General features: G+C 52.9%; 41 protein-coding genes (1 of these 41 running past the window's edge). 32 read left to right on the forward strand and 9 right to left on the reverse strand.

Going from position 1 to position 57,671, the window contains the following annotated elements; all coding sequences use genetic code 11:
• Positions 1-512 precede the first annotated feature (512 nt).
• The 15 genes from RDM37_RS00540 (at position 513) to uvrB (ending at position 19,245) form a co-directional block, all read left to right on the forward strand.
• Entirely contained in the window at positions 513-1,136 is a 624-nt protein-coding gene (locus RDM37_RS00540) for a hypothetical protein (RefSeq protein ID WP_308554239.1), read from the forward strand.
• 286 nt (positions 1,137-1,422) lie between these two features.
• On the forward strand, positions 1,423-4,260 hold the full coding sequence (locus RDM37_RS00545) for an insulinase family protein (protein ID WP_308554241.1): 2,838 nt from the start codon (positions 1,423-1,425) through the stop codon (positions 4,258-4,260).
• A 410-nt stretch (positions 4,261-4,670) separates the two neighbouring features.
• Positions 4,671-5,129, forward strand: coding sequence for a radical SAM-associated putative lipoprotein (locus RDM37_RS00550; RefSeq protein WP_308554243.1), 459 nt, complete (start codon positions 4,671-4,673; stop codon positions 5,127-5,129).
• A 37-nt stretch (positions 5,130-5,166) separates the two neighbouring features.
• Entirely contained in the window at positions 5,167-5,424 is a 258-nt protein-coding gene (locus tag RDM37_RS00555; protein ID WP_308554245.1) for a hypothetical protein, read from the forward strand.
• Positions 5,425-5,446: 22 nt separating this feature from the next.
• Positions 5,447-6,586 (forward strand): TIGR04133 family radical SAM/SPASM protein, encoded by a 1,140-nt coding sequence (locus RDM37_RS00560; RefSeq protein ID WP_308554247.1) that lies wholly within the window; start codon positions 5,447-5,449, stop codon positions 6,584-6,586.
• Positions 6,583-7,539 (forward strand): tRNA epoxyqueuosine(34) reductase QueG, encoded by a 957-nt coding sequence (gene queG, locus RDM37_RS00565; RefSeq protein WP_308554249.1) that lies wholly within the window; start codon positions 6,583-6,585, stop codon positions 7,537-7,539. Before RDM37_RS00560 ends, queG begins: the two co-directional genes overlap by 4 nt.
• Complete coding sequence (locus RDM37_RS00570) at positions 7,536-8,519, forward strand: transporter (RefSeq protein ID WP_308554251.1); 984 nt, start codon at positions 7,536-7,538, stop codon at positions 8,517-8,519. Before queG ends, RDM37_RS00570 begins: the two co-directional genes overlap by 4 nt.
• 12 nt (positions 8,520-8,531) lie before the next feature.
• A complete protein-coding gene (locus RDM37_RS00575) occupies positions 8,532-9,314 on the forward strand; it encodes a DUF4846 domain-containing protein (RefSeq protein ID WP_308554253.1) in 783 nt (260 codons plus the stop codon).
• Between the two features lie 12 nt (positions 9,315-9,326).
• Complete coding sequence (locus RDM37_RS00580; protein WP_308554255.1) at positions 9,327-9,824, forward strand: hypothetical protein; 498 nt, start codon at positions 9,327-9,329, stop codon at positions 9,822-9,824.
• Between the two features lie 53 nt (positions 9,825-9,877).
• Complete coding sequence (locus RDM37_RS00585) at positions 9,878-10,795, forward strand: hypothetical protein (protein WP_308554257.1); 918 nt, start codon at positions 9,878-9,880, stop codon at positions 10,793-10,795.
• A 24-nt stretch (positions 10,796-10,819) separates the two neighbouring features.
• Entirely contained in the window at positions 10,820-11,902 is a 1,083-nt protein-coding gene (locus RDM37_RS00590) for a hypothetical protein (protein ID WP_308554259.1), read from the forward strand.
• Positions 11,903-11,972: 70 nt separating this feature from the next.
• Positions 11,973-13,646 (forward strand): tetratricopeptide repeat protein, encoded by a 1,674-nt coding sequence (locus tag RDM37_RS00595; RefSeq protein ID WP_308554261.1) that lies wholly within the window; start codon positions 11,973-11,975, stop codon positions 13,644-13,646.
• A gap of 204 nt (positions 13,647-13,850) precedes the next feature.
• Entirely contained in the window at positions 13,851-15,524 is a 1,674-nt protein-coding gene (locus RDM37_RS00600) for a CDC27 family protein (protein ID WP_308554263.1), read from the forward strand.
• A gap of 931 nt (positions 15,525-16,455) precedes the next feature.
• Complete coding sequence (locus RDM37_RS00605; protein ID WP_308554265.1) at positions 16,456-17,205, forward strand: hypothetical protein; 750 nt, start codon at positions 16,456-16,458, stop codon at positions 17,203-17,205.
• A gap of 15 nt (positions 17,206-17,220) precedes the next feature.
• A complete protein-coding gene (uvrB, locus tag RDM37_RS00610; protein WP_308554267.1) occupies positions 17,221-19,245 on the forward strand; it encodes an excinuclease ABC subunit UvrB in 2,025 nt (674 codons plus the stop codon).
• Between the two features lie 29 nt (positions 19,246-19,274).
• On the opposite strand, the gene holA is transcribed toward uvrB, so the two are convergent.
• The 3 genes from holA to RDM37_RS00625 form a co-directional block, all read right to left on the reverse strand.
• The gene (holA, locus tag RDM37_RS00615; RefSeq protein WP_308554269.1) at positions 19,275-20,324 is read right to left on the reverse strand and encodes a DNA polymerase III subunit delta; all 1,050 of its coding nucleotides are present in this window, start codon (positions 20,322-20,324) and stop codon (positions 19,275-19,277) included.
• Between the two features lie 151 nt (positions 20,325-20,475).
• Entirely contained in the window at positions 20,476-25,785 is a 5,310-nt protein-coding gene (locus tag RDM37_RS00620; protein WP_308554271.1) for a DUF4011 domain-containing protein, read from the reverse strand.
• A gap of 23 nt (positions 25,786-25,808) precedes the next feature.
• A complete protein-coding gene (locus RDM37_RS00625) occupies positions 25,809-26,585 on the reverse strand; it encodes an AMP nucleosidase (protein ID WP_308554272.1) in 777 nt (258 codons plus the stop codon).
• 54 nt (positions 26,586-26,639) lie between these two features.
• On the opposite strand from RDM37_RS00625, the gene RDM37_RS00630 reads away from it, so the two are divergent.
• Genes RDM37_RS00630 through RDM37_RS00640 form a run of 3 tightly spaced genes read left to right on the forward strand, consistent with a single transcriptional unit; the run spans position 26,640 to position 29,452 of the window.
• Complete coding sequence (locus tag RDM37_RS00630) at positions 26,640-27,116, forward strand: type I restriction enzyme HsdR N-terminal domain-containing protein (protein ID WP_308554274.1); 477 nt, start codon at positions 26,640-26,642, stop codon at positions 27,114-27,116.
• Between the two features lie 27 nt (positions 27,117-27,143).
• Positions 27,144-28,094, forward strand: a complete 951-nt coding sequence (locus RDM37_RS00635) for an ATP-binding cassette domain-containing protein (protein WP_308554276.1) — start codon at positions 27,144-27,146, stop codon at positions 28,092-28,094.
• Between the two features lie 14 nt (positions 28,095-28,108).
• Positions 28,109-29,452: an ABC transporter permease gene (locus RDM37_RS00640; protein WP_308554278.1), complete on the forward strand. Its 1,344-nt coding sequence runs from the start codon at positions 28,109-28,111 to the stop codon at positions 29,450-29,452.
• A gap of 492 nt (positions 29,453-29,944) precedes the next feature.
• Here the strand turns inward: RDM37_RS00640 and RDM37_RS00645 are convergent, their stop codons facing one another.
• From RDM37_RS00645 to RDM37_RS00655, 3 genes are read right to left on the reverse strand one after another with little or no spacing between them, the layout of a single operon-like run.
• Complete coding sequence (locus RDM37_RS00645; protein WP_308554280.1) at positions 29,945-31,375, reverse strand: fimbrillin family protein; 1,431 nt, start codon at positions 31,373-31,375, stop codon at positions 29,945-29,947.
• Between the two features lie 34 nt (positions 31,376-31,409).
• Entirely contained in the window at positions 31,410-32,876 is a 1,467-nt protein-coding gene (locus RDM37_RS00650) for a fimbrillin family protein (protein ID WP_308554282.1), read from the reverse strand.
• Between the two features lie 20 nt (positions 32,877-32,896).
• Positions 32,897-34,471: a DNA/RNA non-specific endonuclease gene (locus RDM37_RS00655; protein WP_308554284.1), complete on the reverse strand. Its 1,575-nt coding sequence runs from the start codon at positions 34,469-34,471 to the stop codon at positions 32,897-32,899.
• Positions 34,472-35,137: 666 nt separating this feature from the next.
• Between RDM37_RS00655 and RDM37_RS00660 the strand changes: the two genes are divergently transcribed.
• The 4 genes from RDM37_RS00660 to RDM37_RS00675 all read left to right on the forward strand — a co-directional run bounded on the left by RDM37_RS00660 (position 35,138) and on the right by RDM37_RS00675 (position 39,894).
• Positions 35,138-35,701 carry a hypothetical protein gene (locus RDM37_RS00660; protein ID WP_308554286.1) on the forward strand — a complete coding sequence of 188 codons (564 nt, stop codon included), beginning with the start codon at positions 35,138-35,140 and terminating at the stop codon, positions 35,699-35,701.
• Positions 35,702-36,571: 870 nt separating this feature from the next.
• Positions 36,572-36,949 carry a DUF2946 family protein gene (locus RDM37_RS00665; RefSeq protein WP_308554288.1) on the forward strand — a complete coding sequence of 126 codons (378 nt, stop codon included), beginning with the start codon at positions 36,572-36,574 and terminating at the stop codon, positions 36,947-36,949.
• Positions 36,950-37,204: 255 nt separating this feature from the next.
• Positions 37,205-39,382 (forward strand): TonB-dependent receptor domain-containing protein, encoded by a 2,178-nt coding sequence (locus RDM37_RS00670; RefSeq protein WP_308554290.1) that lies wholly within the window; start codon positions 37,205-37,207, stop codon positions 39,380-39,382.
• A gap of 14 nt (positions 39,383-39,396) precedes the next feature.
• Positions 39,397-39,894 (forward strand): DUF4625 domain-containing protein, encoded by a 498-nt coding sequence (locus tag RDM37_RS00675; RefSeq protein ID WP_308554379.1) that lies wholly within the window; start codon positions 39,397-39,399, stop codon positions 39,892-39,894.
• Positions 39,895-41,919: 2,025 nt separating this feature from the next.
• Here the strand turns inward: RDM37_RS00675 and RDM37_RS00680 are convergent.
• A complete protein-coding gene (locus RDM37_RS00680; protein ID WP_308554292.1) occupies positions 41,920-43,383 on the reverse strand; it encodes an aminoacyl-histidine dipeptidase in 1,464 nt (487 codons plus the stop codon).
• Between the two features lie 163 nt (positions 43,384-43,546).
• On the opposite strand from RDM37_RS00680, the gene RDM37_RS00685 reads away from it, so the two are divergent.
• From RDM37_RS00685 to RDM37_RS00710, 6 genes are all read left to right on the forward strand, one after another.
• Positions 43,547-43,762, forward strand: a complete 216-nt coding sequence (locus RDM37_RS00685; protein WP_308554294.1) for a hypothetical protein — start codon at positions 43,547-43,549, stop codon at positions 43,760-43,762.
• 42 nt (positions 43,763-43,804) lie between these two features.
• On the forward strand, positions 43,805-44,434 hold the full coding sequence (locus RDM37_RS00690) for an OmpH family outer membrane protein (RefSeq protein ID WP_308554296.1): 630 nt from the start codon (positions 43,805-43,807) through the stop codon (positions 44,432-44,434).
• A 77-nt stretch (positions 44,435-44,511) separates the two neighbouring features.
• Positions 44,512-45,237 carry a 4-hydroxy-tetrahydrodipicolinate reductase gene (gene dapB / locus RDM37_RS00695; protein WP_308554298.1) on the forward strand — a complete coding sequence of 242 codons (726 nt, stop codon included), beginning with the start codon at positions 44,512-44,514 and terminating at the stop codon, positions 45,235-45,237.
• Positions 45,238-45,264: 27 nt separating this feature from the next.
• Entirely contained in the window at positions 45,265-46,683 is a 1,419-nt protein-coding gene (gene lepB / locus RDM37_RS00700) for a signal peptidase I (RefSeq protein ID WP_374043008.1), read from the forward strand.
• Entirely contained in the window at positions 46,667-47,152 is a 486-nt protein-coding gene (locus RDM37_RS00705) for a S26 family signal peptidase (RefSeq protein ID WP_308554299.1), read from the forward strand. Before lepB ends, RDM37_RS00705 begins: the two co-directional genes overlap by 17 nt.
• On the forward strand, positions 47,146-47,799 hold the full coding sequence (locus RDM37_RS00710) for a WbqC family protein (RefSeq protein ID WP_308554301.1): 654 nt from the start codon (positions 47,146-47,148) through the stop codon (positions 47,797-47,799). Before RDM37_RS00705 ends, RDM37_RS00710 begins: the two co-directional genes overlap by 7 nt.
• On the opposite strand, the gene RDM37_RS00715 is transcribed toward RDM37_RS00710, so the two are convergent.
• Both RDM37_RS00715 and RDM37_RS00720 read right to left on the reverse strand, forming a co-directional pair.
• Positions 47,796-48,140, reverse strand: a complete 345-nt coding sequence (locus RDM37_RS00715; RefSeq protein ID WP_308554303.1) for a hypothetical protein — start codon at positions 48,138-48,140, stop codon at positions 47,796-47,798. The genes RDM37_RS00710 and RDM37_RS00715 overlap by 4 nt on opposite strands.
• Positions 48,141-48,368: 228 nt before the next feature.
• Positions 48,369-52,334: a choice-of-anchor J domain-containing protein gene (locus RDM37_RS00720; protein ID WP_308554305.1), complete on the reverse strand. Its 3,966-nt coding sequence runs from the start codon at positions 52,332-52,334 to the stop codon at positions 48,369-48,371.
• Positions 52,335-53,422: 1,088 nt separating this feature from the next.
• On the opposite strand from RDM37_RS00720, the gene RDM37_RS00725 reads away from it, so the two are divergent.
• The 4 genes in view from RDM37_RS00725 to RDM37_RS00740 are tightly spaced (at most 34 nt apart) and all read left to right on the forward strand, a layout consistent with a single transcriptional unit that may run on beyond the window.
• Entirely contained in the window at positions 53,423-54,004 is a 582-nt protein-coding gene (locus RDM37_RS00725; RefSeq protein WP_308554307.1) for a TetR/AcrR family transcriptional regulator, read from the forward strand.
• A 16-nt stretch (positions 54,005-54,020) separates the two neighbouring features.
• On the forward strand, positions 54,021-55,403 hold the full coding sequence (locus tag RDM37_RS00730) for a TolC family protein (RefSeq protein ID WP_308554309.1): 1,383 nt from the start codon (positions 54,021-54,023) through the stop codon (positions 55,401-55,403).
• 34 nt (positions 55,404-55,437) lie between these two features.
• A complete protein-coding gene (locus tag RDM37_RS00735) occupies positions 55,438-56,499 on the forward strand; it encodes an efflux RND transporter periplasmic adaptor subunit (protein WP_308554312.1) in 1,062 nt (353 codons plus the stop codon).
• Between the two features lie 16 nt (positions 56,500-56,515).
• Positions 56,516-57,671, forward strand: the start of a protein-coding gene (locus RDM37_RS00740; RefSeq protein WP_308554314.1) for an efflux RND transporter permease subunit. Its footprint extends 1,952 nt past the window's final position; the window shows 1,156 of its 3,108 coding nt (coding positions 1-1,156); the start codon lies at positions 56,516-56,518; the stop codon falls past the right edge of the window.

Raw genomic sequence — 57,671 nt, forward strand, 5'->3', positions numbered from 1 at the left:
CCGAAGAATTTTTCCACCCCTCACTGGATAATCAGAGATCCCTACCAGGGGATTTCCGATTTCCTCCATAGGGAGGTCGACGAGCTCATTATAATATAATGTGTCCGCCCTGCTCTCTAATCTCTAACCTCTAATCTCTAATTACATATCTTTACGGGGAAAATTGTCCGATTCCCTCCTTTCTCGAATATCCACGTGGAAAATCTCAAATCTCCACGTGGATATTTTTTATTTTCCACGTGGGCGTCAAACATTTCCTCCGAAGTTTCATTTGATTCCTCCGAGGAATTTTTTCTTTCCTACGTGGGAAATAAAAATTCCCCACGTGGGAATTTCGAAATCTCCACGTGGAAATCACTTTTTCCCGACATAGCACCGTATCGATATGTAGCCGAATCTAATTTTTTGTAACGAGCCGGCGTTGAATTTCCTCAGCCAGGGTTGACCAATCTATGACTATTTGAAAACTATTCGCTACCTTTGACTCCACAAGCAAGTATAACCTATCAAATATGAGTACCCTTATGAACAACTTACTCAGAAAGGCCTTCGCGCTCTGCGCCCTCATCCTCGCTGCGGGATACTATCTCTCAGCACAAGTAGTCGTCGTGCAGGGCGAGCCCGAGGCTCCACTGCCCTCAACGCTCAACGAAGTGCGCCTCAACCTCCTAGCACCCGTTGCCTTCAAGGCTGTGTCTCTAGAGTACGAACGCTCCACGGCAAAAGTCAAAGACCTCGGCTTCGGAGCTACCATCAGCGCCAGCTTTGCCCATACTGGAGATTATGAAACCACGATCTTTCCTACTTTTGGTGTGATGCCCTACGCACGCTGGTACTTCGGCGGCAAGAGGCTCGCTGCCACAAGACTTAACTCAGGCTTCTTTATCGAGGCAAATACAGCGATCAACTACCATCGGTATACTCGAAACAACTACCAAGATTACAGCAATGGGCAGATGACCGAGACAAAGCAAGGTGTCTCTTGGGGCATCGGCCTCGGCGGTGGCTGGAAGCTAGTCTCTCGCAGCAACTGGAGTGGCGAGATCAGTCTGCGTGCTGGCCGCAACCTCGTGAAAGGCGATGGAGCTGACGACATGTACGTCTACCCCGCTATCTCCGTGGGCTACCGCTTCTAATCATCCACGCACAAACTTTTTAGAGAGGGCATCTGGAAAAAGATGTCCTCTCTCCTTTTTTCTACGGCTATCATATTCCGAAGCTTCACACCCTCTGCTCCATTTGCAAAAAGTGAGTATCTTTGCATCTGGGTGTGTGGGCTAGGTCTAAATAAAGATCTCCTGCAACATATACGAGGCAGCCTCGTCTACTTATTAGTAAGGGCGTGCGTGTGCCTTTGGTATTACACCTATGCTCTTTGAATAGACAACTAGAAATACATCAATAACTTTTAGACAACTAGATATGAATCTAAAGCGAATGCTGTCTATGACTGTGGTCCTCCTGACCCTGCTGCTACCTCGTGTAGCCTTTGCTCAGGATATGAGTCAACCACTGCCCATAGACCCACAAGTCCGTACGGGCAAGCTCGACAACGGACTGACTTACTTCATCCGTCACAACGAGCAGCCGAAGAATCGTGCTGAGTTTTACATCGCACAGCGCGTCGGCTCTATCCTCGAGGAGGAGAACCAGCGCGGTCTAGCTCACTTCCTAGAGCACATGTGCTTCAACGGAACAAAGAATTTCCCTGACAAGACACTCATCAGCTACCTCGAGTCAAATGGTATGCGTTTCGGCTACAACCTCAACGCCTATACCGGTATCGATGAGACAGTCTACACCCTTATGGAGGCTCCCACAGAGCGTCAGGGCTTCATCGACAGCTGCCTACTCATCCTACACGACTGGAGTGGCTTCGTCACACTAGCCGACGAGGAGATAGACAAGGAGCGTGGCGTCATCACCGAGGAGTGGCGCTCGCGTGACAATGCACAGATGCGTATGCTCAATACGGCACTCCCCAAGATCTACCCCAACAACCGCTATGGTGTACGCATGCCTATCGGTCTGATGAGCGTAGTCAACGGCTTTAAGTACAACGAGCTACGCGACTACTACCACAAGTGGTATCGTCCCGACCTACAGGCTATCATCGTAGTAGGTGATGTCGACGTAGACTATGTGGAGAAGAAGATCAAGGAGATGTTTGCCGACATCCCTGCACCAGTCAATGCTGCAGAGCGTGTCTACTTCCCCGTAGAGGACAATGACGAGCCTCTCGTAGCTATCGAAAAGGACAAGGAGGCTACCAGCACTGGGATTATGGTTATGTTCAAGACAGACGCTATGCCTGTCGAGATGACCCGCACCATCGCTGGTGTCATGAAGACCTACCTATATGGCATCACAAACCGAATCCTCGATGAGCGATTTACAGATCTCATGCACAAGCCTAACCCCGCTTTCATCAGTGTGAGTGGTTATCTGAGCAACTACTTCCTCGCTCAGACCAAAGATGCGCTTTCATTTAACGCTTCGGTACGTGAGGGCGAGCTAGACATTGCCCTCAAGGCGCTTACGGCTGAGATAGAGCGCATACGCCAGTACGGCTTTACGCAGGGTGAGTATGAGCGTGCTCGCACGGATCTACTCAAGGGCTATGAGAATAGCTACAACGAGCGTGAGACTCGCAAGAATAGCTCTTACGCTAACGAGTACAAGGACTACTTCACCACGGGTGGATACATCCCAGGCATCGAGATGGAGAAGGCTATGATGGAGCAGGTTGCTGCAAACATACCCCTAGAGGTAGTCAACCAGATGGTACAGTCTATCATCGGTGACAAGAACATGGTACTGATGCTCACGGCTCCCGACAAGGAGGGTCTCACACTACCCACCGAGGCTGAGCTGGTCGCTAAGGTCAACGAGTACCGCAAGCTCCCCGTAGAGCCTATCAAGGACGCTGTCTCTGATATGAAGCTGATGGAGAAGGCTCCCAAAGCTGGCAAGGTCACCAAGCGTGAGGACAACCTGCAGTTTGGTACGACTCGCCTCACCCTGAGCAATGGTATGGTAGTCTATCTCAAGACGACCGACTACAAGAAGAATCAGCTCTCACTCACAGCTGTCGCTCCTGGTGGTACAAACGCTTATCTCAAGAACGCTAAGGATCTACCCAACATCAAGAACCTCAGTAGCGTCGTTGCACTAGGCGGTGTAGGCAAGTTTGACAATCCTACCCTCTCTAAGGCACTCACAGGTCGCAGCGTCTCAGCTTCTGGCTCTATGGGTGGTACACGCACCTACTTTAGCGGTTCGTCTACGCTTGAGGATATGGAGACCTTCTTCCAGCTCCTCTACCTCCGCATGACGCAGCCTAGACAGGATGCTGACGCTTTTGCCAACTGGCGCACCAATACGATCGAGCAGATTAAGAATATGGAGTCTAATCCTATGGTTTCATTCCAGGACTCGCTCATCTATGCGCTATACAATAACAACCCTCAGATGAGGCGCGCTACTATTGCTGACATACAGGCAGTCAACTACGATCGTGTGATGCAGATCTGGAAGGAGCGCATCGCTGACCTCGGTGACTTACAGCTATACTTCATCGGTAATGTAACTCCCGAGCAGCTGATCCCCTTCCTAGAGAAGTATGTAGCCTCTGTACCTACTAAGGGTCGTAAGCACGACATGTGCAAGGAGCTCGTACCAGCAGTACGTCAATCATCTATACACATCGACTTCAAGAAGGAGCTCGCTACTCCTATGGCCATGGTTCTAGCAGTTTACACTGGCAAGCTACCCTACACGCTCCACAACGAGCTAGCTATGGAGGTACTCGGAGCTGTCATGGATCAGGTATACACAGCAACCATCCGTGAGGACGAAGGTGGCACATACGGTGTCAGCTCGGACGGATCTATCAACGACAATCCTGAGGGTGAGACGACCTTCCAGATCTTCTACCAGACAGACCCTGAGAAGGTAGACAAGCTCAACAAGATCCTCTATGCAGAACTCGACAAGGTGGCTAAGAATGGTCCCGAGAAGGAGATGTTTGACAAGACTATCCTCAACATGAAGAAGGACTATGCTGAGAATCTCAAGCAAAACGGCTACTGGCTCAGCCATATGATTGACTTCTTCTTCGATGGTCGTGACTTCCAGACTGACTACGAGAAGACGCTCAACGGCATCACGCCTGCAGACGTACAGAAGATCGCTCAGGATCTCCTCAAGCAAGACAATCACATCGAGGTGATCATACGTCACGCTGAGGGCGCTAAGTAAATAACCCTAGCAGCTATACGGAGACCTATCGCACGTGCGACACGGCTCTGTAAGTAGCTAGCATACTAACTACGAGAGCGAGTAACTCTAGAGATTTAACCCTCTGAGTTGCTCGCTCTCACTATGCTTGGCAAGCTCTAGATAGACCGATATGACAAAATTGTTTCGTCTCGATTACGATAGAGTGTTGCATATATGAAGAATAAATCTTACCTTTGCATCGTGTTTTTCATGGTGTTAGATTTTAAGGTTAATGAGAAGGGGCTGTCGTACTGACAGCCCCTTTTTTATGGTCACTGGCTTCATAGATTCTAGTCCTTCTTGCGAAGAGTGTACTGGCTGTACGCATGATGTCGTGGCAGTCTCATTTTTTTGTACTACATTTGCTGTAGTATCAAAGTGACCACACTATGAAAAGAGTTTATCTATCCGTACGCTCGCTCCTCTCGGCAGGAGCCTCACTCCTACTGGGCTGGCTGGGATTCGCTAGTTGCACAGAGTCCCTAGGAGGCGGAATGGCTGAGTACGGCACGCCTACAGTTGACTATGAGTTTAAGGTGCGTGTGACAGACCAAGACGCCAAGCCGGTCGAGGGTCTTCAGGTAGACCTACCTATGAGCCGTGGGGATGAAAAGGAGCTCACCGATGCACAGGGCAACGCGGAGCTAGATGGTAGCTACACGGGCTTCCGCAGGGATCACCAAGTAGTCCTAGAGGTGAAGGACATCGATGGCGAGAAGAATGGCGTCGTCACAGACAAGCAGGTCACCGTAGAGGTCAAGGAGAGCGACTTCGTCAGCAAAGGCTCTAAAAGGTGGAACAATGGTAAGGTCAAGAAGGAGATAGAGATCCAAGTGGAGCGCAAGTAGTCGGGACAGACCTCTGACCTGTCACACCTATTATATTATGAAGCGAACTCTCTCAAATATCTTCTCCAACCTAATCGTCGGTACGCTACTCGCACTGATTGGCTGCTTAGGCTTCTCCAGCTGTAAGACGCGGACGACGCATAGGACGAGCGAAGGCGACAAGACAGAGCAGCCTGATACGACTACGCTCGTCAAGCCTAGACCTAGACCAGACGGCATGGGCATGGTGATGTATGGCACGCCTACGACAACTTTCGAACCCAAGCAGATAGTGATCCCTGAGGAGCAGGAGTAAGTCAGACCTTGTGATCCCATCAATGAAACTGAGCAAGCATAAGTCCATCGGGCAGACGCTCCTACGTCCTGCCTTCAAGCAACGCATCGCACTCGATCTGCATCGTATCTTGCAGGCGGAGAATGTGCGTCGACACCCGATGACGACACTCTTCTGGGAGTGTACGCTACGCTGCAATCTGCACTGCGGGCACTGCGGTAGCGACTGTCGCGTGGAGAGTGGTGTCGACGAACTGTCGGTCGCTGACTTCATACAGATCATTGACGGGCTGACACCTCACGTCGATCCCAACAAGCTACTGGTCATCTTCACGGGTGGCGAGGCGCTCGTGCGGAAGGACATCGAGGAGGCGGGGCTTGCCCTCTACCGTCGTGGCTATCCGTGGGGCATCGTGACCAATGGGATGCTACTCGACGCACAGCGCTTGGAGAGCTTGCGCCGTGCCGGACTACACACAGCGACGGTGAGCCTCGATGGCTTTGCCGAGGCACACAACGCTCTGCGTGGACATCCGCTCAGCTACGAGCGAGCTTGGCGGGCGATACAACTACTCACACAGGCCGAAGACTTGGTCTGGGACGTGGTGACCTGTGTCAATCCGATGAACTTTGATACACTTCCCGCCTTTCGTCAGCAACTGATCGATGCGGGTGTGAAGCGGTGGCGACTCTTCTCGATCTTCCCCGTGGGGCGTGCTGCGGAGAATAAGCAGCTCCAGCTCTCCGACAGTCAGTACTACCAGATGATGCAGTTTATCATCGAGACGAACGAGGCGGGAGAGATCGAGGCGCAGTATGGTTGCGAGGGCTATTTAGGCGCCTTCGAGGGGCGTACGCGCCAGCAGTTTTACCAATGTCGTGCAGGCGTAAACATAGCCTCTATCCTATGCGACGGCTCTATCAGCGCCTGCCCGAGTATTCGCTTCGACCACAAGCAGGGCAACGTGCATCACGACGACCTGTGGCAGGTGTGGGAGGAGCGCTTCGAGAGTTATCGTGATCGCTCGTGGGCTAAGACAGGGCCCTGTGCCGACTGCAAGAGCTGGAAGTACTGTCTGGGCAATGGTATGCACCTACGAGACGATGAGGGCAAGCTCCTGGTCTGCCACCTCAAACGTCTTGAAGCGGGTGCCGAGGCACTACATGCCTCTGGAGCAAGATGACCCATCAGTCGCTGTCGCCTACGGAGCTGATCGTGCGCTATGCACACGATGAGCTACGCTTGAGTGCCGTAGGCTTAGCCCCGGCCGAAGCGGTTCCACAAGAGGTGTGGCAGGCTTACCAGCAGACCATCACGGGAGAAGCTTACGCCGGCCTAGACTACCTACAGCGTTACGATGATGTGCGGTCGGATCCACGCAAATTACTCCCCGAAGCTAAGTCGATCATTGTCGTGGCTCAGAGCTATTACCCGCCTGTCAAGCAACCACTAGAAGCACCCCAAGTAGCTTACTACGCATACGGACGCGACTACCACAAGGTGGTGCGCAAAAAGCTCGAGCGTCTCCTCGCATTCATCCAGTCTGACATCGACCAAAGTGCCACGGGCCGTGTCTGCTGCGATACGGCTCCGCTACTGGAGCGTTACTGGATCCTGCAGAGCGGACTAGCCTACCAGGGACGCTCGAAGATGATGATCATACCTCGTCTAGGCACATTCTTTATCTATGGCTTCCTCGTCGTATCCCTACCGCTAGAGTACGGTGCAGCGATAGATCGTAGCTACTGTGGTCGCTGTCGGAGATGTATCGACAGTTGCCCTGGAGGAGCCTTGCAGGCAGACGGCTCTTTCCTCGCCGATCGCTGTCTGAGCTACTTGACGATCGAGCATCGGGGTGCGTGGCCCGAGGGCGTCGCTGAGCGTCTAGGCAATCGACTCTTCGGTTGTGACGTCTGCCAAACGGTCTGTCCGCACAATGCGCACTGCACACCACACGACGAACCAGACTTTATGATCCGCCCCGCCATTGCTCAGCTAACTTATGAGCAGCTGGCAAGCTTTACCCCCGAACTCTACGAAACCTTAACGATAGGCTCCTCGATGCGACGATGCGCCTACGAAGACCTTCTCCGCAATGCCCAGGCGGTCTTAGCCAACCATACCACTTCCCTATGACAAGACACTACAATATAGCAGACCTACGAGGACGCTTCATGCGCCGACTGAAAGACTACGGTCTCCCCCTCTCCATACTCATCGGCATCGTGGGCTATCGCCCGCTCTCCACGTTGAGTCCTGCCATCCCCTATATGCTGATGCTGATGCTCTTCTTTAGCTTTCTCAAGCTTACCCCGAGAGACCTGCGCATACGACCCGTCCACTTCCTCCTACAGCTCATACAGATCGTGCTAGCTGTGGGTGGCTACCTATTGGTGCGCTACTCGGGCATCTCCGAGAGCACACTTCTCGCCGAGGGACTCATGATCTGCTTCTTCTGCCCCGCAGCCTCCGCATCTCCCGTGGTCATCGGCTTCCTCGGGGGCAATGTAGCCCTAGGCACCACCTACGTCCTGCTCACCAGCGTGGGGGTCATCGCCTTAGCGCCACTCCTGCTAGGCTTCTTCGGCAGTAGTGCGATGGACTACGGAGCCACCTTTGTGCAGATCTTCTACCGCGTGCTACCAGTCATCACGCTACCCCTACTCGTCGCTTGGGCCGTCCGCTACGGCGTCAAGCCCGTCTATCGGGTACTCACAAAGATCCCCTCAGCCAGCTTTTGGGTCTGGCTCCTCTGCCTCTCACTCATTATGGCCAATACGGTGCACTTCATTGCTGAGGAGCCACGGGAGATGATCCCGACGATGATCCTGCTAGGCGTCATGGGGCTGATCGCCTGCATCGTTCAGTTTGCCCTCGGCAAGTGGCTCAGCAAGCGAGTTCTCGGCGAGAGCATCACCCTCGGGCAGAGCTTAGGACAGAAAAACTCAACCATCGCCATCTGGCTAGCGCAGAGCTACCTCAACCCGCTCTCCTCCGTCGCTATGGCCGCCTACTCCATCTGGCAAAACCTCCTCAACGCCTACCAGATACACCGCGCCACGCAACGCTCCAACCAAAAACCCTCCCATAAGCGAAAGTCTAAACAAAACGATTAGAAGCCCCTCCTTATGACGAAACGAAAAAGGATAACGCTGCTGATCATCGGAGCTACGGCTCTGGTGATGCTCCTGTGTGGACTATGGCTATGGCGCTCCATGCGCACGAGCAATCCGTGGGGCGCTCAGACTATTGGCGACATAGCCACACCCGCAGGCTACAGCCGTGTGGAGGCTTCCGCGGGGAGCTACACGGCTTATCTACGCGCTCTACCCTTGAAGCCGCGTGGTGCTAGGGTGCAGCTATACACGGGGGGAGATGCACGCTTGCAGTTTCTCTCTACAGCGGTGATCGACCAGGATATCCTCAGCAACGATGAGCAGTGTGCCGATGTGACTATGCGTCTGCGGGCTGAGTACCTTTGGCAGAAGGGACGCTACCAGGAGATCAACTTTCGCAATGTCCATGGCAAGACGATGCGTTACTCTGGCGGAGCATCTCGTAGTGCCTTCGAGCGTTATATGAGAGGCGTCTATGGTGCTTGCAGTACCTTCTCGCTCTACCAGGAGACCAAGCCTCGTGCTATCCAAGATGTGATGCCAGGCGATGTGCTCGTCTACCCAGCACGTCCAGGGCGCAAGTACGGGCATGCCGTTATGGTGGTCGATGTGGCACGGAGCAGATCTGGCAAAGTGGCAATCATGTGCCTCGAGGGCAACACCCCCGCTCGTGAGAAGCACCTCGTGCGCAATCCCAACCCACTGCGCAACCCGTGGTTTATACTCAATGAGGGAGACGAGGCGATACAGATCTCAGTCTTCCGCTTTAATAAAGACGAACTCAGACATTACTAACTCCATAATAATATGAGACGAACCCTCTTACTCCTCACCCTACTCCTCGGCAGCCTCCTCACCCTCTCAGCTCAGACCTATATCTATAGCGGAGATAAGCGGTACGACTACGACTCACAGGTCATCGCCACGTGGGACGGCACCCGCCTCTACAGCGGGGACAAGCGATACGACTACAATTCACGAGTCATCGCCACCTGGGACGGCACCCGCCTCTACAGTGGCGATAAGCGATACGACTACGACTCACGGGTCATCGCCACGTGGGACGGCACCCGACTCTACAGCGGGGACAAGCGATACGACTACAATTCACGAGTCATCGCCACCTGGGACGGCACCCGCGTCTATAGTGGCGACAAGCGATACGACTACGACTCACGGGTCATCGCCACGTGGGACGGGCCTCGCATCTACAGCGGCGACAAGCGGTACGACTATGACTCCCGCGTCCGCTACACCATCGAGGGGCACCTCCCCGTTGCCGTTGCCATCTACCTCATCTTGTGATGCTTTTGGAGAGAGCAACATAAACATTGCCATAGCCCCACACTACATACCTTATGCTACTCATATCTCTATGCCTCTGTAGTCTCTCAGCTCTCTACCCGTGCTATAGAGCCTGGGAGCGACTGAAGCGCTCCTTTAGCGAGCCTGCATTGGCACTCTTTATGGCGATGGTACTCTATACGCTCTTTCTCCTATATGGCACCGTGGTGCGACTCTTGGGAGGCAGTGCTATCGATGCGGTTTATAGTAGTATGGTTGCCAAGAGCGGGATTGGATTTGACCTGTTCATCTTGCTACTCACTGGGGTCACCGCAGCACTAATCCCTGTCAATCTCCTCATGGGGCGCATCATCAGGAGGTACCGGCGGGCGGGCATCATCATCTTAGGGGGTATCATCCTCCTTTTGGCCATCCTGAGCATCCCCGTCAGTATGATGATAGGCGATCTAGGGCAGCTAGCCCCTGAGATGGCCTCGTTCGGCAGTAGCTTGGTGGGGTGCTTCTTCCTTGAGTGCTGTGGGGTGATGGCTTACTTTGCTTGGTTGCTTGGCTTGACCTATCAGGAGTTTTGCGTCATCGGCAATATCTACATGCAGGGCGCCATCTGCCTACTCGCAGCTCTAGCGCCGCTCCTTCTCTGTATACGTACGAAGCAAGCCCCGTGGAAGTGGCTCCTCAGTGGAGGCAATGCGCTCCTACACCTCGTCATCATCTCATGCTTTTTCGGCCACTACTGGATGCCCTTGGAGAGCGCTTTCGACCTCTGTGTCCAAGACCTCAACCACATCGGTGCCCTCTTTGGTAGCTCCTATGTGATGGTCAATATCATAATCTTCGTCATACTCTTTGTGGTCGACCTCGCACTCAACGCCCTACTCTACCTACTCCTAGCAGGCAAGTTTACCGCTACACAAGCTGGCGAAAAGAGTTCGCAGCAGGACCACAGGACAAACTCTCAAGACAATTGCTAAGCCCCTTTCATCAGAGATACCCTTATGAAAAAGAAGATCCTCACGGCACTGCTTCTCTTGCTCCTCGTCCTGTCAGCAACTTGGTTCTACAAGCTACTCTTCCTATGGCTCACCCTACTCCTCTGGCGCAAAGAGCTCCTGAGCAAGATCCCCTACCGTCATGCTAACCGCATCATGATCGCATTGATGGTCGTGACACTCTTTATCGCTATGCCCCGCTACCGCGCGAACTCCTCCGATCGTGTCCAGCTCATCTACCAAGACAGCGAGGGGCATGCTACCACGCCACCACTCTACCAGTACCTAGCCAATACGATCATCCCCGAGGAGGAGGCTATGAGCTGGGGACTACGCGTAGCAGCCATCTTACCGCGGGAGGCTATGTCGTCGCTCTCCAAGAGCCTCATCAATCAGTACAAAGATGAGTACCGTTCCTGTGGCAATCGTTGCTTTACACGTTCCATAAGGAGCTTGAGATGGTCCACCTCCAACCCCATGTCGGGTGTCTGCTCCCAGTTTTTCAATAGCTTCGCAGCCCCTCATCAGGCGGTCTATCTGATTCGTCCTAAGCAGTATCAGCGTGACAGGAGCTATCCGCTCGTCGTCTTTTGCCATGGAGGGCTGGGCAACTGGAAGCTCTACACCAGCATACTCCGTCAGCTGGACAACTGCGTCGTCCTAGCCATCCCCTCGCACGACCTCACGGGCTTCTTCAGTCCGAGCGATATTGCAGGGATCTTTGACCGTCAGATCCCCTTCCTCGAGGAGCGGGGCTACCATATAGACCGCAGCCAGCTACACCTTATGGGCCTCTCCAACGGCTTCACCGCCAGCGACATCGCCTACCGTAACTACGGCAAGCGCTTCAAGAGCATCACCTACATCTCCTGTCAGCCTAGTCAGACGAAGCGCATCGGCGCCAAGATCATACTAATCGGTGGGGGCAAAGATGAGACCGCTGCCAACCAGCCCGCTCTAGCTAAGCGAATGCGTGCCAATGGCATGCAGACGGCACTCTACTGGGACGCTGCAGACACGCACTACACGCTCCTCCACAACCGCAAGGCGATCGTTGCCTTCCTCAACAAAGAGCTAGAGCTATCCTAGCTGCCAGAGCTTATCCTCTCGAAAGAAATAGCTAAATTTGTAACAACAAACCAGCAACTTACTCAATACGATGAAGCGAATCATGGCTCTACTGCTAAGCCTCGTCTGCTTAGCCACTACACTGTCTGCTCAGGAGCAGGACACGACAGCTCTCTCTGCACAAGACTTGCCCACCTTGGAGCGAACCTTTGACACATTCTCGCCCAACCTCCAGGATGCCTTACAGACTATCATGCCTAACCCTGAGAATCAGACAGCATTCCTCGAGAACGTCCAGAAGGCACTCCAGAGCGAGCCAAACAATGGTGTCGCTTGGGCTTACGTCGCCACCATCTACCGTATGCAGGACAAGCCCGAGCAGGCGCTAGAGGCTGCCACCAAGGCGATCTCCCTCCTACGGGCGAAGCCCGCACGTAGAGCTATGGTCTACAGCCTTCGCTCCGACATCTACTCCGACCTTGAGGACGCTGTCAAGGCGCTTATGGACCTACACTCTGCTATCAAGGATGCTCCCGACACACCAGATCTATACTTAAAGCGCGGGAGTCTCTATGCCGCTATGGAGCAGTACGACCTAGCAGAGGTGGATATGCGTAAGTATATTTCGCTAGCTCCTGAAGACGCCACTGGTTATACTGGATTGGCTACCGTTGCGTTTCGGCAAGAGAAGTATGAGGATGCCATACAGAACCTGAATGAAGCTATCAAGATTGCTCCAGACGAAGGCGTTCTCTACTATCTGAGAACTATTAGCAGCATCAAGCTAGAGCACTACGATGAGGCGATGGATGACATTATCTATACCATTGCAAACAGCCTTGCAGACGACGACACCTATGCCCTCCTCAATGTCATCGCAGCTCAGGCAATGCCTACCCTCGAAGCTAAGCTCAAAGCGGTGGAGTCCGTGAGCAAAACGGGAGGATATCTCTTCCTTATCGGCATGGCTCATCAAAATATCGGAGATAACAAAGGTGCACTGGAGTACTACCAAAAAGTCACAGAGCGACAAGAGCTAACCGATTTCGTAGCCAGCCAGATAGCAATCGCTTATCAGGGTCTAGGCGACTACAGCTCTGCACTCAAGTATATCGACGAAGCTATCTCGCTAGACCCTACGGACTTCAGCTACATTTACGCCAAGATGCAGATGCTCTTTGAGGATGGCAATTCCCAAAGAGCTCTCGCAGAGTCGAATAAATATGTTTCCCTTGTACCTGACGACCTTGATGGCTACTATCAGCGGGCTCAAATCAAGAGTAAGCTCCAGGACTTCCAGGGGGCCATCGATGACTACTCTAAGGTCCTTGAGTTAAATGACTCCTACCTCTTTGCTTACATCAAGCGAGCAGACCGCTACACAGCACTGGGACGCAAGGATGCCGCAACGGCCGACTATCGCAAGGTGATCGAGATCCTACAGGAGCACGAGGCGACAGACATAACTATGGCGTATGCTTACCAGTCTCTCGGCGAGCAGGAGCAAGCCATCGCGGCCATCGCTAAGTGTATTGAGGAGGATCCCGACAGTGCCGAGCTCTACTACTGCATCTCAGGGGTCTATGGTCGAATGGGTAAGACGGAGCAAGCACTGGACAACCTACGCATAGCCTTCGAAAAGGGGTACAACAGCTTTTCATTCATCGAGCAGGACGACGACCTCGCCGCTCTACGAGACAACCCGCAGTACAAAGCACTCATGCAGCAGTACAAGGAGAAGCTCGGCTACAAGATGCCCCAATAATAAGCACCCCTGACGCAATCGCATAGCCACGTGGAGAGTCACAAGTCTCTCCACGTGGCTTTCTTATGTCCTCTGGTAACCATGAGACTGTTGCAAAAGTCAACAGTCTCAACAAAAAGTTAGAGCTATCCTAGCTGCCAGAGCTTATCCTCTCGAAAGAAATAGCTACATTTGTAGCAACAAACCAGCAACATACTCAATACAATGAAGCGAATTATGGCTCTACTGCTAAGCCTCGTCTGCTTAGCCACTACGCTGTCCGCTCAGGTGCAGGGCACGACAGACCTCTCTGCGCAAGACTTGCCCACCTTGGAGCGAACCTTTGACACATTCTCACCCGACCTCCAGGATACCCTAGGGATCATTATGTCCGAGCCAGAGGATCAGGCAGCGTTCCTCGAGAACGTCCAGAAGGCACTCCAGAGCGAGCCAAACAATGGTGTCGCTTGGGCTTACGTCGCCGCCATTTACCGTATGCAGCGCAAGCCCGAGCAAGCTCTAGAGGCTGCCACCAAGGCAATCACCCTCCTACAGGCGAAGCCCGCACGTAGAGCTATGGTCTACAGCCTCCGCTCTGATATCTATACAGACCTTGATGATGGTGTCAAGGCGCTTATGGACCTGCACTCAGCTATCAAGGATGCTCCCGACACGCCTGATCTATACTTAAAGCGTGGAAATCTCTATGGCACTATGGAGCAGTACGACCTCGCAGAGGTGGATATGCGTAAGGTTACTTCGCTCGATCCTAAGAACCCAACGGGCTATATCGGATTGGCCGTGATTGCGATGCTACAAGAGAGGCAGGAGGATGCTATACAGATCCTAAACGAAGCTATCAAGATTGCTCCTGACGAAGGCGTTTTCTACTATCTGAGAGCTAATGTCTACATCAAACTAGAGCACTACGATGAGGCGATGGATGACATTATCTATACCATTGCAAACAGCCTTGCAGACGACGACACCTATGCCCTCCTCAATGTCATCGCAGCTCAGGCAATGCCTACCCTCGAAGCTAAGCTCAAAGCGGTGGAGTCCGTGAGCAAAACGGGAGGGTACCTTTTCATTATCGGCATGGCTCATCAAAACATCGGAGATAACAAAGGTGCGCTGGAGTACTACCAAAAAGTCACAGAGCGACAAGAGCTAACCGATTTCATAGCCAGCCACATAGCGACTGCCTATCAGATGATAGGCGACTACAGCTCGGCACTCAAGTATATCGACGAAGCTATCTCGCTAGACCCTACGGACCAAACCTACATTTACAGCAAGGCTCAGATGCTCTTTGAGGATGGCAATTTCCGAAGAGCCCTCGCAGAGTCGAATAAGTATGTTGCCCTTGAACCTGACGACCTTGATGGCTACTATCAGCGTGCTCAGATCAAGAGTAAGCTCCAGGACCTCCAGGGGGCCATCGATGACTACTCCAAGGCCATCGAGCTAAGCGACACATTCTTATGGGCTTACCTCAAGCGAGCTGACCGCTACACAGCACTGGGACGCAAGGATGCCGCCACAGCCGACTATCGCAAGGTGATCGAGATCCTACAGGAGCACGAGGCGACAGACATCACCATGGCGTATGCTTACCAGTCTCTAGGCGAGCAGGAGCAAGCCATCGCGACCATCGCTAAGTGTATCGAGGAGGACCCCGACAGTGCCGACCTCTACTACAGCATCTCGGGAGTCTATGGTCGAATGGGCAAGACGGAGCAAGCGCTGGACAACCTACGCATAGCCTTCGAAAAGGGTTACAACAGCTTTCCATTCATCGATCAGGACGACGACCTCGCTGCTCTACGAGACAACCCGCAGTACAAAGCACTCGTGCAGCAGTACAAGGAGAAGCTCGGCTACAAGATGCCCCAATAATAAGCACCCCTGACGCAATCGCATAGCCACGTGGAGAGTCACAAGTCTCCACGTGGCTATTTTTTATTCTTCACGTAGGGGCGAAACATTTCCTCCGAAGTTTCATTTGATTCCTCCGAAGTTTCATTTGATTCTTCCGAAGTTTTGTTTCGTCTCCACGTGGAGAATATTTCTTACCCACGTAGCGGGCTGGAGATTTTCCACGTAAGAATCGGAGACGCGTAACCCGCTATAGGGACTACACCTTTCTTCAAAGAGTCCAGGGCTGACGCATTATAATCGCTCTGCTAGAAGCTACATATGAGCGACAAGCGAGGAATAGATGAGGGTACCATATATAATGTGTCCGCCCTAATCTCTAATCTCTAACCTCTAATCTCTAATTACATATCTTTACAGGGAAATTCGTCCGATTTCCCACTTTCTCGAATATCCACGTGGATATTCTCAAATCTCCACGTGGATATTTTTTATTTTCCACGTGGGCGTCATTCATTTCCTCCGAAGTTTCATTTGATTCCTCCGAAGAATTTTTTATTCCCCACCTGGAAAATAAAAATTCTCCACGTGGGAATTTCGAAATATCCACGTGGAAATCTCTTTTCCCCGACACGGAGCCGTTTCGATATGTAGTCAGTTCTAAATTATTGTAGCAAGCCGGAGTCAAATTTGCCCAACCAGTGCTGATGCATCCTAATCGCTCTGTCAGGAACTACACATTAGCGACAAACGAGGAGTAGAGAGGTCGATGAGCTCATTATATATAATGCGTCAGCCCTGTCAAAGAGTCTAGTGAGACGTTGTGGCTTCGCTAGAGTTTTGTATCTTTGGAGATATGAAGGAGATGAGACGGCTCTTCGGGGAGTTCTTTTCTCCAGCTATTCCGCACTGTGGGATAGCTTTCGTTGATAACTAGACAAACAGAGATCGTATGAAACAGAGACAGATATTGGGACTTTTGCTCTTCGTGTTCCTCTTGGGAGCGGGAAGTAGCTGGGCACAGACGGCAGACCAACAGCAGGTCTACGAGGCGTATGTAAAGCGTGACATCAACAGCTGGAAGCGGGTCGTAGACCGTATGCACGCTGAGCCTAACAAGAGCTATGCACGTATTGCCGAGCTGGTCGAGTATGAGTACGGCTACATCGCTGAGTGCATCCTGCGCGACAGAAACAATGAGGCGGAGCAGTACCTCAAGCGCTACAAAGCGCACGTGGACTACCTTCTAGAGTGTGACTACAAGACCGCCGAGATGACCGCCTACCTCTCGGCTTACTACAGCTATCGTATCGGCATATCATGGCTCCGAGCAGCGCTTGTGGGCAATAAGAGCATTAGTCTGATGAATCGCTCGATCAAGATGAACCAGCAAAATGCCATTGGGCTGATCCAGCGAGGCAATGCACAGTACTTCGCACCAGCTTTCTTCAAGGGAGATGCTAAGCGGGGAGCTATCGACTACTTTCTTCGTGCTGAGCGTGCGATGGTTTCGCAGGGCAAGAGCAAGGGGTCGTGGCTTTACTTGAGTCTCCTGATCCAGATTGCCGAGTGCTACGTAGGTGTCGGGGAGCAGACGCAGGCGGAGACGTGGTATCGCAAGGTTATCGCTCTAGAGCCTCGGCTCACCTGGGCACTCGATAGTAAGTACCTAGAGAACAAGCAGAAGCGCGGACAGCATTAGAGTCGAGTAGGTGCCATGTCCTTCCAACTAACCTCAAAGTATAAGCCGACGGGCGACCAACCGGAGGCTATTGCTCAGCTCTCGCAGGGAGTGCGTGATGGGTTGCCTCATCAGACGCTCCTCGGTGTGACGGGCTCGGGCAAGACCTTTACGATCGCCAATGTGATCCAGCAGGTGGACCGCCCGACGCTGGTCATTAGCCACAACAAGACGTTGGCAGCGCAGCTGTATAGTGAGTTCAAAGCGTTCTTTCCCAACAATGCGGTAGAGTACTTCGTCTCCTACTACGACTACTACCAGCCCGAAGCTTATCTGATCAATACGGATACCTATATAGAGAAGGACATGGCGATCAATGCAGAGCTGGACAAGCTACGACTACGTGCTACCGCTTCGCTTCTCTCGGGTCGTCGCGATGTAATTGTGGTCGCCTCGGTATCCTGCATCTATGGTATGGCCAATCCGAATGACTTTGAGAATAAGATCATCAAGCTGGAGGTGGGCATGCAGATCGAGCGGGACGTGCTGATGCGACGCCTGGCGGAGTCTTACTATGTCAATAACAAGGCGGACTTCGTGAGTGGTTCCTTTCGGGTCAAGGGAGATACGATCGACATCTTTCCCGCCATCGAGTCCTTCGAGGGGGTTGCTTACCGCATCGAGCTCTGGGATGACGAGATCGATCGGATCACCATCATCGACCCTGTCTCGGCTGAGAGCCAGGGGACGCTAGATAGTCTACGCATCTACCCCGCCAACCTCTTTGTAACAACGGAGGAGCAGACGCAGCGTGCTATCGTGGAGATCAAGAAGGATCTGGCCGACCGCACAGCAGAGCTGGAGCGCGAGGGGCATCTCTTTGAGGCGAAGCGACTCTACGAACGGGTCTCCTACGATCTGGAGATGATCAAGGCGGTGGGCTACTGCTCGGGCATTGAGAATTACTCGCGCTACTTCGACGGTCGCAAGCCGGGCGAGCGACCCTTCTGCTTGATGGACTACTTCCCCGATGACTATCTCCTAGTCATTGACGAGAGCCACGTATCGATACCGCAGATACGCGCCATGTATGGCGGAGACAAGGCGCGCAAGACCACCTTGGTGGAGTATGGCTTTCGCCTGCCAGCAGCTTTGGACAATAGGCCCTTGGAGTTTGAGGAGTTTGTCAATCTGACCAACCAAGTGATCTACGTCAGTGCCACGCCAGCTGACTACGAGCTCAACATGAGCGAGGGCGTGGTGGTCGAGCAGGTGATACGCCCTACGGGACTACTAGACCCGCCCATCGAGATCCGCCCCACGGAGCATCAGGTGGACGATCTGATGGAGGAGATCGTCATACGCACGGAGCGCAACGAGCGGACGCTCGTCACGACCCTGACGAAGCGTATGGCGGAGGAGCTGAGCGACTACCTCATACGAGCGGGCATCAAGTGCGCCTACATACACAGCGACGTGGACACGCTAGAGCGTATTCAGATTATGGACAGCCTACGTGAGGGGGCTTACGATGTCTTGGTCGGGGTCAACCTGCTTCGTGAGGGGTTGGACTTTCCTGAGGTGTCGCTCGTGGCGATCCTCGATGCGGACAAGGAGGGCTTCCTCCGCTCGCATCGATCGCTCACCCAGACGGCTGGACGTGCTGCACGCAACGTGCATGGGCTGGTTATCTTCTATGCAGATAGTATCACCGACAGCATGCAGGCGACCATCGACGAGACCAACCGCCGCCGTGCTAAGCAGATAGCCTACAATGAGGCGCATAACATCACCCCGACGCAGGTGGTGAGCAAGCGAACGAATGCGCTCTCGCAGGAGGGCTATGTAACAACAAAAACCTCGGCACAAGCTGAAGCTTATGTCGAGGAAGAGATAGCTGTCGCCTCACCTGTCGCTGAGTACCTCACGCAGGACAAGCTCCCAGACCTGATCGAGCAGGTACGCAAGCAGATGTATGCGGCTGCCAAGGAGCTCAACTTCGTCGAAGCTGCACGTCTACGCGACGAAATGTACGCCCTGCAGAGTCGACTAGAGAAGTAACCTGCGAAGTCTAGAGCGAGAGCATTCACTTAGTACTTTAGCGCAAAGATCTGCGTCAGGAGGTCTAGGTAGATGGTGCGTGCTGAGGCATTGACCCCGTGGGCACCCTTGGCGTCACCGTCGGCACGTCGTATGGCGGAGATAATGTTGAGCGTTTGCTGCTTAGAGTAGAGACGCATAGCCGACTGGTACATGCGTGCCATCGACTCATACTTCAGGTTGAGTGCCTCCTGTATGTTTTTCTGACTATTGGACGGCAGGTAGTGCGCTACCATCAGATTGGCAAAGAAGCCGTAGAGCGAAGCGACGATCTGCGGTACGGGGTATCGCTTTTCGTCCTCCGCCATGGCCAGTGCTATCTGCAGAGCCTCATCGTCCTTGCGTCGCTGCACCGCATTGAGCAAGTCGTAAGGACCGTACTTGCGCGACTTGCTCACCACCTGCTGCACCATGGCACGTGAGATGAGTCCGCCGGCGCCCTTGGCTGGTATGGCTAGCTTTTGCAGCTCCGAGTAGAGCGTCTCTAGGTCATATCCGACCCGCTCGATCAGCGTCGAGATCGCTTGCGGAGCCAGCTGCAAGCCTAGCCCCTCAGCCATCCGGATCATCGCCTCTCTCAGTTCGTTATCACGCCTGACGGGTGTCGACTCGATGAGCGCCACCTGCGACTTGAGCGCCTGCGCATTCTTCTTGGCTGCTGCGGGGAGCGCGTCGTGGTATAATATAAGGAGTGTGGTACCCTCGGCAAAGGTGGTCGCATCGCGTATCAGCTCGGCAATGCCGTACGGCTTCTTGAGGACGCTACTCTTCTTAAGATCCTGCGCATCACGCAAGACGATGAGACGCTTCGGCGCAAACATGGAGAAAGTCTGCGCCTGCTGAAGTACCTCGGGAGCTGTCGTCTCGGAGCCGAAGTAGACGACCAGCTGGGTCGTGCGCTCCTCCTGAGGAATGTAGTTCTCGACGACCAGCTCCTCTAGGCGATTGATGTAGTAGCTCTCCTCTCCGTAGCCAAGCACGAGGGGCGGGAGCGGTTGACCCGACCGGATCAGGTCACTAATCTGTACGAGTTCAGTCATAGCTGCATCTTCCTATCGATCGGAGACGATACCCACCATCGTACCGTCTCCGCTTTGCGTTGCACAGCAAAGGTAGTGAATTGATCTGAGCCACGGGATTGGCTCTTCTTACTTGAATGTCCACAGCGCATACCCCCCGCTAACCCAGCTTTCACTTGAGGCGAAGATTAGAACCGACCGCCTCAACGGTGCCAGCCTCTATCATCGCGGCCAAGGCATCTGAAAAAGCCGCATCGACGTTGCTGCCCCTGCGATTGAAGCCTAGCTTGCGAGCCGCTAGGAGCGTCAAGCTATCCTGGCTCAGAGCTACTTGCTCTCTGAGAGTCTCGCTAAGTGCGTTTATCAGCTCCACACGAGGTATGTTCGCCACCTCTCTCCCAGAGTCTGTACGATAGGTGTGGTAGTCGCTACTATCCTCCTTGCTGAGCCATATAGCTTCGCTTTCGTCTTGATAGAAGGGAGTGAGTAGCTCCTTGACAGTAGCCTGCAAGGTCGGGGTGACACGCCCCACAGCTGTGAGGGTAGCGACTCTCTTGCAGAGGAGTGCGAAGGTGATCGGCTGCTCGGTGGCGATAATATTTCGAACGAGCTGAGCCATATCACGCATAGAGCCCCTTGCCGTGGCTTCTGCTATGGAGTAGCTCCGATACTGCTGCCCTTGGGTTGTCTCCTCGACGAGCTGCTCCTGAGAAATGTCAAAGTGCGCCTTGGGAGTAGCCTTGACCTCTACGGGTGTGGCGAGTGCCGTAGCGAGACGCTCTTCTATTCGACTCAGTACACGTTCCTTATTATTGAACCAGTCGACGCTCCACACCCTCATGACCTGCCACTGGAGGGCAGATAGTACGGAGGGCTGCCCCACCTCTCGATCTCTGGTGGTGGGCGTTTTGTTATAGCTCTCCCCATCGAGAAGTATGCCGAGACGATAGACCTCGGGGTCTTGCGGGTCACAGATAGCGACTTTCACTCTAAAGCTAGAGCGCCCCACATTCGTCTTGACCTGATGTCCTCTGGCGGCTAGCTCGGCAGCGATTTGATCAGCCAGCAGAGTGTCGCTGCTCTCCGCCTGTGTCTGCGAGTAGGTGGGCAGGGACTGAGTCTCAGCATATAGGAGGAAGTCCTTGAGACCTTTTACACCCAGCGCCTTGGATCGGCGTAGGTCAATGTCTGCGGAGCGAAGCGTAGAGAAGATGTACATCTCTTGTCTTGCACGGCTCACGGCGACATTGAGTCTTCGCTCACCGCCCGCATTATTTAGCGGACCAAAGTTCATCGACACCTTGCCCTCCTTGTCGGGTCCGTAACCTATGGAAAAGAGGATGATATCTCGCTCATCACCCTGGACGTTCTCCAGGTTTTTGACAAAGATCGGCTCAGGCATCTGGTCAACGATCTCTTGCAGCGCTGGCTCACGATCTAGCTGCGCCTGTAGCATATCCTCTATCAGTCCTTGCTGAGCTACACTAAAGGATATCACGCCTATACTCTTCGTCCACAGCTCAGGATCTCGCAGTCTGCGTATCACCTCTCGTATGATGGCTTCTGCCTCTGCGGCATTGGTGCGTCGGCCACCCTTGTCGTAGTAGCCCTCTATGGGTACGTGATAGACTTTTGTGTTCTGGTCATCTACTGAGGGGAAGGTGATGAGCGACCCATCGTAGTACTCACTATTAGAGAAGGCTATCAAGCTCTCGTGCCTAGAGCGGTAGTGCCAAGACAGCTGGAGGGCGGGTATCTCTAGCGTGCGACAATCCTCGAGGATGCTCTCCATGTCGTCTATATAAGCTTCCTCAACATCTACATTGGAGGTGGCGAAAAAGCTCGTCGGTGGCATCTGCTTAGGGTCGCCCACGACGATGAGTGCTTTGCCTCGAGCTATAGCCCCCACCGCCTCACTGGTAGGCATCTGAGACGCCTCGTCGAAGATGACTAGGTCAAACTGTTCCTGCGTCATGTCTGTATACTGCGCCACACTCATGGGGCTCATGAGCATACAGGGGCAAAGCCGAGGAAGTAGCGTGGGTATCTGTGCAAAGAGTTCGCGCAGAGAGACGCCTCGTCCGCCATTACTAATGTTGCGATTGAGTAGACCGATCTCACTGCCAGATACCACATCGTCGGTCATCCGTGGAATGCCTGCTGCTAATCGTGCATACAGCTCCTTTTGGGTCAGCAGCTGGAACTCTTGGATCATCGTCCGGTAAGACTGTATCACCTGATCGAAGATCATCCCCTCAAAGGTTGCCAGCACCTCAGAGCGTCTGATACGCTCCTCCGCCTTGTACTTGAAGAGTGCCTTCATAAAGGCATCCTTGATCTGAGCGGGCTGATGCTCCTCCTGATACATGGTCCTTACGACGCAGCCGAGACCATGAGACTCCAGTTCATCGGCGTACTCAGACCAGTGTAGCCAGTCTCGCATCTTGTCTGAGTGGGTGCTCCAGCGGTCTAGCTGATCGATAGACTCCTCTATCGTAGCGGCCTCTGGCATCGTATCTTCTGGAGTCTCTAGCCCGAAGTGGCGGGATAAGATAGTCCTTAGCTGTTCGATCTCCTCGTGCCTCTTGTGATAAAGGGTTAGGTCATCGATCAACTTGTCTACCTCAGGCTCGGTGATGAATGCGTTGAACTGCTTGAGCCGCTTCATGAAGCTGCGCTTGGCAAAAAAGCGCGGAATGAACCACTTAGCCTTTGCCGCACGCCACTCCGTACGGAGCTGCTCTACGTCTTGTGCTAGGATCTCTGGGGCATTGTCTCTCACTATTTGCTCTTGCTGCTCCTTCGTCTGCTGGAGATCCTCACGATGCGTGAGTGTTTGCCTCAGAGTCTCTTGGCTACGACGCATCTCCTCCACGACCCCTGAGCTATCTGTCAGCATGGCTCGGTCTAGTCTGAGCCCCTTCAGGGGGTGGATCGCAGGCTGTCCGACCAACTTCACGACGGTCTCTAGCCGTGCGCCTAGTAGCTCCTCGACCCCTCTGACGCCTTCCGTCATCAGGAGCTGATCCAGCGGCTCCTCAAAGGTGAAGCTTGCCAAAGGCTCTACCTCTAAGCTCTCATAGTGTAGGATATACTCGTATAGAGAGAGCTTGTCCTGAGGATCTTTGTCGTGCAGCGCATTCATATAGTCTATGAGCTGCTTGCGCATCTCAAAGATCTTGTCTGCCTGCGCCTGAAAGCCCTCAGGTGGTAGGATGTGCGCTACTTTTAGTGCCTCTTCGAGCTGGGTGAGGACATGCCTTTTGGTTGCTTTATTGGAGTGTAGCTCTAGGCAAAACGGTCCTAGTCCTATTTTCTCTAGTCTACTCTGCACGACATCCAGTGCGGCCATCTTTTGCGCTACGAAGAGCACCCTCTTGCCCTGATAGAGCGCATTGGCTATTAGGTTGGTGATCGTCTGCGACTTGCCTGTGCCTGGAGGACCATAGAGGACGAAGGAGTGTCCCTTGCCCCCCTCTATGATGGCAGCTATCTGCGATGAGTCAGCTGTCAGCGGTAGAGCTAGTCCTGCGGGCGAGGTCTCTTTGTCTAGTTGCCTTAGATCTGCGGTGCTCTCTTCGGGATGCCAAGTGAGCTTGCCCTCTACGAGACTATTTAGGATATCATGCTCTCGGAGCGTCTCATGGTTAGCATGGATATCATTCCACATGAGGTACTTGCTAAAGGAGAATATACCCAAGAGGCACTCCTCCTCTACGTCCCATCTCTTCTGCTCCTTGAGCGCATCACGTATTGTGGCAAATATGAGCGACACATCGACACCACTCTCATCTCTAGGCAGCGGGTCTAGACCTCCGATGGAGATGTCATAGTTTTGTCTTAGAAACTCTATCAGCGTGACGTTGAGGAGTATCTCCTCGTCTCTAGTCCTGACGCAGTACTTACCTCTCTTGTAGACCATCTCCACAGGCAGGAGCAGTATCGGGGCATAGCGCGCCGTCTCGCTCCGCTCTGTCTCAAACCACCGGAGCGTGCCGATGGCCAGGTAGAGGGAGTTAGCACCCGTCTCTTCAATAGAGCTGCGCGCCACCTTGTAAATGTTCTTAAGGATGTCATTGGTCTCAGCTTCTGTCTTGTAGGTGTGCAGCGTACAATGCGCTATATCATTGCGGATCAATTCCTCTAACTGCGGATAGAGCTTAGAGCGGACGATCTGCTCTGAAGAGTCAAAGGAGAGCTCTACGTTTGGCTTACAAGCAACGGTGTACTCCTTACCATCCTGTAGATAGTCCTCGATGCTTGCCACATCAAAGGATATGAACTGTATACCTCTGCGACGTAGATTGGTATTGAGGAGCGAGTTGCGTAGAGAGAAGTCGAGCAACTTGCGCTCCCAGATGTCAAACTTCGTCAGCTCCTTCTTACTATCCGCTATATGAGTCAGATCGTAGCGATCATGCTCTACGACATTGATGACACACTCCTCATGCGCTACGCCTGCGGCGGCAACGGCGTAGTTGCCCTCAGCTAGAGCCTTCGATGGCAGAGGTCGTATGCCCTCTAGTCTACATCGCTTGACATCGATAAAGATGTCAAAGAGTGCGTGATCTGCTAGGTTGAGCTCTGCAATCTGGATCGCTTGCTCGAAGGAGGTCTGCTCGCTAGTCAGCTTCGTACACTCTAGCACCAGCATCTCGCTGATACCTTGCGAACACTTCTTCTCTATAAAGGAGGCGTCGTCAGAGACCCCTACGAGGGCGCAGTCATCCACAAGCCATACACCCAGATAGGCATGCCCTTTCTGTAGGATCACGACGCTATTCAGACCGATGCTCTCGAGTACGCTAGCCATCAGCAGTGTCAGCTCGATACAGTTACCTATCTTAGTCGCTAAGACCTGATCAGGCATGGTGATGCGTTGCCCTATGACCTCATAGCTTGCAGGTATAGCGCGATAGACGATCCCCTCCTGATGAAGGGTCGCAAAGAGCGCAGCCACTTGTAGACGCACCTCATTGGGATTGCCTGACTGGTACTCAGTTAGCGCGGAGGAGCCTGTCATACGCTTGAGCGTCGCGGCCACCTTGAGCGTTAGCGCCGTGATAGCGGGGTGATTTGGCGTGATGAAGGAGACCAGCATCTGTGGCAAAATCACCGACCCCAGCCAGTGGTCATACGGCATCATCTCTAGCGAAAAAGTCTCCTGCCCCACACGCTCGCCCTGGCTTGTCACCGTAATCGTAAAGTTCGTAACTATGCGCTCCGTGAGCGCAGCCAGCTTACCACCATCAGGGACAATCTCAAAGGGCACTATACGTACCGTCTCGTCAGGACTAACCTGCAAGATCTCTGTACTCTCGTACGGAGTCACATACTCCCCCTCGCAGAGCACCTGCACATCCTCCAGTGGGGCCGCAGAGGTATTGACGATGTCGACCGACTGGCAGATGGGGATCTTGTTGTGACACAAGGCATAGTTGACGACTTTCAGGTACTCGACATTGATCTTGACGCTCTTCATTTTCTCTCTACTATAATAATTTACTACCAGTCAAAGACGATACTCTTCATTTCCTCGGGAGATTGGCGGAGGCTCTCGACAGTGCGGATGCCGAGCTGGAGATGCTGCTCGGCGAAGTGTGCCGTCACGTAGCTATCGCTCTCGTCGCTCTTGACCCCCTCGGGTGTCATCGGCATATCGCTCACCATCAGGAGAGCACCCGTCGGGATGCGGTTCGCATAGCCCACCGTAAAGAGCGTAGCCGTCTCCATATCTATGGCATCCGCATGGGTCGTGCGCAGGTACTCCTTGAAGTGCTCGTCATGCTCCCAGAGCCGTCTATTCGTCGTGTAGACCGTCCCTGGCGCATACGATATGCCCGCCTCGAGGAGCGCATTGCTACAAGCCTTGAGCACATTAAAGGAGGGGAGCGACGGCACCTCACGAGGCATATAGTCATCGCTCGTACCCTCGCCACGTATCGCCGCAATCGGGAGGACGTAGTCCCCCAGCGTCAGCTGCGACTTGAGCCCGCCACACTTACCGAGGAAGACTACCGCCCGGGGCTCAATGGCCGAGAGCAGATCCATGATCGTCGCCGCATTAGGACTCCCCATGCCAATGTGTATCATCGTCATCTCCGCATTGCCACAGTTTGGCATCGAGGCGCTCTCGCCTAGGATCGGCTCGCCGATCTTCTTGGCAAAAGCTTGCAGGTAGCTCGTGAAGTTGGTCAGGAGTATGTGTGGCGCAAACTCCTCGAGGCTCCGTGTGGTGTACCTCGTTAACCAATTGGTAGCAATCTCTTTCTTTGTTTTCATTGGTGGAAATGGTAACTTTGCACCGTCTAATAGCAGTAGTGCGAAGCAAAGTTAATGAAACCCCTCCACTTACCCTCCTACCCTGCTCTCATTGAGGAGCAGTCAGGGCGTTCGGTCATATATGACGTCTATCGTCAGAGTATGGTCGCGCTAACCCCTGAGGAGTGGGTGCGCCAGCACTTCCTGCACTATCTCACGGATCATCTAGGCTACCCGCGCCTCTCCATACAGGTGGAGAGCCTCGTCGCCAGCTCCATACGTCAAGACCGCTTTGATGCAATGATCTACGGCCCTGGCGGACGAGTCCTCGCTCTCATCGAGTGCAAGGCGCCCGAGGTGCCACTCTCACAGGAGACGGTCAACCAGATCTCGCGCTACAATGCGCACTACCACGCACCGCTCCTGATGATGACCAACGGGCTCACCCACCTCGTCCTGCAGATAGACTACGCCACCACCACCGCAAAACCGCTCGCCGAGATACCATCCTACCAGCGAGCCCTCGACATACTCCAAACCTCAAAGGTCTAATCTCTAACTTCTAACCTCTAAAGTCTCATGTCCTACTTACTAGAAGCAGAGCATATCGTCAAGCGATACAAGAACCACCTCGCCCTCGACGATGTCTCCATACAGGTACAGCCCAACAGCGTCTTCGGACTCCTCGGTCCCAACGGTGCCGGCAAGAGTACCCTCATCAAGATCATCAACAAAATCCTCCTAGCCGACAGCGGTACCGTACTGCTCAACGGCAAGGAGATGACCTACGAAGATATACGCCATATCGGATACCTTCCCGAGGAGCGTGGACTCTATAAGAAGATGAAGGTCGGTGACCAAGCCATCTACCTGGCTCGTCTGCACGGACTATCCCGACAGGAGGCGCAGCAGGAGCTGAAGCACTGGTTTGAGAAGTTTGACATCATGCCTTGGTGGCATCGTAAGGTCGAGGAGCTATCTAAGGGAATGCAGCAGAAGGTTCAGTTCATCTGCACCGTCATTCACCGCCCCAAGCTACTCATCTTCGACGAGCCCTTTAGCGGTTTCGACCCGGTCAATGCCGAGCTCCTCAAGCGTGAGATCCTAGAGCTACGAGACAACGGCTGTGCCGTCATCTTCTCCACGCACAACATGCAGTCTGTCGAGGAAATCTGTGACGACATCGCCCTCATCAACCAGAGCAAGGTGGTGCTCCGTGGAGATGTGACCGAGGTCAAGCGAAGCCACTTCGACGGCGTCGCCTCGCTACTCATAGCCGGCGAGGAGTATCGCCCCAACTGGGTCGAGTCTCTGACCGAGCAGCAGATCGAGCTACTCGAGATCAAGCGGGAGGGACACGATATGCGCGTCCGCCTCAAAGACCCGCAGCAGCGTGACGTACGCGCCCTCGCGGGACTAGTCCCCACCGACCTGCACCTCCTAGAGGTTGCACAGGAGATACCCTCCATGCAGGAGATATTTATCCGCACCACCACGGCTCAAGCTCAGCCCGCTACGACCACCCTTTAACCAGACCCACTCTTATGAACAAGAAATCACCCTCCAAGCTCTCCATACTTATCGAGCGAGAATACATGGTGCGTGTCAAGAAGAAGTCCTTCATCGTCACCACCCTCCTCGTCCCCATCCTCATTGCAGCTATCTTCTTTATCGTCATCTACATCAGTATGAGTTCGCTCAGTGACGAGCGCGTCGCCGTCATCGACGAGACAGGACTCTATAGCGACGTGCTAGCCGACAACGAGTACTACACTTTCATCCCAAGCTCCGAGCCGCTCGAGGCTTATACCGACAAGGCGAAGCTCGAGGAGGAGGGGCTCTCAGCGGTCCTCTATATAAAAGACACGCTGATGAACAATCCCAACGGCTGGAGTCTTTACTCTTACAAGAAGCTTCCCAGTGGCATCGTTAACTACATCGAAGATTCTTTTACCGAGCGACTCAAAGAGCAACGCATCGCTCAGTACGATATAGAGGGACTCCCCGAGATCATCGACGATGTGGAGACGACCATCTCCGTCCCCACCTATCAGTGGGATGCCAAGGGCGAGGAGGCTAAGTCTAGTGGCTCACTGGCTGGTGTCATCGGCATGGTGCTCTCTGTGATCATCCTCAGCTTTATGTCGAACTATTCAGGACAGGTGATGAGCGGTGTGCTAGAGGAAAAGAAAAACCGCATCATGGAGGTCATCGTCAGCACCGTACGCCCCATAGAGATGATGATCTCGAAGATGGTCGGAGTCTTCCTCGTCGGACTGACACAGGTCGCTATCTGGCTGGTCTTTGCGGGGATTATCTTTGTCGTCGGCTCACTAGTCGCCGTGGGTGGCGTCTACGACCTCTCGGCACTCTCGCAGCTAGACCCCGCACAGATGGGCGGACTCGCAGGCGGTATGAGTATGGACTCCGTCACCGAGATGCAGTCTAGTCTAGAGGTGCTACAGAGCATCAACTTCGTACAGCTCATCATCATGCTCCTCATCTACTTCATCGGGGGCTACCTCCTCTACGCTTCGCTCTTTGCAGCGATCGGGTCGAGTGTCTCGAGCGACGAAGATGCCAGCCAGTTCATGATGCCGTTCGTCCTCGTCATGATGCTCGGCTTCTACATCGCTATGGGCAGCATGGACAATCCCGATGGCACAATGGCCTTCTGGGGCAGTATCATCCCCTTCTCGTCGCCCTTCGTAATGATGGTTCGACTACCCTATGGGGTCGCCACGTGGGAGCTCATCCTCAGCATCGTGCTGCTCTACCTCACTGCCTTTGGTATCGCTTGGCTAGCTGCACGCATCTATCGTGTCGGCATCCTCTTCACGGGCAAGAAACCCTCTCTGCGCGACCTCTGGAGCTGGATACGGATCTAGTGGTTAGTGGTTAGTAGCTAGCGAAAGCCACACAGCCAAAGCGGCTCATCGCATCAGCCCCCTCACCGCTCAGCAGGTGAGGGGGCTATTTTTCTTTTCTACTCCGTCGTAGCACGGCTAAGCGAGTAGCGATCTGTGGGGATCTAGGGCTAAACGAACAGTTTCCTACCTATGAAACTGGAGTTTCATACCTATGGAACTGGAGTTTCTTACCTATGAAACTAGAGTTTCATACCCATGGAACTGGAGTTTCACCTAGATGGAACTGGAGTGCCAAGGGGGGATGGCACTAGAGTTTCACCTAGGTGGTACTGGGGTCTAACGGACTTTTAGCCCTTTGTCGGGAGGCACGGGATAAAACGAGACTGTTGCAAAAGTCAACAGCCTCAAAACGAACGTAGGGACATACGGCGCAATGCCGTACGTCCCTACGTTTATTCGTTAGCGGGCTACCTCTCGCGCTAGGCGACGAAGACTCGCTGGTCTGACTGATTACTCGATCGTGATGTCGTCGATGAGGAGGTCATAGACACCTGTCTTACCTCCCTTGAAGGCAATGAGGTTACCACTCTTAGCTAGTGCCTTACCACTGATGTCAAGCGTTACCTTAACCCAGTCGGTAGCAGTGACACTACCAGCGTAGTCGTTTTGATTTTTAGCCTCATGAGAAGCATCTTGGATAGTAACGTCAGCGTTGTTAATGTTGCCAAGGTTGTAAGCGTAGTAGCCTTGCTGCGTTAGCCCTGATACCGTATTATCTGCAGGGTATAGGTTGATAGAGATACCCTTGCCAGTGGCTGTACCCTTGACGTAGAAGGTAATCTTGGACTTGCCCGTGAACTCCTTGCCACTCTTGTTCTCTACAGTGAAGAAGAATCCATTCTTAGCCAGTGTGCCACTTACCTTGAGGGCATTGCCCGTACGACCAGCACCAGTAGCCTCTGTGCAGTAGGTACCTATTCCATAGCGATTTAGTGTACCCGTGAAAGCAGCGAAGTCCTCGAAGTCTGCACCGGGGAAGAGTAGCTCACTGGTAGTGGGCTGTGGCGTAGGAGGAGGTGTTACGCCACCCGTGTTGTCGGGATCAACGGTTACGTTGCCCTCATCTACTACGTTCCAGTCAGAGATCTGACCATTGATCTGATCTACTGTGAGAGCGTTTGAAGCGAGGGTAACGTTGAACTTGTGGTTCTTGCCAGACTGGAGAGCGAGGCTAGCGAAGGTGTAGCTGTAACTCTTGCCGTCGCTGAGCGTGATGACCAGCTTAGCATTAGCATTGGTAGCAGGGATGACGATCGTTGGAGCGAAGGCACCATTCTTGAGCTGTAGCTTTTGCGTAGCTGTTGTCGTGCCGTTGGTGAGCGTACCGTCAGCGATCTTCATTGAGCTGGTCGTGACGATGCCCTCTAGCTGAGCTGAGGTGATAGTCGTACCAGCGGGTAGACCCGTCATGGTGAAGCTCACGAGAGCTAGCTTGTGCGTAAACTGTAGTACGTGGTTAGCACCGGTAGCGTCCTTAGCGGTCTTGATGCCCGTCAGGTTGTTGGAGTAGAGGACATCGGTCTGATCGTTGGTCAGGTCGATAGCTAGATCGGTCGTAGCGCTAGCACTGTAAGGATAGTAGCTAACGAAGTTGACCGTCTGCCCCTCGGCAAAGGTTAGTCCAGTAGCTGCAGGTGCAAAGGTTGCGGTAGCACCTCCTGCGGTGGTCTTGTACTCCACGTTGGTAGCGGTAGCGTCACCAGTCATAGAGATACCGATGGCGTCGTTTGCCTCAAAGGCGTTGCCCGCCATACGGAGGTTGAGCGCTGGGATGTTTGACCCAAACTGCATAGCCTCCTGCTGGAGTGCCTCACTCTTGTTGTCCTTGTTACAGGCAGTGAGTGCGAGTAGTGCGAGTGCACCGACAAGTAGTTTCTTCATGTCTTGTTGTATTTAGGTGATTATTGATTATTTGCTATTTAACAGTTAAAGCTTCGACTTGATAAGTCGTCGTATGAAGAGGCTCCTGCGAAGCCTCGTAGAGGAGAGCTATGTAGCCAGCCTCAGCAGAGCCTGCGATAGCGTAGCTCTTCTTGTAGTGCTGATTGCCATAGCCACTAGGAGATGTCGTGTCATTGATGACCTCTAGGGTCTTGACGAGTGCTCCATCCTTGTCTAGCTGCTGGACAGTGAGGGTAGCACCATTGGTGTGTCCTGAGCTGTATGTTAGCTCTACCGTATAGCTAGAGCCAGCTGTCATCTGCAGACGAGGCGTGATGAGGACACACTTATTTACTGGATCGGCAGACTTATAGGCACTGGCCTGAGCATAGTGTACGTCGCCGTAAGAGCGCTTCTGGAAGTCACGCGAACCGACGAGTGCTTTGTTGAGCCAGCCTGGGAGTGCAAAGGGATCGTGGTCCTTTCCCCCCTTGGCGAAGTCATCATTGAGCGGTAGTGCGCGAGCTACCTGTGTGAGGTCTACATTATAAATATTCTCACCAGCTGGCTTAGGTTCTGGCGTGGGAGTGGGCGTTTCGGTCGGCGTGGCAACGATATTGGAAATGGTGCCATCGTCCTCCCAGTCTATGATTTGTCCATTGACAAGGTCTATGGAGATACCTCCCTGCTGCTCGTCGAGAGTGATGTTGTAGTAGTAGATCTTGTTGCTGATGATGTCTAGCTGCTTAATCTCCTTGGTGTAGGTGCGCCCATTGCTGAGCGTGAGCTGTAGCTGTGCGTCCACAATATCCTTAGGAAGGATGAGAGACGAAGCGGAGTGCTTATCTGCACCAACGGTGAGCGGGAGCGTCTCCTTCGAACTATACGGTGTGCGCAGCTCGCCCGTGAGAACGTCAAAGTCGCCCTCGACGACCATGCCTTGTAGCTGCATCGACTGCAGCGTCACACCCGCGGGAAGTCCCTGGATGGTGAAGACGATGCGTGAGAGGACGTGCCCGAAGAGGAGCGTGTACTCCTTCTTGTCTACACGAGGTGCCACCTCACGGTGATGAGCCCAGAGGAGGTCGACGGGCTCCTGGATGAGATTCAGGTGTATGATCCCCTTCTGAACGGCTGTGCGGTAGGGAGCGTAAGCGTAGAAGTCTAGCTCCTTGACAGTGCTGGGGTAGATGCGGTCAGACGTGGTCGTGGGGTGAAAGATGGCTATCTCTCCCCCAGGGACGGCGTGGTAGTGCAGGTTATTGCGTTCCTCCGCTCCACGTGCATAGACACCGATCTGATCGCTCACGTCAAAGCGCTCGTCCGTGGCGCGTACTTCCTTGCCATCGAGACGTATGTTGCTCTTGAAGACTATGTAGTCCTTAGCTTGTGCACCGTCTGCATCGGGGCAAGTGGAGCAGCGAGACTGCTCCTTGGTACAAGAGGTAGCGAGGAGTAGCGTCGTGAGTAGTATAGAGATTGTCGTTAGTATCTTGTTCATAATAGTAGGTCGGCTGCAGGTTAGTTATCAAGTACGTTGACATCATTGAGCGCAGGGAAGAAGTCAAAACCAGTCTTCGCCTCCATCTCACGGAGCGTAGTCTTGTAAGGATCGGGACTTCCTGTGAGTGGCTCGTGTGGTATGCACCATGCCTTGGAGTGCCAGCGCTGCTGCTTGTCGCGCCATACGACTACCTTATAGAAGTAGTCTGGTATCGGGCAGTCCACATTACTTTGATCCTGAGTGTACTGATAGTTTGTGCTGTTAAAGCCTACGCCCGTTACTACATAGAGCGTGTCAACACCACCAGCAAGCGTGCGTACATCGCCCTCTAGACGACTCCAGATACCACCATTATGTCTTTGATTTTGAGGAACCATATTGGAGTAGTAGAACGTGCTGGCATTATCCGCCCGAGAGGAGCGTCGATCTGCACTGGGGATTTGGTGTCCTCGAGAGTAGCCTCCTCTATAAGCCCCCGTCAGGTTTGGTTGATACGCCTTAGAGATATCCGGATCATAGCCCCAAGCATTAGTGCGATCAACCTTTTTCTCTATTAAGTCCTTGTAGAGCGGATAAGCCACATAGTGAGCTAGGTGCATCTTCGTATCATATAGTAGGAAGTAGTTGCGTGCCGAGCGATTGCTCGGGAGCATGTGCTGCACCTCCAGCGTATTGGGGAGATTCTTCTTGGCGGGTAGCTCGAAGTATTGGCCAACCTCTGCGACTTTGCCCGTGCCGGTATCCTTGAGCGTGATGGTGTGGGTACGCTGCTGTCCCATGACGAGGCTCTGACCCTCACGTAGTGGCCAGGTGTAGGTACGTCCGTTGGGCAGCGTGAAGAGTACCTTCATCTCGCTCGTGGTCGTCTCGATAGGTAGTATCAGCGCAGTGGCCGTAGCGGTAGCGCCCGAGACGGTGACTGGCACAGAAATCTCGGCCGTAGAGCTGTCATCGACCTGCCACTGACGACTATAGAGGTCTAGCGTACCTGTCGTCGGCATACCAACGATGCGTACCTGGACACCCTCTAGAGAGCCACCATCCTCACTGCGCATCTCAAAGCGGAGCGAGGTGAGTGCCTGACGAAAGATTAGTTGCTTTGCGACATCGGGCGCAATGGCTGAGAGATTGTCCGAGATAAGGAGCGGCTTGAGCGAAGCCTGATTGGCGACGCTGTAAGCGATCTTGCCCCCCTGCGTCTGAGCATTGTAGGGGTAGTAAGCGAGGATGTCATACTTCATCGACGAGTCCCACTGCACCTTTTGCTGATCGTCAGCGGGATCGAAGGTCGCAAGGCCCCCACCACGAGTAGTCTTGTAATGCAGGTTGCTATGCTGTAGTTGCTCAGCCGACCAGGTCGTATTCTGCGCTGTGCGACGCACGTAGATACCTATCTGGTCGCCAGCCTCCCAAGCGGTGCCAGCGACACGCAGGTCGTAGTCCTGCTGCGATGCTAGAAATGTCTGGTTGGTCTCACTCTGAGGCTGCTCGACACCTCTTTGCTGTCCATTGGGCTGGCAAGCAGCGGTCAGGAATAGACCCCAAGAGAGTGCTAGTAGTGTGAAGAGTAGACGATAAGTCTTATTTGTCATAGATTAACTGGATATCAGATTAACTGGATGTAATGCCGTAGCAACTAGCGGAGGTCGCCATGAGCCTACCAAGACACGATGCAAAGGTAGCCAGCACGGATCACGCTATCGTTACTACGATGTTACAAAGCTACTAAAAAATGAAGTGCTAGCCAATGAGACGCACGTTTCTAACTCCCGGACAGCTTTTTTATCAAAAGCTCGACGAAACCAATTCATTGGATAGTTGAATCATGGCTTCACAAGCCATTTTGATCTGTGTTTTTTTACTATCTTCGTCCACAAGAGTATCGACAACTAAAAACAAACGCAACGAAATAAGCGTATTACGATATCTCTACATTCTACATATCGAAATAATCCTAACACTCAACCCGTTAAACGAAAAGTAATATGAATCGAATTATTAGGAATGCTCTTGTAGTCCTATCAGCTGCACTTTTGCTAGCAGTGGGGGTAACTAGTTGCTATATGCCCAAGAGCGAGGTCAGTTGCAACAACTTTGTTTTTGAGACTTTAGCCCCATGCTATTTGTCTGTAAACGAATACCAGTCTAGGAGTCGTTTAGACACGTTGACAGAGGCTGAAGCGTTGAGACCACGCTCCTTCAAGTGTCGGGTAGTGGATGGTAAAATTCGCAATGTCGACTATCTTACCCTCACAGGCGTGAATACAGACAATGGCTGGTTTTTTGGTGATGAGATAGGGGATACAGCTTATTATCGTCGCATCCCTGTCGTTCATCGTGAAGATCTATATTTTAAGAAGAAGTACACCAAGTATTATATCCCTGATCGGGCTCTCTACTGGGAGTTTCAAGAGATTTCTATCGTGAGTGACAATGCCAGCTTCGGTGCAGATTACCCCGTAGGAAGTGACCTGACTCCAATTGTCCTCTTTGGCTTCCCCTCCCTTATGGAGTTCATAGAGAACGGCTATAAAGGTCCCTATACCACGGAGCATCTCATACGAGCTAATGACAAGGAGGCCTGGGCTAACCTTAAAGTGTTTGAGACGGGCAAGCCTACACTCATTATTGACCGACTACCAACGGAGGTGATAGGTGGCGGTAAGCCTACGATTACTATCCGTATGAAGTTTATCGATAAGGGAGCTATCCTTAAGAATAAGAATGTTTCTTGGAATAAGTATATGGAGATTCGTGATGATGTTAAACCAAACAAAGAAGTCTTCGACCTGCCAGTCAAGCTACAACTAGACATTCAGTAGTAGACGTACTGATTGAAAAGTCATTCTAAAGAGGGCTGACTTCACTTTTGGGAGGAGTCAGCCCTTGTTCTATTCCTTAATCCAAGTTTCACCGCAGATCTGTTGCTGTGGCAGCTAGTGAGAAAGCATCCGTTGTAGTAGCCCGAGACGCTCCTTCGACAGCTCCGATCGTTCCGATAGCTCGGCTTCCCCAGTCGCTCAACGAGGGTGGAACCTGTGTGGCATATACGACTTCAGACTTGAGCTGGGCGCAGGGCTGACGCATTATGTACAATGAGCTCGTTTACCTCTCTATTCCTCGTCTATCGTTGTGTGTGGCTCTTGAAAATTCGATTATGATGCGTCATCCCTAGCTGGGAAAAGTTGATGCCAGCTCGCCACAATAATTTAGAACTGACTACATATCGAAACGGCACCGTGTAGGGGAAAACTGATTTCCACGTGGATATTTCAAAATCTCCACGTGGAGAATTTTTATTTCCCACGTAGGAAAGAAAAAATTCCTCGGAGGAATCAAATGAAACTTCGGAGGAAATGAATGACGCCCACGTGGAAAATAAAAAATATCCACGTGGAGATTTGAGATTTTCCACGTGGATATTCGAGAAAGGAGGGAATCGGACGAATTTCCCCGTAAAGATATGTAAATAGAGATTAGAGGTTAGAAGTTAGAGATTAGGGATCGGAGAGCATCGGAGGAGGAGAGATTGGAGCGCAGAACTGACACATTTATATAGTGAGCTCATCTATGCCTCGCTTGTGGCTCATGTGTAGCTCCTGACAGAGCGATTATAATGCGTCACCCCTGTGAGCTGGGCGAGTCGCTTGCGGGGAAAAATATTTTTACTACCTTTGCGGGCGATAAAGTTTATGAGAAGACTCACACATATCGATATGCCGACGCGAATGACGGCTGTGCTATTGGGGCTAGTATACGTACTGGCTCTGATGGGACAAGCTATGCACCAGCACGACGCAGGAGCCTTCTCAGTGGTAAACTATGCTACCTCTCAGTCTGACACAGGCGGTGAGGAGCATCATGAAGCTAGCTCAGAGGTCTATCTGGTCAACAACGTGACCTGCCCCGTCTGCGAGTTTCACCTCGGCGTCACCGACCAGTGTGCCGTAGCACCTTCTTTTGCAGTGGACGAGTGGGATGCCCCTGCTCCCGAGCTGCAACCCGAAGCTGTACACCTAGCCCTGAGAGAGGGCAAAGCTCTAAGAGCCCCACCAGTGAGATACTGCTAGCCACACTCCTATCAACTGTGTGGCTACAAGCGGACTAGCTCTACGCCTATGCTCCGCTTGCTGTGCTGACCTTGGCTGACAGCCCAAGGTGTGAGCGACCCTAATGTCGCTCTCCTCTTCCCTAGCATAGCTAGACCATATCTATGTGACGCAATCCTATACGTACGCCTGCTCCTCCGCTGTGTGTGAGCTAAGCTATCGGTATAGTGGTGCGCACGATCTCCTTACATTTCACTGGTTAATAACATTTTTGCGATGTATAGACGATACATTTGCTATCTACTACTATATCTCATCCCGATGGTGGCTCTAGCTGAGCCGTTCGCCTTGAGATCTGATAGTGTCGCACTAGAGCCTCACACATTTGACGAGACGCTCCAGACGGTAGAGGTGCGGGCTAATAGCAAGCGACTCAAGACCATGCGTATCGGTCAGACGATCGAGTGGCTCGACAGCACTTATCTGACACAACACTTTACGGGCAACTTTGCAGCGACTCTGAGCACGCTACCTGGGGTCAATGTGATCACGATCGGCTCTGGCTACGGTAAGCCGGTGATCCGAGGTCTAGGCTTTAACCGCATCGCCTATGTCGATGGCGGCCTCAAGCAGGAGGGGCAACAGTGGGGTGCCGACCATGGACTGGAGGTGGACGCCTTCGACCAGGACCCTGTACAGGTGATCAAGGGTGCTGGCTCCCTCCTCTACGGCAGTGACGCCCTAGGCGGAGTCATCGTGAGGCAGCCGGCTGCGACTCCTCACAAGCAAGGCCTCTACGGCTCCTATACCATGATGGGGCAAAGTAGTACCATGGGCGGTGGAGGCAGTCTCATGATGGGCTACCTGCACGGAGCGCACCACATCCGCTTACGTATGAGCGGTCAGTATCATGGCGACCGCAATGTGACAGCCGATAGCATCACCTACCTCACCCGCTGGATACCTATATATAATCGTAGGCTAAAGAACAGTGCCACACAGACCTACGCCTCGCAACTACGCTACGAATGGCTAGGAGAGCAGGTCAAAGCTTCGCTACAAGCTTCTGTCAATGGCGAGCGCAGTGGATTCTTCCCAGGAGCTCATGGCGTGCCAGACCTTAAGCGTGTGCTACCTGACAAGAGTCGATACAACATCGAGCTACCTTACAGCACCGTGCGTCAGATCTCTACACAGGGCAGCCTACAGTGGCGAGTCTCTCCGCAGTGGCAGTTGATCGGCGAGCTAGGCTGGCAGCAGAACTTGCGCCGTGAGCTTAGTGCCTTCCACACCCACTACGGGACGATGCAGCGACCCGAGCGGGACGCTGACTTGGAGTTTGAGTTTGACCTCAAGACTTTCTCAGCACGCTTGCAGGCCAGCTACTACGCCCCGTGGGGTGGCAAGTGGACCTTAGCCACTGATGGGCAGTACCAGTGGCACAAGCGGAGAGGCTACGGCTTCCTCCTGCCAGACTACCAGCGGGCGACGAGTGGTGTGAGTCTGACCTATCAGGGACGCATAGCCCAGGGGCTACACCTCACCAGTGGTCTGCGCTACGACCTAGGCTACATAGCGATGAGTCCCTACCACGACCCCTACCTAGCTGACTACCTTAAGGAGCGTGGCGAGTCCTCGGCAACCTTGGCGCAGTACTACTACAGCAGTCAGGAGGGCGAGCGGAGGTGGCACGACCTCTCGGGTAGTGTCGGCTTATCTTGGCAGATCAATCGGCATTGGCTCTGGAAGGTTAATCTAGGCAGAAGCTTTCGCCTGCCAGGCATCTACGAGCTTGCAGCAAATGGCATCCACCACGGCACCTTCCGCCACGAGGTTGGCGACCCATCGCTAGGCAGTGAGCAAGGGTGGCTACTAGATAGCGAAGTGGGCTTTCATAATGATCTGTGGAGCTGCACGGTATCTCCCTTTGTGACCTACTTTACCAACTACATCTTCCTACAGCCCTCGGGTGAGTGGTCTATACTGCCCCACTCGGGACAGATATACCGCTACCAATCCACTCGGGCACTCTTCACAGGCGTCGAGCTGGAGGGCACTTGGCATCTGCATCCGCAGTGGGACTACCACCTGCAGGGTGACTACGTCTACACCTACAATGTGGCAGACCATCTAGCTCTCCCCTACTCGCCACCAGCACGCTTGAGCCACGACTTGACCTGGCACCCTACCCACTGGGCGCTCTCGCTCAAGCATCGCATCATCGCTCCCCAGCATCGCATAGCGCGCAATGAGGAGCCAACACCTGGCACAGCCTCCCTACTAGACCTAGCTGTGACCTACGATGGACAGTTCAGAGAGAGCAACTACCGCATCTCTCTAGCTATCCAAAACATCTTGAACAGCCGCTACTATGACCACATGAGTTACTACAGGCGAGTCAATCTCCCTGAGGCTGGACGAAACCTATTGCTAACAATCAATCTATCATTCTAATCTTCAATACTATGATGAAAAGATCAATCTTCACATCAATCACGCTCCTCAGTTGTCTCGCTTTGGCGACAGCCTTCACAGGTTGCAAAGAGGAGCCCATCGACACCACCAAGCCTGTCATCGAGCTCATCGAGCCCGAAGACAATGACTCACTTCGCATCGGAGACGAGCATGGCGTACACTTTGAGATGAAGCTCTCGGACAACGACCTCGTCAAGTCGTACAAGATCGACGTCCACAACAACTTCGACGGGCACTCGCACACCCGCGATCTACGTCACGGTGATGACCAGACGAAGCCCTTTAGCTTCAATAAGGAGTACAGCGTCAACCAGCGCAACGCCTCTATCCACCACCACGACATCAAGATACCCGCCGATGCGACGCCTGGTGAGTACCACCTTCTAGTCTACTGCGTGGATCGCTCGGGCAATGAGTCGATGGTAGCTCGTACCGTCATCCTCTCCAAGGATGCTCCTGGTGATCATCACCACGACCATGACCACGAGTAAGGCGGGCAAGAGACATTAATTTGTTTAGTGTATGTGATAGGGAGGGGTGTTACCGGGATGGTAGCGCCCCTCTCGCCTTTTCAGCGCTACCACAGCAAGGAATGGCATAAAAAAACGGAAAGCCAGCTCTTCACAAAAAGAACTAGCTCCCGCTGTCGAAGAATAGCTGGGTTCCCAGCTAATCCTCTTAGACTCATTCGAATCCACTGCAAAGGTAGCGACACTACCTGAGACAGCCAAATCTATAGTATAAAAGAAAGAGCCAACTCCTCAGGTTCTTACTACAAACGCAGTATATAGCCTATAATTAAAGGCAGGCTGAGTGAATTAGCTCTTTCTTAGGAGCGACGAACGGCGGGGCGCAAGCCCGATCTCTTACCGAACCTCACATCGCAAAGGTAATGACAATGTCTGAGATGAGCAAAACAACGGCCTAGACCTCGCAAGTCTCACGAGGGGTGTATCTCTTGTAGCGGGCTACACGTAAATCTGCTCAGTAGACTTGCAATGAGAGTCGCAGAGTCTATGACAATAAACGAAACAACCAAGCATCTACAGACAACAAAAGAGGGGCTTCTGAACGCTCGCTCCCTGCTCCACGGCCCTGGGAAAGACTGATATCAGAAACTCCTCCTTCTTGCCACAAAGGTAGTGACAATATCTCAGATGAGCAACTCGCCATGAGATAGAAATCTACGGCTTCCCCCGTCTGTAAACGAAAAAAAGAGCAATTAGTTAGTGCTTCCCTTTATAACGCTCTATAACGTACGGAAGACTTCCAACCAATTGCTCTCTGCTTGCAACGATACTATTTATAATTCAAACGACAAGCCTTCCTGCCGAACAATCCGGCTAACTAGTACCATTGAAGAAGCCGAGCTAGCCCGGCTTCTAAACAATCAGGGAAGTGGCAGCTTGACATTACTCGCGCACATCGCCTAAATAACTTCCCTTCCTGTGCCACAATGGTAGTAGCTATATTTGAAGCACCTCGCTTACCAGCAAAGCAAGACGCAAGGTGACTTACCAAGGCGCAAAAAAGCCCAAGTAATTCACTTGGGCCTGGAGCAAGGGGCGTTCCTCCACAACTAGAGGAGGATTAAACGACACCCTCGCACTGCAAAGGTAGTGACAATATCTCAGATGAGCAACTCGCAATGAGATAGAAATCTAAAGATGCCCTCTATGTAAAAAGCAACAAGCTAGCTCTTCATATGAAAGAACTAGCCCCTGTGTCGAAGAATAGCTGGGTTCCCAGCTAATCCTCATTGTAGAAAAAGGACGTACACCCCAAACGCTCTTACCTCGTTCCCGACGTTTAGGTGAGACTCACATTGGGATGTACGTCGTTTCTTGCCTTTACAGCAAGCGTGAAGAGTAAACCTCAATTCGTTCCATTACAGAATATAGCCTTCAATTAAAGGCAGCTCGAGTGTTTACCTCTTCTACCGCAAAGGTAGTGATTATATTTCAAAGGGAAAAGAGCAAACTCCCCGAGTTCGTACTGCAAACGCAGTATATAGCCTATAATTAAAGGCAGGCCGAGTGAACCTGCTCTTTCTTACCACAAAGGTAGCAACTATCTTTGAGACAGACAACTGGGCTTGAATTCAAAAGAGCAGATTTATGTAGCTCTGCTATTTAACCAAAGTGAGATCTAAAAGACCAGAGCCAGCTTCCTTATGAAAACTGGCTCTTCGTGCGAACAATCACAGGTCAACTGTCGACTGCTCTTATGCCACAAAGGTAGCAACTATCTTTGAATCCAGCAAGCTCTTCTTTATGGAGTGTTGAGACGCTTGGTGATTACAGAGCAATGTGGCATGTAGGAGAGTTCAGTCGCAAGAGGCTCTCTTATTACCTTCTCACTCTCTATCAATGGGACCTTGACGGGGTCGCTGAAGCACCTTCGATCATGCTCAACGAGTGATGCCTAGAGCACAGAAAGCTCAACCGCATCGCTGCGACTGAGCCTTCTCGTTGTTTTTATTCTGCCGATTGGCAGGTCAGCAATCTTAGCTATGATTACTTGCGCTTAGGAGCGTTCTTGAGGATCGCTACGAGGTGGCGCCAGAACATCTCCACCGTCTTGATCTCCATACGCTCTGCGGGTGAGTGTACGTCACGCATCGTCGGGCCGAAAGAGACCATGTCGAGGTAAGGATACTTCGCGAGGAAGAGTCCGCACTCGAGACCTGCGTGGATAGCCTTGACCTCAGGATCCTTGCCGAAGAGCTCACGGTAGGTGCTCTCAGCAACCTTTAGAATCTCAGAGTCGGGGTTCGGTGCCCAGCCGGGATAGCCGTCACGAACCTCTGTGCGTGCACCTGCTAGCTCGAAGAGAGCGAGGAGCATATTGCCCACATCCTCCTTGAGCGACTCGGTAGAGCTGCGCTGGCTTGTCTCGATGCTGATCACATTGCCTTCCTGCATCTTGACACTGGCTAGGTTGGTAGAGGTCTCTACGAGTCCCTCTAGCGAGTGGCTCATGCCCATCACACCGTGAGGACAAGCGTAGAGCGTGCGGATGACCGTGTCAGCCGTCTTCTTGTCGACGACCTCCTTAGGGGTTGTGGTTGTCTCCACACGGAGGTTGACATTAGGATCGACCTTCTTGAGCTCATTGCGGAACTCAGCGTCCATCTCGTTTGCCCAGATAGCTAAATTCTCCTTGCGATTGGCAGGGATCGTGATGACAGCCTTAGCCTCACGAGCGATAGCGTTGTGTAGATTACCACCATCAATCATAGCTAGGCGCATCTCGGGCACCTCCTTGAGTACCTTATATAGGTAGCGCACGAGGAGCTTATTGGCATTGCCTAGACCGACATGGATGTCGCCACCACTGTGTCCGCCCTTGAGACCGCTTACCTTTACCTCGAGAGCTATCTGCCCAGCGGGCGTAGCCTCTGTGGTGTAGTCAAAGAAAGCCATTGTACCCATACCGCCAGCGCAGCCGATGAACATCTCGCCCTCATCCTCACTATCGAGGTTGATGAGGATGCGCCCCTGGACGAAGCCTGGCTCGATACCCATGGCACCGGTCAGACCAGTCTCCTCATCTACTGTAAAGAGGCACTCAACGGGTCCATGCTCTACGGTGGGGTCGGTTAGGACAGCTAGCCCTGCAGCGACACCAATACCGTTGTCAGCTCCTAGGGTCGTACCCTCAGCGTGAATCCATCCGTCGGTGATCTTGGTCTTGATAGGATCCTTGTAGAAGTCATGCTCTACGTCACTATTCTTCTCGCAGACCATATCTACGTGACCCTGGAGGATGATGGTCTCGCGGTCCTCCATACCAGGCGTCGCACCCTTGCGGATGACGATATTACCTGTCTTATCCTGCGCATAGTCTAGGTTATGCTCCTCGGCAAACTTCTTGAGGAAAGCCAGTATCTGCTCCTCATGCTTGGAGGGGCGAGGGATCTTGGTGATTTCGTAGAAGTGCTGCCAGATGGGCATGTGAGTTAGATCTGTTATTTGCATCGTTTATTGCTTTGAAAAGTTAGAATATAAGCTTGTTAACTACCGCACGATATCAGTTTGTCACCTCAAATGCGTGCGTAAGTCCGACAAAAGGTATACCTTTGTCTACCTAAGAGGTGTAGCACTATGCTACTCTCCCTCTGCAAATATACTAAGAAAAACTATGAAACTCATCATCATATCCATAATCCTCATCGGACTCGCCGTAGTTCTGCTCGCCTTGCGACTGATCGTCAAGGGCGACAAGAGCCCTCAAAGCTCTCATATAGAGGATAGTAAAGCACTTAAGAAGAGAGGTATAGGATGCGCCAACAAGCAGATGGCGGAGCTGGCTACAAAACAAAACCTAGCCGACCGCCTAGCCGATGATCCCCAATAACCCTCTCTCCTATCACACTCGTCAATCAACACTACAACTTATATGAACCAGAAATCAATCCTCCTACTCTCCTTACTTGTTGCGTCTCTCCTATTCGGTAGCTGCCAGAAGAAGCAGTCCGATGGGCAGACCGCTAATTCAGAGGCACTCACAGAGAGCACCACAACTGGCGATCATGCGCTCAAGATAGGCGTCGTATCTCTCGACTCGCTCTACAAGAACTACGAGTACTATGTCGATGCAAATAAGCAGATAGAGGCTCAGGTCAAGCGTAATCAGCAGACCCTCGCCAACAAGATGCAGCAGGCGCAGAAAGCCTATGCGAGCTATATGGAGAAGGCTCAGAAGGGGCTCTTCACCTCTCAGGCTCAGGTCGATGCCGAGGAGAAGCGCATCACCGCTATGCAGCAAGAGGGCGCTCAGCTGGAGCAGCGCTACACCGAGGAGGCGATGAAAGCACAAGCAGATGCACAGAAGGCTCTACACGATGAGGTGACCGCTCAGCTCAAAGCCTTCAACGCGGACAAGAAGTACGACCTAATCCTCACCTCCGTAGGTCTGGAGGGGGTCATGTACGCTGGCGAAGGCTTTGACATTACCCAAGAAGTCCTCGACTTCCTCAACGCTGCCTACCAAGCTAAGTCTAAGGAGACTAAGGAAGCTAAGAAGTAAAACCCTACACGACGTGTGCTGTGAGGAGACATATCGCTCCTCACGCACACCTGCTTATCAAACCGCTACTAACTACTATGAAAATCGCTATACTCGGATACGGACGCATGGGGCACATGATCGAAGAGATCGCCACCCAGCGCGGACATCAGGTGGTCGCTCGTATAGATAAGGCTGACGCTGCCCTACTGGAGGATGGTTCTCTGCGAGAGGCCGACGTCGCCATTGAGTTTTCCACCCCTGAGAGTGGCTACCAGCTTTGCCAAGCTGCCCTAAAGGCGGGATTACCCGTAGTCACGGGCAGTACGGGCTGGAAGGAGCAACTAGAGGAGCTCAAGACAGAGGTGCAAAGCTCTGGTCGTGGGGGACTCTTTGCTGCGTCCAACTTTAGCCTCGGGATGAATCTGATGATGATCCTCAACGAGCAGCTCGCACAGCTCATGGCTCCCTATCCCGAGTACACGCCACGCATTCAGGAGACGCATCACATACACAAGCTGGATGCACCGAGTGGCACTGCGATCACACTGGCCGAGGGGCTGATCGAGCAGACCCCCTCGCTACATGACTGGCATCTAGGCGTAGAGACGCACGATGGGTCTCTCGGCATCGAGGCAATCCGTGAGGGCGAGGTGCCTGGCATCCACTCCGTCATCTACCACTCTGACATCGACGAGATAACGCTGCGCCACGAGGCTTATAGCCGTCGGGGCTTTGCGCTAGGAGCCACCCTCGCCGCCGAGTATCTCCTACAGCACCCCGTAGGCGTCTGGTCTATGCGTGACCTCATCCTACACAAATAGTCCTACCCATACAGACCCTTTCACGCTATGAAAATCAAGCTTCACTGGCAAGAGAAGACCCTCTTTCAGAAGATTGTAGCCATCGTCATACCGATCCTCTACCTCCTCTTCTGCATACTCTGGGCGGGCCCCTTTTGGTTGGTCTTCCTCCCCTTTATTCTGGACTATTACTTTACCAAGCTCATCAATTGGTCTTGGTATCGCAACATCAAGAACAAGACGTTGCGGGGCTTCGTCTCGCTACTGGCAGACCTCCTCTGGGCGGTCATCGGCGTGCATCTGCTCAGCATCTTCTTCATTCAGAATTTTGCCATCCCCACCTCTTCACTGGAGAAAACGCTCCTCGTGGGTGACTACCTCTTTGTGGACAAAGTGACCTACGGCCCCCGTATGCCGATGACTCCGCTGCAGGTACCACTAACGCAAAACCGCTTCCTCGGTCGTGAGTCTTACCTCAGCAAGCCACAGCTATCCTACAAGCGCCTCAAAGGAATCCGAAAGGTACAGCGTGGCGACTTGGTCGTCTTCAACTTCCCCACGGGCGACACCGTCACAACCAAGGTGACTAACCCCGACTACTACTACCTCAAGCAGATGTATGGCGGACGGGCTGCGCTGGAGGCTCAGCCAGAGGTCTTTGGTAAGATCGTCTACCGCCCCGTGGATCGTCGTGACCACTATGTGAAGCGCTGTGTGGGACTACCGGGCGACCTCATCGAGATACGCAACAACGACATCTATATCAATGGCAAGCTACAGGCGCGCCCCGAGCAGATGCAGCTCAACTACTGGGTCTGCACCCGTGGAGGACGCTTCTCCGCTGAGGAGCTTAAGCATCTAGGCATTAGCCTCGATGACCAGCATGTGGTCTCCGCATCACAGCTCACGACAGCCGACCTCGAGGAGATGGGCTTAGCCGGTGTCGATCCCAGCGATCTGCAGGCACTCTACTTGCTACCTCTTACGGAGACTATGCGCCAGCAACTAGCCAGTGATAGCCGTGTCGCTAAGATCGTTGTGTCGCAAGACCCCAATACCAATCTCTACCCTGTAGGCTACAACCTCGGCTGGACCCGTGACAACTATGGTCCACTACAGATACCACGCAAGGGGCTCACCATCGAGCTTACGCCCGAAGCCTTAGCACTCTACAGCCGGTGCATACACAACTACGAGGGGCACGCTCTCGAGCAGCGTCCCGATGGCACCATTCTCATCGACGGACAGCCTGCTACGCACTACACCTTCGGGATGGACTACTACTATATGATGGGTGACAATCGTCACAACTCTGCCGATAGTCGCTACTGGGGCTTCGTCCCCGAGGATCATATCGTAGGGCGCCCCGCTCTCCTCTGGCTCTCGCTAGACAAGGATCTAGGTCTCTGGGGCGGCAAGATACGCTGGAGACGTATGATGCACACGATACATGGCCAGCCACTCTGACATAGCGACGAAGAGACGAGCCACCTGGCTACGCTGGGTACTTCCGATGATCATGGTAGGACTCATCATCGTCGGACGTCTCTTCTTCTTTGTCTATCGCCAGCCCACACCCAGCGGTACCAGCTATCACCTGATGAGCCGCATCGCCCAGCCACATCGAGGCGACAATGTGCTCCTCACGCTAACAGCCGACAGCTTAGCTGGGAGCAAGCTCATGCTACGAGTTGTGGGCGAGCCAAGCGATACCCTGCGCTTTACAGAGGGCAAGCTCCTAGTCCTGGGCAAGCGTGGCCGGCAAACCTTTATTATGCCACTCCCCCAGCCTTTACAGCAAGGCACTTACGAAGTGGTCTTGGCACCAGATGAATACTGGCTCCTAGCCAAGCCCCCGCTCACGGCAGAGACGATAGACTCGCGCCACCTCGGACCGATCCACCGCTCAGAGATCACAGCGACAGTAATATGGTAGTGCTCCCCACGGCATACGCTCCCTCGGTCGCCTATATGAGCTATCTACTGGACAGCTCCACGCGTATTGAGGCGCACGAGTATTATCAGAAGCAGACCTACCGCAATCGCTGCGCCATCGTAGGTGCCGAGGGGGTGATGAAGCTCTCTATTCCCGTCCTCGCGGGCTCCTCACAGCAATGCCCTATCCAGTCGGTGCAGATCGCTGAGCATGACAACTGGCGGCACAAGCACTGGTACACCATAGAGACCTGCTACGGCGCATCACCTTACTACGAGTACTACGCACCCGACCTAGCACCCCTCTACCTCGACAAAGCGCACCGAGCCACATCGCTCTATCAGCACAATCAGCGGCTCATCACGCGCATCTGCCAACTCATCCACCTTCCCTACCAGTGGCAAGAGACGGAGCAATATGTCGGTGCCTCAGCTGACCTGTGTTCACAGCTTCTGCCACCCATCGCCACCGCCAGCACAGACACCGAAGAGGCTATCGTCTCCGTTCCGTACTACCAGGTCTTCGCCGGGTCGCTCGGCTTCGTCGCCAATCTCAGTATCCTTGACCTGCTCTTCAATATGGGTCCCGAGTCGCTCCTCGTCTTGCGACAGCTCCACGACCAGCTATCGGGCATCTCGCTTCTCTAGGGATTAGCGTAGCCATTGGCCACAACCGCCGTCATAAAGACGCCGAAGATTAGGACGAAGATTATAAGCCAAAAGAAAGAGATACAGGCCCCTGCAATGGCTAGACCTCGTGGCTTACGAAAGATGCCAATAGTAGAGAAGATGGCTCCTAAGACCCATACAATCCAGCCTACGACGGGAAACCAGCCTACGACTAGGGCGACAAGCGATAAGGCGAAGCCCGTCGTCCCTAGAGAGTTCTTGCGCGGAGTCGGCACCACGTTCTGGACGTAGACATTTGTAACTGGCTTGTTCTGTTGCTCCTCATTTCGTTTTTCACAAGGAGGAGTATTGACTTCCATAGGAAACTAGTTGATAATGGTTCGTGAAACCAAAGATACGAAAAGCTATCAACAGAACGTAGAACGTAGATTCAACTATCAAATGCTCCTCACGTGGAGGCAATAGAAACACGCCCCAGCTCTAAAGATAGAACTGGGGCGTGTTTCTATTTGTAGTGTGTGACTCACCGCCACACGCTCTATTGGAGACTGATGACTTTTGCAACAGTCTCTATTGGTCAGCGAGGCTTACTGCTTGTCAAAGGGAAGCGTAGCCACACCACCGTCTGTCATCTGTAGACGGATATAGTAGCGAGCTGCTGCCAGTGCCGACACATCAACCCTACTGCAAGCCTCACCGCTCATGACGAGTAGCCCGTCTGCGGTATAGATCCAGTAGTTCTGACATGGAAGTGATAGGTGCAGCTCAGTCGTAGCCACTGTCGGATAGACATAGACAGGTCGTAGAGGCTCGAGGCTCTCCACGGCAGTGTCCTTTTGAGCTAGCAGACGCACCAGCTTAGACACCCCACCTCTAGTCTGCAGAAGTAGTGCGGCAGCACGGTCACGCTCTTGCTTCGTACTAAAGCCGACGGCTAGGTCACCGCCCTCTGCGGGGAGCTTCAGAGCAGATAGCTTGAACTCCTCCATCAGCTTGCTCGGCTCCAGGGAGACTGTCACCTCCTTATTAGGATGCTCTACAGAGACCTGTATCGTCTGTGGCGGGCAAGGCACATTAGGCTTAAAGATGAAGTTGACCATCTCTGGGTTAGCCTGAACCACCGGCAGATCTGTACGCCCAAAGGTTACATCATCTACCATAAAGGTGAGCGAAGTGCTCGTGCCACCCTTAGGGCTGTACATCGTAAAGGCAACGTAGAAGTTGTCATCGATCTGTATTCCCTCCACCTTAGAGAGATCCACACAGTAGTCATACCATTTCTCTGGCTCCATCTGAGACACGAGCAGGAGCTTCGTAATGTCTAGGAATTGGGGCTTGACACCACCCGCACCATCAGGTGTTAGGAGGTAGACGCCAAACTGCTCCTGACCATCTTGCGTCGGCAGCTCATAGCGCAGGCGGAAGGTCAGATACATACTCTGAGCCTTAGCCTTAGAGAGTAGCGGAGAGATCAGCCACGCCTCCTGCTCACGAGCATCATCCTGGTCTAGAGAGTTGAAGAAGCTAATCTGGGCGCAAGTCTCTTCGACTGCCTGAGTAGTCTTATTTTTCTGCTCCCAGCCCTTGAAGGGACGATCAGCAAGCGTCGCAAAGCTCTGCCACCCCTCGAGGTTAATGCCACGTGTGTGACGCTGAGCATCGAAGTACTCCTCCAGGCTACCCTGCGCCTCCTTAGCATCCACGAGCATCATCGCCTGAGCAATCGTTTTGATACTCTGACGCGCCTCAGGAGCAGACTGCGTGAGTAGGATCTGGGTTAGCGTAGCCTCGGCAGAGGAGCCGTTGACCACCTTAAAGCGTGTAGGACGATGTGTGCCGACCTTGTAGGCACCACTCTCTAGGGTAGCCTTCGTCCAGTGACCGCCACCATCGATTGTGTAGTATAGCTCTAGACCATCCGTAGCGGGGAGGAGCTTCACATGGTCGATACCATTGACTAGTAGCTCATCGCTCTCCAGTCGGCCATCCTTACTGATAGAGACCTTGCCAGCCTCTACCCATGAGCCACTGAGGTAGTAGTACCCCTTGTCAAAGCGGTGATACCCCGTCCAGTTGTCGCCCTTAAAGCGATTGTCTAGAGGCTTATCCTCAGCAAAAGTCTCCATCCACTCAGCCGTCTCAGCCTTAGCCTCACCAACGATCTCTACGACGAGAGGCTCCATGCAGGCTGTCGTCAGTGTTAGGGTCGCTTTGTAAGTACCCACCTCTCGTGGAGCGAAGGTCACTTTTACCTTATTATTAAGGACCTTCTTCTGAGTTGGTGAATAGAAGAAGCTACTCGTACTACTCTTGAAGTAACCACTCTCAGAGGCGGTCTCTACCTTGACCTCTTGGATTACGCCCGTCACGTCAAACTCTAGCTCCATCTCATCCATCTCACCCACTGTGCAGACGAGAGTCTTATTAGGAGTCTTGTCAGAGAGCTTGACCATAGGAGGCGTAGCAGGGTCGATGATATAGCTATTGATACGGATCGTAGCCCAGCCATTCGTACCATCGTACTGAACCGAGTAGGGCTTCGTACCATAAGCTCCGCTGATGTAAGCACCAGGCTCACTCGCTTGGATAGCGTAGGCAACCTCCGTGACCTGATGACCCGCAGGCAGTTCGCTAGGCGTCAGGGTAAAGGTGCCAGAGGGCGTCGTTATATTGGGCTGTACCTTACCCATGCTCATAGACTGTACGAGCATCGTACCCTGGATCGGCTCTGTCGTCTTGCCCTCACGATAGATGGCGTGTGGCAATACGGAGACAAAGCGATCCTGTGCGTGTAGCTTTGTCAGACGTAGCAGAGAGCAGTCGTCCACCTTGACGAGACTACCGGCAGAGACCTCTACCCCAAATCGGAAGTAGCGAGCTCCCTCGGGAACAACCGTCCTAAAGCGAAGCTCATCCCATGCCTTGCGCCACTCGATGTATCTATCACTTGCGATAAAAGCATCCTCAGGTGTCGCAATGGGCTTGCGGTCCGCATCCAACCACTGGCAGGCTAGACGCAGCCCATGATTATCTGCAAAAGGCTCCTGCACCGAGTAGTGCAGCATACCCTCGAGGACACTGCCTGGAGCCATAGAAAACTCCTTAGCATCTATGTCTATCTCTTGATAGAGCTGAGCGGTCTCAGTAGAGGCCGTTTGATCAAGTCGGACAGCAAAGCCCGTGTTGCTGTTATACCCCTTAGTCTCCTTCATCACATTCCCCTTGTAGCTCCAAGAGGTAGGACGCTCAGCCTCATCAAAGTTGTAGAAGAACTGATCTACCAGTAGCTCTTGATCCTCCTTAGGTTCTGGTTTACCAGGAGGAGGTGTCACGCCACCAGTTGTTGCGGTACCTTGGAGCGGTATCTGTAAGATCGTTCCCGAGGCATTCACCTCGATAGAGGCTGTACGCGTGCCCTCTGCTGTAGGGGTAAAGGTCACGGAGATACCACCTCCATGATTGTCAAAAGTGTTTCCTGTCTTGATAGCAAAGTCCCCCTTGTGCGTACCTGTCAGGGTGACTGTAGGCGTCTCTATCGCATTCTGTACAGTGATGCTGGTCGCTTTTTCTACCGAGGTCTCCCCGACAGCTACAGAGCCGAAGTCTAGACTCTCAGGCATAGCCGATACTTTAATCTTAGCACTAGCACCTGTGGCTGAGGCCTTAAGCGGTATGTCAACCTTTGTCTTGCCAGCCACCACGGTGACAGATGCGGTAATATTGGGGTTACCATTCTTAGGAACGAATGTGACGCTCAGCTTACCACCCGTGGCGGTGAGCCCTCCAGAGAGTGGCTTCAAGAGAAAGTCCTCCTTGTTGATCCCCGTGAGGGTCGCCTCGGGTGTTCCTGAGAAGTTCTGAATAAAGATCTCTAGCTCCTTGGTAGCACCTACCTCGCCAGCAGCCACCTCGGAGAAGGTCAACCCCTCTGCGGGATTGTAGCTGATCGCCACCTCTGTCGAGGGAGCCTTTAGCTCTATATTCTTCAGATAGTAGCCCGCCAAGTTACCCTGTGAGCCTTCATTGACAAAGGCTATGAAGCCCACGCCCGTTAGCCCCGTAGGGATCGACACCGAGGTCGGTGTGAAGTCCTGCTTAGTATACTGATGCTCATAGAGCGTTTGAAGGGTCTCACCGCTCTTGTTGATGAGCAAGATGCGAAAAGGCGAATTTCCCTTTACCAGAGCCACTTTTAGGTCGAAGGTCAAGCTCTTACCCCCGATAGCATCCAGGGCTAGCGGACAGGTCACAAGGTAACTGCTGTAAGGCGCCTTGACCGAAAAGCTTGATGCCGAGCAGGCAAACCAGCGGTCCTGTGCATCCCCTCCCCACTTGACGGAACTATTGCTATATAGCGAGTGCCAGGTTGTCTCTAGTGCAGCCTTGTAGCCACTCTGCAGGGAGAGAGCCGACTGCGGACTATCCTCCGTGAGGACTGAAAAGTCGATACCCTCTGGAGGTGTACCGCTCTGTGCAAAGCTCGACCACGAGAGCGACACCAAGAGTGTCACAGCAAGTAGGAGCTTCATAATCATCGTCTTGTGATGCTTCATAAGCTTTTGCTTGTTGTCAATTACATATATAGAAATGTGGCGCAAAGGTAATACTATTTTCAAAAAAACCACACGAGCACTATCTAGAGAGACTCATCCATACCCGCCGACAACGGATGACTTGTCAGTATGATAAACAGGGCTGACGCATTATAATCGCTCTGTCAGGAGCTACACATAGCGACAAGCGAGGCGTAGATGAGGTCACTATATATAATGTGTCAGCCCGGCCCTCTAATTTCTAACCTCTAATCTCTAACCTCTAACCTCTAATCTCTAATAACATATCTTTACAGGGAAATTCGTCCGATTCCCTCCTTTCTCGAATATCCACGTGGAAAATCTCAAATCTCCACGTGGATATTTTTTATTTTCCACGTGGGCGTCATTCATTTCCTCCGAAGTTTCATTTGATTCCTCCGAGGAATTTTTTATTTCCTACCTGGGAAATAAAAATTCTCCACGTGGAGATTTTGAAATATCCACGTGGAAATCACTTTTCCCCTACACGGTGTCGTTTCGATATGTAGTCGGCTCTAAATTATTGTAAGACCCCAGCGTTGAATTTACCTAGCCAGAGCCGATGTATCATAGTCGTTTTTTTCAGAAACTGCACATGAGCGACAAGCACGGCATAGACGAGGTCATTATATTATAATGCGTCAGCCCTGGTATGATAAAGACGATTCTTTCGATTGTTCCCGGAAACAATAATAGCCACGTGGAAATCATCAAATCCCCACGTGGCTATTTTTCTTTTTCCACGTGGATGCGAATCATTTCTTCCGAAGTTTCATTTCATTCCTCCGAAGTTTCATTTCATTCTTCCGAAGAATTTTTTCTTCTCCACGTGGGGATTTTCGATTTCCTAGGTGGGGATTCTCTTTTTCGACCTAGATGCGCCTAAATACAAGCTTTTCGTCACTTGAAAGGACGATCTAGTCCGACTGTTTCTCCTTCTTTTCACCAAATATCCGAGAATAAACTACACTGATTACACTTTTGTGTTGGAAAAAGTGTACCTTTGCGTCGTAATATAAGACGAAACAGTTCTAGTTGCGAATGCAAACATATTAAATATGGATGGTATGAATACAAATAGTCGCAAGGATAAATATGTAGCCAAAGCGATCAGCATACTCAAGCAAGAGGGCTTCAGACTATCGCTCGATGAGATGGCTACCAAGATGGGGATCACAAAGAAGACCCTCTACAATAACTTCAGCTCCAAGGAGGAGCTGCTCAAGGAGTGCGTGCACGCTATCTCGGAAGACTTCCAGCGTGTGCTCTCGATACTCGATGACGAGGAGGTGAGTGCCATAGAGAGCTTGACAAAGTGCTTCGCACAGCTAGACGAGCTCTTCGTAACGCTGAACCCCGTCTTCTTCTCCGACCTGATGCGTAGCAATCCCGACCAGGCGATGCTGGAGCATGTCATGGGGTCTAACTACTTCGGCGAGAAGATGACGGCCAATCTACAGCGGGGCGTCCGGACGGGTCTCTATAGAGCCGATCTAGACATCCCCTTCGTATGCGAGTATATGTCTTACTCGATATTTGGCTTTTACATACAGGCGGTGATTCGCAGTAAGCCGTTGCCCACGGGGAGCTACTTCGCCTCCATACTACAGTATCACTTACGGGCTATCGTCTCGACACAAGGGAATTAGTTTACACACCACAATCATGATAAAATCTAATCGTCGCATCGGGCTGCTCCTCATCAGCCTGCTCCTGCTCGTAGCCTCAGGCTATGCTCAGGAGAGCTACTCGCTACAGCAATGCCTCAACTATGCTGTGCAGCACAATAGTAATGTCAAGAAGTCTTCCTACGATCAGGAGAAAGCTAAGCAGGCTCGCAAAGAGGTGATCGGAGCTCTGATGCCTCAGATCAGCGGGTCGGCTGCGCTAAATGACAACGTAAAGAAGGCTAAGTTCATCATGCCAAACTTTATGAACAATATGCTCCCCGAGAATATGCGCAAACCCAACGCTTCGCAGTATATGACCATCGAGATGGGCACGCAGTACAGTGCCAACGCAGGCGTCGCTGTCAATCAGCAGATTCTCAACATGTCGCTCTTTAACACGCTCGACATTGCCAAGGTCTCCGAGCGTATGGCGACGCTGGCTGCGACCTCGACCGAGGAGGATGTGATCGCCCAGACGGCGACACTATATTATGGAGCTCAGGTCACACAGTATGCCGCCGAGCAGATGGGGCATAGTGTAGAGCTAGTGGACAAGATGCTCCGCACGATGGAGGCTAGCTACTCCAGTGGTCTAATCAAGAAAGTAGACGTGGATCGTCTCAAGGTCAACCTGACCAACCTCAAGACACAGCAAGCAGCAATCGAGAGCGGGCTAGAAGTTCAGAAGAACCTCCTCAAGCTACAGATGGGACTAGAGGTCACAGAGCCGATCGTGATAGCTCCGCTAGACCTAGATTTACTAGCTCAGCAGGAGATCGCCGAGAGTGGCGCAGCAGCCTTTGACCCCGCACAGCATATCGCCTACCAGCAGCTACAAGAGCGTGAGAAGATGGCTCAGCTACAGGAGCGCTCTAAGCGGTATGACTACATTCCTACCCTATCTCTCGCCTTCAATGCGCAGTACAACTACATGAGCGACAAGCTCTTTGGCGGTGGCAACACGCAGTACAGTTACCCGACAGCGATGCTGGGGCTGAGCCTGCGGGTGCCTATCTTCAGCGGTCTCTCTCGTCTCTCTAAGGTGCGCGAGAGTCACATGGATCTGCTCAAGGCGCAGGAGGATCTGCGCTCCCTCGATCAGTCGCTCCGCATGGCGCATCTCAACGCTTCGCTCAAGCTACAAGACACTCAGCGGACGATCTCACTGCAAAAGGAAAACCAAGCCCTCGCAGCACAGGTCTTCGACCTAGCACAGCAAAACTTCACCCTCGGTGTAGCTTCGCTATCAGATGTGCTCAATGCGAGTCAGTCGCTCGTGCAGGCGCAGATGACCTACGCCAACGCCCTCGGTGACTATATCAAAGCCTACATAGATCTCAAGAAGAGCAAGGGCGAGATCAGAGACCTTATGGAATAACAGAACAACTCAATAGCATCACACTTATATAGTTATGAAACGAAAAGTCTATCTACCGATAACCATCGTGCTAGCTATCGGACTCATCGTACTAGTCCTAGTACTGAACAAGCAATCCACCACCGCCAAGACACAAGCCCTCCTCGCTGAGGAGTCGGCCGTGGCTGTACGCACAGAGGTAGTCAGCGAGAGCAACTATACCGCAGACTTCACCGCCAATGGACTCGTGGAGGGTGTGCAAGATCTATCCTTCGTCTCCAGTCTCGGCGGACGCGTCGTCTCGCTCTATGCCGACGAGGGGGACCATGTCTCCAAGGGCAAGCTCCTCATACAGCTCGATGCCGAGACACTCCGAGCCGATGCCGAGTCTAGTCGTGTGGCTTACGAAGCGGCCAAGAAGGACTACGAGCGCTTTCAGCAAGCGCACGATCAGGGCGGTGTGACCGACCAGCAGCTCTCGACGATGCACACGCAGATGGTCGCAGCCCAAGGACGATACATATCTAGTCGCAGTCGCCTTACCGACGCCTCTATCAAGGCGCCTATCTCAGGACAGATCTACAAGCGCTACGTAGAGGTCGGCAGCTATGTCAACCCAGGCACGAAGCTCTTTGACATCGTCGATGACTCGCAACTCAAGGCTAGTTGCTTCGTAACTGAGCGCCAGCGTCTACAGCTCACCAAGGGGCAGGCAGTCTCCGTCGAGAGTGAGCTTTACCCAGGTCAGACGATCACAGGCAAGATTTCTATGGTCGGTGACAAGGCAAACCATGCGCTCGCCTTCCCCGTGGATGTAGCACTAGACAAGCAAAGCGCCGAAGGGATTCGCCCTGGTATGTATGTTTCCGTATCCTTCGGCAATCAGCAGGAGACACATGGTATCTTGATACCCCGCCGCGCTATCGTCGGCAGCGTCAAGGATGCCCACGTTTATGTCGTAGAGCAGGGCGTGGCTAAACAAAAAGCGATCACCGCTGGCTCTCTCATCGGTGACCGCATCGAGGTGCTGAGCGGGCTACAAGCTGGCGACTGCGTCATCGTAGCCGGACTCATCAATGTATCGGACGGACTTCCCGTCAAGACCATCAACGAGTGACTTAGCGGACCACAGCATGAAAATCGTAAAGTTATCTATCCAACGACCCATCTACGTCACAGTACTCTTCATACTGCTGACCGTGCTGGGGTACTTGAGCTTCAAGAGCTTGAGTGCAGAGCTGATGCCTAAGTTTACACCGCCTCTGCTCAACGTACAGATCATCTACCCAGGCGCATCGCCTAGCGAAGTGGAGAACTCGCTAACGCAAAAGGCCGAGGAGGTGCTCTCCAGTATGGAGGGCATTGACCAAATGCAGTCCTACTCTTTCGAGGGTATGTCGATGATTATGGTCTCCTTTGACTTTGGCACCGACATAGACAAAGCTATGACCGAGGCGCAAAACCGTCTCGCCGCCAAGCGTGCCGAGCTGCCTCGCGAAGTTTTTGCCCCTCGTATATCTAAGGTATCGGTAGACGAGAAGCCGATCCTGATTCTCTCCGCCAGAGCCGACATCGGCTCCACAGAGCTCTACGACCTTGTGGACAAGCGCATCGTCCCCGAGCTATCTCACATCAAGGGCATCGCCAATGTAGACCTCGTCGGTGGTGTAGAGCGTGAGATACAGATCAACCTTGACAAGGGACGCATGCAGGAGTTTGGCATCACACCGATGATGGTGCAGGGTGCCATCAGAGCGTCCAACCTAGACTTCCCAACTGGTTACCTGCAGAGCGACGAAACGCAGATGGCCGTACGTCTCTCGGGCAAGATCACCTCTATCGAGGAGCTACGCCGACTCATCCTGCGCAACGTCTCTGGGACACCTATACGTCTAGAGGATGTCGCTGAGGTGGTAGACGGCGTCAAAGATCCCGTCAAGATGGGACGTGTCAATGGTCAGGAGGCGATTCTACTCAACATACTCAAGCAGTCCGATGCCAATGCGCTCCAGGTGAGCGAAGCTGTCGGTAAGCAGATCCAAAGCCTTGAGGAGCAGTACGCCTCTGAGGGACTCAAAGTGGAGGTAGCGCAAGATACGACCACCTTCACACGCAATGCCATCAGCTCCGTGCTGACCGACCTGCTCCTAGCGATCCTACTCGTATCGCTCGTGATACTGCTCTTCCTGCACAACGTGCGCAATGCGCTCATCGTGATGGTCGTCGTGCCAGTCTCGCTCATCTCCTCCTTCATCGGGATGCGCATCTTCGGCTTCACGCTCAATATGA

It is taken from the genome of uncultured Porphyromonas sp. (assembly GCF_902489635.1).
GTDB lineage: Bacteria > Bacteroidota > Bacteroidia > Bacteroidales > Porphyromonadaceae > Porphyromonas.

Bases quoted from the DNA above. Each gene is read 5' to 3' on its own strand.
- RDM37_RS00570 (WP_308554251.1), top strand. From the start codon at position 7,536: ATGACAAGACACTACAATATAGCAGACCTACGAGGACGCTTCATGCGC.
- RDM37_RS00690 (WP_308554296.1), top strand. From the start codon at position 43,805: ATGAACCAGAAATCAATCCTCCTACTCTCCTTACTTGTTGCGTCTCTC.
- uvrB (WP_308554267.1), top strand. From the start codon at position 17,221: ATGTCCTTCCAACTAACCTCAAAGTATAAGCCGACGGGCGACCAACCG.
- RDM37_RS00730 (WP_308554309.1), top strand. From the start codon at position 54,021: ATGATAAAATCTAATCGTCGCATCGGGCTGCTCCTCATCAGCCTGCTC.
- RDM37_RS00685 (WP_308554294.1), top strand. From the start codon at position 43,547: ATGAAACTCATCATCATATCCATAATCCTCATCGGACTCGCCGTAGTT.
- RDM37_RS00560 (WP_308554247.1), top strand. From the start codon at position 5,447: ATGAAACTGAGCAAGCATAAGTCCATCGGGCAGACGCTCCTACGTCCT.
- RDM37_RS00635 (WP_308554276.1), top strand. From the start codon at position 27,144: ATGTCCTACTTACTAGAAGCAGAGCATATCGTCAAGCGATACAAGAAC.
- RDM37_RS00710 (WP_308554301.1), top strand. From the start codon at position 47,146: ATGGTAGTGCTCCCCACGGCATACGCTCCCTCGGTCGCCTATATGAGC.
- RDM37_RS00585 (WP_308554257.1), top strand. From the start codon at position 9,878: ATGCTACTCATATCTCTATGCCTCTGTAGTCTCTCAGCTCTCTACCCG.
- RDM37_RS00735 (WP_308554312.1), top strand. From the start codon at position 55,438: ATGAAACGAAAAGTCTATCTACCGATAACCATCGTGCTAGCTATCGGA.
- RDM37_RS00595 (WP_308554261.1), top strand. From the start codon at position 11,973: ATGAAGCGAATCATGGCTCTACTGCTAAGCCTCGTCTGCTTAGCCACT.
- RDM37_RS00675 (WP_308554379.1), top strand. From the start codon at position 39,397: ATGAAAAGATCAATCTTCACATCAATCACGCTCCTCAGTTGTCTCGCT.
- RDM37_RS00650 (WP_308554282.1), bottom strand. From the start codon at position 32,876: ATGAACAAGATACTAACGACAATCTCTATACTACTCACGACGCTACTC.
- RDM37_RS00715 (WP_308554303.1), bottom strand. From the start codon at position 48,140: ATGGAAGTCAATACTCCTCCTTGTGAAAAACGAAATGAGGAGCAACAG.
- RDM37_RS00725 (WP_308554307.1), top strand. From the start codon at position 53,423: ATGAATACAAATAGTCGCAAGGATAAATATGTAGCCAAAGCGATCAGC.
- RDM37_RS00625 (WP_308554272.1), bottom strand. From the start codon at position 26,585: ATGAAAACAAAGAAAGAGATTGCTACCAATTGGTTAACGAGGTACACC.
- RDM37_RS00545 (WP_308554241.1), top strand. From the start codon at position 1,423: ATGAATCTAAAGCGAATGCTGTCTATGACTGTGGTCCTCCTGACCCTG.
- RDM37_RS00620 (WP_308554271.1), bottom strand. From the start codon at position 25,785: ATGAAGAGCGTCAAGATCAATGTCGAGTACCTGAAAGTCGTCAACTAT.
- RDM37_RS00605 (WP_308554265.1), top strand. From the start codon at position 16,456: ATGAAACAGAGACAGATATTGGGACTTTTGCTCTTCGTGTTCCTCTTG.
- RDM37_RS00600 (WP_308554263.1), top strand. From the start codon at position 13,851: ATGAAGCGAATTATGGCTCTACTGCTAAGCCTCGTCTGCTTAGCCACT.
- dapB (WP_308554298.1), top strand. From the start codon at position 44,512: ATGAAAATCGCTATACTCGGATACGGACGCATGGGGCACATGATCGAA.
- holA (WP_308554269.1), bottom strand. From the start codon at position 20,324: ATGACTGAACTCGTACAGATTAGTGACCTGATCCGGTCGGGTCAACCG.
- RDM37_RS00540 (WP_308554239.1), top strand. From the start codon at position 513: ATGAGTACCCTTATGAACAACTTACTCAGAAAGGCCTTCGCGCTCTGC.
- RDM37_RS00720 (WP_308554305.1), bottom strand. From the start codon at position 52,334: ATGAAGCATCACAAGACGATGATTATGAAGCTCCTACTTGCTGTGACA.
- RDM37_RS00590 (WP_308554259.1), top strand. From the start codon at position 10,820: ATGAAAAAGAAGATCCTCACGGCACTGCTTCTCTTGCTCCTCGTCCTG.
- RDM37_RS00550 (WP_308554243.1), top strand. From the start codon at position 4,671: ATGAAAAGAGTTTATCTATCCGTACGCTCGCTCCTCTCGGCAGGAGCC.
- queG (WP_308554249.1), top strand. From the start codon at position 6,583: ATGACCCATCAGTCGCTGTCGCCTACGGAGCTGATCGTGCGCTATGCA.
- RDM37_RS00705 (WP_308554299.1), top strand. From the start codon at position 46,667: ATGGCCAGCCACTCTGACATAGCGACGAAGAGACGAGCCACCTGGCTA.
- RDM37_RS00580 (WP_308554255.1), top strand. From the start codon at position 9,327: ATGAGACGAACCCTCTTACTCCTCACCCTACTCCTCGGCAGCCTCCTC.
- RDM37_RS00680 (WP_308554292.1), bottom strand. From the start codon at position 43,383: ATGCAAATAACAGATCTAACTCACATGCCCATCTGGCAGCACTTCTAC.
- RDM37_RS00655 (WP_308554284.1), bottom strand. From the start codon at position 34,471: ATGACAAATAAGACTTATCGTCTACTCTTCACACTACTAGCACTCTCT.
- RDM37_RS00665 (WP_308554288.1), top strand. From the start codon at position 36,572: ATGAGAAGACTCACACATATCGATATGCCGACGCGAATGACGGCTGTG.
- RDM37_RS00640 (WP_308554278.1), top strand. From the start codon at position 28,109: ATGAACAAGAAATCACCCTCCAAGCTCTCCATACTTATCGAGCGAGAA.
- RDM37_RS00555 (WP_308554245.1), top strand. From the start codon at position 5,167: ATGAAGCGAACTCTCTCAAATATCTTCTCCAACCTAATCGTCGGTACG.
- RDM37_RS00630 (WP_308554274.1), top strand. From the start codon at position 26,640: ATGAAACCCCTCCACTTACCCTCCTACCCTGCTCTCATTGAGGAGCAG.
- lepB (WP_374043008.1), top strand. From the start codon at position 45,265: ATGAAAATCAAGCTTCACTGGCAAGAGAAGACCCTCTTTCAGAAGATT.
- RDM37_RS00575 (WP_308554253.1), top strand. From the start codon at position 8,532: ATGACGAAACGAAAAAGGATAACGCTGCTGATCATCGGAGCTACGGCT.
- RDM37_RS00670 (WP_308554290.1), top strand. From the start codon at position 37,205: ATGTATAGACGATACATTTGCTATCTACTACTATATCTCATCCCGATG.
- RDM37_RS00645 (WP_308554280.1), bottom strand. From the start codon at position 31,375: ATGAAGAAACTACTTGTCGGTGCACTCGCACTACTCGCACTCACTGCC.